This window comes from Microlunatus sp. YIM B11417, from assembly GCF_059617205.1.
On sequence record NZ_JCAMPJ010000002.1, the window covers coordinates 948,097 to 1,004,617 of the forward strand.

General features: G+C 69.8%; 51 protein-coding genes and 1 pseudogene (2 of these 52 running past the window's edge). 34 read left to right on the plus strand and 18 right to left on the minus strand.

What is annotated here, in order from left to right:
- Positions 1-254, plus strand: partial view of an alpha/beta fold hydrolase gene (locus AC6CCG_RS14875; protein WP_496655324.1) — the 3' end only. Its footprint begins 613 nt before the window's first position; only the last 254 of its 867 coding nucleotides appear in the window; the start codon falls outside the window, past its left edge; the stop codon is at positions 252-254.
- On the opposite strand, the gene AC6CCG_RS14880 is transcribed toward AC6CCG_RS14875, so the two are convergent.
- Positions 218-637 carry a VOC family protein gene (locus AC6CCG_RS14880; protein WP_496655325.1) on the minus strand — a complete coding sequence of 140 codons (420 nt, stop codon included), beginning with the start codon at positions 635-637 and terminating at the stop codon, positions 218-220. The two genes, AC6CCG_RS14875 and AC6CCG_RS14880, sit on opposite strands and share 37 nt — an antisense overlap.
- Before the next feature lie 132 nt (positions 638-769).
- Between AC6CCG_RS14880 and AC6CCG_RS14885 the strand changes: the two genes are divergently transcribed.
- The 5 genes from AC6CCG_RS14885 to AC6CCG_RS14905 all read left to right on the plus strand — a co-directional run bounded on the left by AC6CCG_RS14885 (position 770) and on the right by AC6CCG_RS14905 (position 13,317).
- Entirely contained in the window at positions 770-1,774 is a 1,005-nt protein-coding gene (locus tag AC6CCG_RS14885; protein ID WP_496655326.1) for a sigma-70 family RNA polymerase sigma factor, read from the plus strand.
- A gap of 69 nt (positions 1,775-1,843) precedes the next feature.
- On the plus strand, positions 1,844-2,581 hold the full coding sequence (locus AC6CCG_RS14890) for a hypothetical protein (protein ID WP_496655327.1): 738 nt from the start codon (positions 1,844-1,846) through the stop codon (positions 2,579-2,581).
- 134 nt (positions 2,582-2,715) lie between these two features.
- Positions 2,716-5,376, plus strand: a complete 2,661-nt coding sequence (locus tag AC6CCG_RS14895; RefSeq protein WP_496655328.1) for a hypothetical protein — start codon at positions 2,716-2,718, stop codon at positions 5,374-5,376.
- Between the two features lie 197 nt (positions 5,377-5,573).
- Positions 5,574-8,216, plus strand: a complete 2,643-nt coding sequence (locus tag AC6CCG_RS14900) for a helix-turn-helix transcriptional regulator (RefSeq protein ID WP_496655329.1) — start codon at positions 5,574-5,576, stop codon at positions 8,214-8,216.
- Positions 8,217-8,550: 334 nt separating this feature from the next.
- Positions 8,551-13,317: an SdrD B-like domain-containing protein gene (locus AC6CCG_RS14905; RefSeq protein ID WP_496655330.1), complete on the plus strand. Its 4,767-nt coding sequence runs from the start codon at positions 8,551-8,553 to the stop codon at positions 13,315-13,317.
- A 116-nt stretch (positions 13,318-13,433) separates the two neighbouring features.
- On the opposite strand, the gene AC6CCG_RS14910 is transcribed toward AC6CCG_RS14905, so the two are convergent.
- The gene (locus tag AC6CCG_RS14910) at positions 13,434-14,309 is read right to left on the minus strand and encodes an endonuclease domain-containing protein (RefSeq protein ID WP_496655331.1); all 876 of its coding nucleotides are present in this window, start codon (positions 14,307-14,309) and stop codon (positions 13,434-13,436) included.
- 141 nt (positions 14,310-14,450) lie between these two features.
- A complete protein-coding gene (locus AC6CCG_RS14915) occupies positions 14,451-15,044 on the minus strand; it encodes a TetR/AcrR family transcriptional regulator (RefSeq protein WP_496655332.1) in 594 nt (197 codons plus the stop codon).
- A 174-nt stretch (positions 15,045-15,218) separates the two neighbouring features.
- On the opposite strand from AC6CCG_RS14915, the gene AC6CCG_RS14920 reads away from it, so the two are divergent.
- Positions 15,219-16,709: an MFS transporter gene (locus AC6CCG_RS14920; protein WP_496655333.1), complete on the plus strand. Its 1,491-nt coding sequence runs from the start codon at positions 15,219-15,221 to the stop codon at positions 16,707-16,709.
- A 15-nt stretch (positions 16,710-16,724) separates the two neighbouring features.
- Here AC6CCG_RS14920 and AC6CCG_RS14925 read toward each other — a convergent pair whose 3' ends face one another.
- Positions 16,725-17,774, minus strand: coding sequence for a LacI family DNA-binding transcriptional regulator (locus AC6CCG_RS14925; RefSeq protein ID WP_496655334.1), 1,050 nt, complete (start codon positions 17,772-17,774; stop codon positions 16,725-16,727).
- 53 nt (positions 17,775-17,827) lie between these two features.
- Here AC6CCG_RS14925 and AC6CCG_RS14930 point away from each other — a divergent pair, with 53 nt between their 5' ends.
- Together AC6CCG_RS14930 and AC6CCG_RS14935 are read left to right on the plus strand one after the other, a co-directional pair.
- Positions 17,828-18,199, plus strand: coding sequence for a DUF1707 SHOCT-like domain-containing protein (locus tag AC6CCG_RS14930; protein WP_496655335.1), 372 nt, complete (start codon positions 17,828-17,830; stop codon positions 18,197-18,199).
- 63 nt (positions 18,200-18,262) lie between these two features.
- On the plus strand, positions 18,263-19,147 hold the full coding sequence (locus AC6CCG_RS14935; protein WP_496655336.1) for a GTP-binding protein LepA: 885 nt from the start codon (positions 18,263-18,265) through the stop codon (positions 19,145-19,147).
- On the opposite strand, the gene AC6CCG_RS14940 is transcribed toward AC6CCG_RS14935, so the two are convergent.
- Positions 19,105-20,343, minus strand: a complete 1,239-nt coding sequence (locus AC6CCG_RS14940) for an MFS transporter (RefSeq protein WP_496655337.1) — start codon at positions 20,341-20,343, stop codon at positions 19,105-19,107. The two genes, AC6CCG_RS14935 and AC6CCG_RS14940, sit on opposite strands and share 43 nt — an antisense overlap.
- A 66-nt stretch (positions 20,344-20,409) precedes the next feature.
- On the opposite strand from AC6CCG_RS14940, the gene AC6CCG_RS14945 reads away from it, so the two are divergent.
- Positions 20,410-21,393 carry an ArsR/SmtB family transcription factor gene (locus tag AC6CCG_RS14945; RefSeq protein WP_496655338.1) on the plus strand — a complete coding sequence of 328 codons (984 nt, stop codon included), beginning with the start codon at positions 20,410-20,412 and terminating at the stop codon, positions 21,391-21,393.
- A 169-nt stretch (positions 21,394-21,562) separates the two neighbouring features.
- Here AC6CCG_RS14945 and AC6CCG_RS14950 read toward each other — a convergent pair whose 3' ends face one another.
- Entirely contained in the window at positions 21,563-22,423 is an 861-nt protein-coding gene (locus AC6CCG_RS14950; protein WP_496655339.1) for a sugar phosphate isomerase/epimerase family protein, read from the minus strand.
- Between the two features lie 132 nt (positions 22,424-22,555).
- Between AC6CCG_RS14950 and AC6CCG_RS14955 the strand changes: the two genes are divergently transcribed.
- Both AC6CCG_RS14955 and AC6CCG_RS14960 read left to right on the plus strand, forming a co-directional pair.
- A complete protein-coding gene (locus tag AC6CCG_RS14955) occupies positions 22,556-22,906 on the plus strand; it encodes a YciI family protein (RefSeq protein WP_496655340.1) in 351 nt (116 codons plus the stop codon).
- A 163-nt stretch (positions 22,907-23,069) separates the two neighbouring features.
- Complete coding sequence (locus AC6CCG_RS14960) at positions 23,070-24,149, plus strand: RNA polymerase sigma factor (RefSeq protein ID WP_496655341.1); 1,080 nt, start codon at positions 23,070-23,072, stop codon at positions 24,147-24,149.
- Positions 24,150-24,597: 448 nt separating this feature from the next.
- Here the strand turns inward: AC6CCG_RS14960 and AC6CCG_RS14965 are convergent, their stop codons facing one another.
- Entirely contained in the window at positions 24,598-25,692 is a 1,095-nt protein-coding gene (locus tag AC6CCG_RS14965; protein WP_496655342.1) for a carboxylate-amine ligase, read from the minus strand.
- 131 nt (positions 25,693-25,823) lie between these two features.
- Between AC6CCG_RS14965 and infA the strand changes: the two genes are divergently transcribed.
- The 7 genes from infA (at position 25,824) to rplQ (ending at position 29,848) form a co-directional block, all read left to right on the plus strand.
- The gene (infA, locus tag AC6CCG_RS14970) at positions 25,824-26,045 is read left to right on the plus strand and encodes a translation initiation factor IF-1 (protein WP_152361856.1); all 222 of its coding nucleotides are present in this window, start codon (positions 25,824-25,826) and stop codon (positions 26,043-26,045) included.
- Positions 26,046-26,138: 93 nt separating this feature from the next.
- A complete protein-coding gene (gene rpmJ / locus AC6CCG_RS14975) occupies positions 26,139-26,252 on the plus strand; it encodes a 50S ribosomal protein L36 (protein WP_020575560.1) in 114 nt (37 codons plus the stop codon).
- 211 nt (positions 26,253-26,463) lie between these two features.
- A complete protein-coding gene (rpsM, locus tag AC6CCG_RS14980) occupies positions 26,464-26,838 on the plus strand; it encodes a 30S ribosomal protein S13 (RefSeq protein ID WP_496655343.1) in 375 nt (124 codons plus the stop codon).
- Positions 26,839-26,882: 44 nt separating this feature from the next.
- Positions 26,883-27,284, plus strand: coding sequence for a 30S ribosomal protein S11 (gene rpsK / locus AC6CCG_RS14985; RefSeq protein ID WP_179751068.1), 402 nt, complete (start codon positions 26,883-26,885; stop codon positions 27,282-27,284).
- A 21-nt stretch (positions 27,285-27,305) separates the two neighbouring features.
- On the plus strand, positions 27,306-27,911 hold the full coding sequence (gene rpsD / locus AC6CCG_RS14990) for a 30S ribosomal protein S4 (RefSeq protein WP_496655344.1): 606 nt from the start codon (positions 27,306-27,308) through the stop codon (positions 27,909-27,911).
- 145 nt (positions 27,912-28,056) lie between these two features.
- Positions 28,057-29,082 carry a DNA-directed RNA polymerase subunit alpha gene (locus tag AC6CCG_RS14995; RefSeq protein WP_496655345.1) on the plus strand — a complete coding sequence of 342 codons (1,026 nt, stop codon included), beginning with the start codon at positions 28,057-28,059 and terminating at the stop codon, positions 29,080-29,082.
- Between the two features lie 31 nt (positions 29,083-29,113).
- Positions 29,114-29,848: a 50S ribosomal protein L17, sunset domain variant gene (rplQ, locus tag AC6CCG_RS15000; RefSeq protein ID WP_496655346.1), complete on the plus strand. Its 735-nt coding sequence runs from the start codon at positions 29,114-29,116 to the stop codon at positions 29,846-29,848.
- Positions 29,849-29,912: 64 nt separating this feature from the next.
- On the opposite strand, the gene AC6CCG_RS15005 is transcribed toward rplQ, so the two are convergent.
- Together AC6CCG_RS15005 and AC6CCG_RS15010 are read right to left on the minus strand one after the other, a co-directional pair.
- Positions 29,913-30,224 carry a hypothetical protein gene (locus tag AC6CCG_RS15005; protein ID WP_496655413.1) on the minus strand — a complete coding sequence of 104 codons (312 nt, stop codon included), beginning with the start codon at positions 30,222-30,224 and terminating at the stop codon, positions 29,913-29,915.
- A gap of 37 nt (positions 30,225-30,261) precedes the next feature.
- Positions 30,262-30,768: pseudogene (locus AC6CCG_RS15010) on the minus strand (SDR family oxidoreductase); the annotation flags it as partial.
- Between the two features lie 84 nt (positions 30,769-30,852).
- Between AC6CCG_RS15010 and AC6CCG_RS15015 the strand changes: the two are divergent.
- From AC6CCG_RS15015 to AC6CCG_RS15030, 4 genes are all read left to right on the plus strand, one after another.
- Entirely contained in the window at positions 30,853-31,758 is a 906-nt protein-coding gene (locus AC6CCG_RS15015; protein ID WP_496655347.1) for a LysR family transcriptional regulator, read from the plus strand.
- Between the two features lie 101 nt (positions 31,759-31,859).
- The gene (locus AC6CCG_RS15020; RefSeq protein WP_496655348.1) at positions 31,860-33,944 is read left to right on the plus strand and encodes an outer membrane protein assembly factor BamB family protein; all 2,085 of its coding nucleotides are present in this window, start codon (positions 31,860-31,862) and stop codon (positions 33,942-33,944) included.
- Positions 33,945-33,962: 18 nt separating this feature from the next.
- On the plus strand, positions 33,963-35,009 hold the full coding sequence (locus tag AC6CCG_RS15025; RefSeq protein WP_496655350.1) for a hypothetical protein: 1,047 nt from the start codon (positions 33,963-33,965) through the stop codon (positions 35,007-35,009).
- 10 nt (positions 35,010-35,019) lie between these two features.
- Positions 35,020-35,265: a hypothetical protein gene (locus AC6CCG_RS15030; protein WP_496655351.1), complete on the plus strand. Its 246-nt coding sequence runs from the start codon at positions 35,020-35,022 to the stop codon at positions 35,263-35,265.
- 59 nt (positions 35,266-35,324) lie between these two features.
- On the opposite strand, the gene AC6CCG_RS15035 is transcribed toward AC6CCG_RS15030, so the two are convergent.
- A complete protein-coding gene (locus AC6CCG_RS15035) occupies positions 35,325-36,161 on the minus strand; it encodes a helix-turn-helix domain-containing protein (protein ID WP_496655352.1) in 837 nt (278 codons plus the stop codon).
- A gap of 91 nt (positions 36,162-36,252) precedes the next feature.
- Here AC6CCG_RS15035 and AC6CCG_RS15040 point away from each other — a divergent pair, with 91 nt between their 5' ends.
- Complete coding sequence (locus AC6CCG_RS15040) at positions 36,253-37,074, plus strand: phytanoyl-CoA dioxygenase family protein (RefSeq protein WP_496655353.1); 822 nt, start codon at positions 36,253-36,255, stop codon at positions 37,072-37,074.
- A gap of 10 nt (positions 37,075-37,084) precedes the next feature.
- A complete protein-coding gene (locus AC6CCG_RS15045; RefSeq protein WP_496655354.1) occupies positions 37,085-37,909 on the plus strand; it encodes an alpha/beta fold hydrolase in 825 nt (274 codons plus the stop codon).
- Between the two features lie 6 nt (positions 37,910-37,915).
- Here the strand turns inward: AC6CCG_RS15045 and AC6CCG_RS15050 are convergent, their stop codons facing one another.
- Entirely contained in the window at positions 37,916-38,872 is a 957-nt protein-coding gene (locus AC6CCG_RS15050) for a phytanoyl-CoA dioxygenase family protein (protein WP_496655355.1), read from the minus strand.
- Positions 38,873-38,938: 66 nt separating this feature from the next.
- Between AC6CCG_RS15050 and AC6CCG_RS15055 the strand changes: the two genes are divergently transcribed.
- Positions 38,939-39,832: a helix-turn-helix transcriptional regulator gene (locus tag AC6CCG_RS15055; RefSeq protein ID WP_496655357.1), complete on the plus strand. Its 894-nt coding sequence runs from the start codon at positions 38,939-38,941 to the stop codon at positions 39,830-39,832.
- On the opposite strand, the gene AC6CCG_RS15060 is transcribed toward AC6CCG_RS15055, so the two are convergent.
- On the minus strand, positions 39,822-40,844 hold the full coding sequence (locus AC6CCG_RS15060; RefSeq protein ID WP_496655358.1) for a methyltransferase: 1,023 nt from the start codon (positions 40,842-40,844) through the stop codon (positions 39,822-39,824). The genes AC6CCG_RS15055 and AC6CCG_RS15060 overlap by 11 nt on opposite strands.
- A gap of 228 nt (positions 40,845-41,072) precedes the next feature.
- Here AC6CCG_RS15060 and AC6CCG_RS15065 point away from each other — a divergent pair, with 228 nt between their 5' ends.
- The 4 genes from AC6CCG_RS15065 (at position 41,073) to dacB (ending at position 46,294) form a co-directional block, all read left to right on the plus strand.
- Positions 41,073-42,104, plus strand: coding sequence for an ABC transporter permease (locus tag AC6CCG_RS15065; RefSeq protein ID WP_496655359.1), 1,032 nt, complete (start codon positions 41,073-41,075; stop codon positions 42,102-42,104).
- Positions 42,101-43,030: a carbohydrate ABC transporter permease gene (locus tag AC6CCG_RS15070; protein ID WP_496655360.1), complete on the plus strand. Its 930-nt coding sequence runs from the start codon at positions 42,101-42,103 to the stop codon at positions 43,028-43,030. Before AC6CCG_RS15065 ends, AC6CCG_RS15070 begins: the two co-directional genes overlap by 4 nt.
- A gap of 2 nt (positions 43,031-43,032) precedes the next feature.
- Positions 43,033-44,646, plus strand: coding sequence for a type 2 periplasmic-binding domain-containing protein (locus tag AC6CCG_RS15075; RefSeq protein WP_496655361.1), 1,614 nt, complete (start codon positions 43,033-43,035; stop codon positions 44,644-44,646).
- 85 nt (positions 44,647-44,731) lie between these two features.
- Positions 44,732-46,294 (plus strand): D-alanyl-D-alanine carboxypeptidase/D-alanyl-D-alanine endopeptidase, encoded by a 1,563-nt coding sequence (gene dacB, locus AC6CCG_RS15080; protein WP_496655362.1) that lies wholly within the window; start codon positions 44,732-44,734, stop codon positions 46,292-46,294.
- Here the strand turns inward: dacB and AC6CCG_RS15085 are convergent.
- Complete coding sequence (locus AC6CCG_RS15085; protein ID WP_496655363.1) at positions 46,242-46,634, minus strand: LacI family DNA-binding transcriptional regulator; 393 nt, start codon at positions 46,632-46,634, stop codon at positions 46,242-46,244. The genes dacB and AC6CCG_RS15085 overlap by 53 nt on opposite strands.
- 90 nt (positions 46,635-46,724) lie before the next feature.
- On the opposite strand from AC6CCG_RS15085, the gene AC6CCG_RS15090 reads away from it, so the two are divergent.
- From AC6CCG_RS15090 to AC6CCG_RS15105, 4 genes are all read left to right on the plus strand, one after another.
- A complete protein-coding gene (locus AC6CCG_RS15090) occupies positions 46,725-47,282 on the plus strand; it encodes a CGNR zinc finger domain-containing protein (protein WP_496655364.1) in 558 nt (185 codons plus the stop codon).
- A gap of 162 nt (positions 47,283-47,444) precedes the next feature.
- A complete protein-coding gene (locus AC6CCG_RS15095) occupies positions 47,445-49,397 on the plus strand; it encodes a hypothetical protein (RefSeq protein ID WP_496655365.1) in 1,953 nt (650 codons plus the stop codon).
- Between the two features lie 51 nt (positions 49,398-49,448).
- Complete coding sequence (locus tag AC6CCG_RS15100; protein ID WP_496655366.1) at positions 49,449-50,183, plus strand: DUF899 family protein; 735 nt, start codon at positions 49,449-49,451, stop codon at positions 50,181-50,183.
- A gap of 33 nt (positions 50,184-50,216) precedes the next feature.
- Positions 50,217-51,056 (plus strand): prephenate dehydratase, encoded by an 840-nt coding sequence (locus AC6CCG_RS15105; protein WP_496655367.1) that lies wholly within the window; start codon positions 50,217-50,219, stop codon positions 51,054-51,056.
- A 211-nt stretch (positions 51,057-51,267) separates the two neighbouring features.
- On the opposite strand, the gene AC6CCG_RS15110 is transcribed toward AC6CCG_RS15105, so the two are convergent.
- The 5 genes in view from AC6CCG_RS15110 to AC6CCG_RS15130 are tightly spaced (at most 20 nt apart) and all read right to left on the minus strand, a layout consistent with a single transcriptional unit that may run on beyond the window.
- Positions 51,268-52,068, minus strand: a complete 801-nt coding sequence (locus AC6CCG_RS15110; RefSeq protein WP_496655368.1) for an ABC transporter ATP-binding protein — start codon at positions 52,066-52,068, stop codon at positions 51,268-51,270.
- Entirely contained in the window at positions 52,065-52,928 is an 864-nt protein-coding gene (locus AC6CCG_RS15115; protein WP_496655369.1) for an ABC transporter ATP-binding protein, read from the minus strand. The genes AC6CCG_RS15110 and AC6CCG_RS15115 overlap by 4 nt, the downstream gene beginning before the upstream one ends.
- Positions 52,925-53,821, minus strand: coding sequence for an ABC transporter permease (locus tag AC6CCG_RS15120; protein WP_496655370.1), 897 nt, complete (start codon positions 53,819-53,821; stop codon positions 52,925-52,927). Before AC6CCG_RS15120 ends, AC6CCG_RS15115 begins: the two co-directional genes overlap by 4 nt.
- A gap of 19 nt (positions 53,822-53,840) precedes the next feature.
- Complete coding sequence (locus tag AC6CCG_RS15125) at positions 53,841-54,851, minus strand: ABC transporter permease (protein ID WP_496655371.1); 1,011 nt, start codon at positions 54,849-54,851, stop codon at positions 53,841-53,843.
- 20 nt (positions 54,852-54,871) lie between these two features.
- Positions 54,872-56,521, minus strand: partial view of an ABC transporter substrate-binding protein gene (locus tag AC6CCG_RS15130; protein WP_496655372.1) — the 3' portion only. Its footprint extends 195 nt past the window's final position; only the last 1,650 of its 1,845 coding nucleotides appear in the window; its start codon lies off the right edge, out of view — the gene reads right to left on this strand; the stop codon is at positions 54,872-54,874.

The following is a 56,521-nucleotide window of genomic DNA, read 5'->3' on the forward strand; positions in this document are numbered from 1 at the left end:
CGCTGGTGGCGGAGGCCTCCGAGGCGCTGCGCGACTTCACCGGGCCGGCCCTGGTGGTCTGGGCCGCCGAGGACAAGGTGATGCCGCCCGCCCACGGCGCCCGGCTGGCCGAACTGCTGCCGCAGGGTCGCCTGGTCGAGGTGCCGGACAGCTACTCCCTGATCCCGCTCGACCAGCCGGCCGCACTGGCCGCCGCGATCCGTACCTTCGTCGCCGATCAGGCGCAGGAGAGGTGCAGCAGCTCCCAGACGTGACCGTCCGGGTCGGCGAAGCTGCGGCCGTACACCCCGTCCTCGTCGACCTTGTCCCGCCACGGCCGGCCGCCGCCGGTGACGGCCCGGACCGCGATCCGGTCCACCTCCTCGCGGCTGGCCGCCGACAGGCAGTTCAGCACCTGGGTGGTCCGCCGCGGGTCGGCCACCTCGCCGACGACGAACTCGGCGAACCGATCCCGGACCAGCAGCATCACGCAGATCCGCGGCGAGACCACGACACAGGCGCTGCGGTCGTCGCCGAACCGGGGATCGACGCCGAAGCCGAGTCCCGTGTAGAACGCGCGGGAGCGCGCCAGATCGGCCACGGGAAGGTTGATGAAGATCAACCGGTCGGTCGGCGCGCCCTCCGCAACGGATGTCATGTCAGGAACAGACTTCCGCTCGGCCCGGAATTCGTCGGTGCCAGCGGGTACGTTTTCGCCCATGAGATCACCTCACGACGTTCTTCTCCTCCGCTTCGCTCCCCCGAACAACGCCGCGGGGACCCCGAAAAGATGACGATTGCCTCCGAGACGTTCGACGAGACCTTCCGGGAACAGGTCGAACCACTGCGCCGGGAGATCATGGCGCACTGCTATCGGATGATGGGCTCGGTGCACGACGCCGAGGACCTGGTGCAGGAGGCCTACATCCGCGCCTGGCGGGCGTTCCGGGGTTTCGAGGGCCGCTCCTCGGTGCGCACCTGGATGTATCAGATCGCCACCAACGTCTGCCTGACCGCGCTGGAGAGCAAGAAGCGCCGGCCGCTGCCGACCGGGCTCGGCCAGCCCAATGCCGACCCCAACGCGGCCCTGGACCAGCGGGCCGAGGTGCCCTGGCTGGAGCCGATGCCGGACGACCTGGTCTGGGGTGGCGACGCCGCGGACCCGTCCGACGACGTGATCTCGCGGGACTCGGTCCGGCTGGCCTTCGTCGCCGCGCTGCAGCACCTCAATCCGCAGCAGCGGGCGGTGCTGATCCTGCGCGATGTGCTGGCCTGGCAGGCGAGCGAGGTCGCCGAGCAGCTCGAGCTGACCACGGCCGGCGTCAACTCGACGCTGCAGCGGGCCCGCGCCAACATGGCCAAGCTGGACCCGGAGGCGGCGCCCGAACTGCCCGACGACGAACGGCGCCGGGCGCTGCTCAAGGACTACGTCGCGGCCTTCGAGAACTACGACGTGGCCAAGATCGTTTCGCTGCTCAGCCAGGACGCCGTCTGGGAGATGCCGCCGTTCCTCGGTTGGTACCAGGGCGCCGCCGACATCGGGACCTTGATCAAGAACTACTGCCCGGCGGACGGTCCCGAGTCGCAGCGGCTGCTGCCGACCTGGGCCAACGGCCAGCCGGCCTTCGGTCTCTACATGCGCGACGACGAGGGCGTCCACCGGCCGTTCCAGTTGCACCAGCTGACGATCACCGAGGAGGGTGTCAGCCACGTCGTCTGCTACTTCGACACCGCCCTGTTCGCGACCTTCGGTCTGCCCGAGGTGTGGACGCCGGAGTCGGCGGCGGCCTCCTGACCAGGGCTTGCGCGGAAACGGGTCTGGCACCATCATTTCCACGGTGTTGACCCCCACGACAATTCCTCGGTGATCACTGCTGGTCTCGGGGGAGACCACCGCGGCGTACGACTGCCGCGCCGGACCCTCTGGGCCGGAACCATCGGCGCCGCCCTGCTGGCTGCGGCCGGCTGCGCCGCCAAGCCTGCCGAACCGCGCCTGCTGACCATGGCCGAGGCGGAACGCTTCGCCGTGGTCCGGTTCAACAACTACGACCGGCGCTATGTCCCGTTCACCATGCAGCTCACGGTGCGCGGGCAGCGGTTCTTCCTCACCGGCCGGGTCGATTTCCGTGATCATCTCGGCTACGCCAACTTCCTCACCGACGGCAAGCCGCCGCGGAACTTCCTGCTGCAGTGGACGTTGCGGCAGAAGGCGGCCCTGCAGGTGACCGGGAGTGCGCTGCCGTACCGGCCGCCGAGCGGTCCGTGGCAGGTTCAGGCGGTGGACCCGGAGCGGTCCGGGCTGGACGTCGCGCTGGCGCTGCTGCTCAACCTGGCCGACGACCGGCCGGAGAACCCGCTGCTGCTGCGCCAGAACGGTGCCCAGTGGGTCGGCGAGGACCACCTCGACGGGGTCCGGGTCGACCGCTTCACCGGCCCTGGCAGCGACAACCGGCCGAGTGACCGGCTGACGTACCTGGTGGACGATCTGGGCCGGCTGCACCGACTGATCGCCAAGGTCGCCGCCGACCCGGACCCGGTCGTGATCAACCTGTCGCCCGAACCGGCGACCAAGATCGACATGATCTCGCAGCTGACGGACTGAACAGCAGGGGGTGTCGGCGCGGCGGCCGGCGGCGATAGTCTGTGCCCGCTCGGTGGCCGCCGCCCGCAGGTTCGACGGCGCGCCGGCCGACTCGGGGGTCAGTCGAGAATCCCGGGTCGAGCGGAGTTCCCAAGGTGTCCCAGCGTGACGAGCAGACGGCGGAGGCCGAGGCTCACCTGCGGTCCTCGCTGCCCGGGATCGTCATGATCACCGGGCCCCGCGGCGTCGGCCGGACCACGTTCCTGGAGGCCCTGCACGGCCGGCTCGCCGACGACTTCGACGTCGTCCTGGTGCCGGCCCGGCCCGGCCGGGAGCCCTACCAGTCCGCCCGGGCGATGGTCGGTGCACTCGGCCCGGATCCGGTCCTGAACCCGCTCCGGGACGCGCTGGTCGCAGCCGGCCCGCAGCGGCCCGGGCGGTCCGGGCTGTCGCCGAACGGGTTCGACCGGCCGGCCGGACGCACGCCGTTGTTGATCATGGACGACCTGCAGATCCTCGACCCGGCCTCCCGGTCGCTGGTCCGGCGGTCGCTGGACCGGGCCTGCGCCGCCGGCTGGCGGGTGCTCGCCGCCGAGGCCGAGTCCCTGCTGCCCGCGACCGCCTCGGCTCCGGATCCGGTCGACGAGGTACGACCGGCGAGGACCATCCGGCTGGACCCGTGGACGCCGGCCGAGGCGCGGACGGCGCTGCGCCGCCGGACCGGGGTCGACCTGCCGCGCCGCCAGGTCGACTGGCTGCACCGGCTCAGCGGCGGCCTGCCCGGCCTGCTGTTCGGGTTCGCCGCCGAACTGGACCGGGCCGCGCTGCAGGGTGTCGCGCCGCCGCCGGCCGTCCCGCTCGGTCGGGATCCGTATCTGGCCGAGGTGCTCGGCCCCGGCCTGTACGGGCTCGGGCCGCGGCACCGCCGGTCGCTGGCCCTCTTCGCCCACCACGAGGCGGTGCCGCTGGAGTTCCGGTTCGACCGGCCCGACTGGCCGGAGCCGGCCGAGCTCGCGGACGCCGGGCTGGTCACGCTCACCGATGCCGGCTGGACGCCGACCCTGCCGGCGGTCGCCGTGCTGGCCTGGCAACTGCTGCGGTACGGGGAGCGGGCCGAACTCTGCCGGGTCGCGCACGCGGGCTGGCTCGCGATCGACCCGGGGGAGGCGCTCTACTACGGCTGCCAGCTGACCGACCCCGCGGCCGCCGACCCGCAGGCGGTGCTGGACCAGGTCCGGGCCCTGGCCGCGCTGGGGCGGTACGAGGCCGCGTACCGCCTGGGGTCGACCTGGTGGGCGTCCGGCCACGGCGGCGACGGGGGCGAGGCCATGGTCGTGCTTGCCGAACTGGCCGTCCAGCTCGGCTATCCGGACATCGCGGCGCCGCTGATCGAACGGCGGCACGGCATCGCCGACCATGCGCTGCGGAGTTCGCTCGCGGCGGTCGGGGTCGAGGCGGTCGTGGTCCGGGACCGGTCCTGGGACGGGCTGCTGGCCGACCTCCGGCCCGCCCACGGCAGCGAACCGGACGATCCGGAGAACCGGCTGCGGACAATCCGGGCCGCCCACTCGCTGGCCGTTCGCGGGGCCACCGACGAGGCGCGGTCGATCCTGCACGGGATGGACCCGGCCGGGCTGCCGGAACCGTACCGGCTGCTGTTGGAGGTCACCCGGACCCGGCTGGCGGTGCTGGCCGACGACGAACCGGCCGCGGGGCGGCTGCACGCCCTGCTGTCGCAGTGGGTCGAGCTCGGCGCGCCCGGGCCGTGGTCGTTCTCGGCGACCGGGGTGACCGATCTGCTCGCGCTCGGCGACCCGCGGACCGCCCGGGCGCTGGCCGATCTTGCCCTGGCCGACCCGGCGCGGCAGTCCCCGATCAGCCGGAACGCCCACGCGGTCGCCCTGATCTGCGTCGAACTGGCCGAGGGTGCCTATCTGCGGGCCGCCGAGCGGTTGTCCGAGCTGCGGACCGAGATCAGCTCGGACCGGCCATGGGTCACCGTGTCCGCGTTGGACCAGGTGATCGGTGCCGCCCTCGGGCTGGAGGCCTCGCCCGGGCTCCCGGTCCATCCGCGACTGCTCCGGACCACCGCCGCCGAGTCGTCCGGCTACGACGCCGACATCGGTCTGGCCACACTGATCCGGGGCCGGCCGGCCGCGGCGGCGGTGCGGCTGGCGGCGGCGCTGCGGCACGGCCGGCTGCTCCGGCAGGGACCGGCGTCGGTGCTGGCCGATCTGGTCGAGGCCCAGGTCGGGGCCGGTGACCTGGGCGCGGCACGGCGATCCCTGGTCCAGTTCCGGTCCCGGCTGTACGACGCCGGGACGGACACCGGACGGGCCGTGCTGGCCCGGGCCGATGCCCTGGTCGCCGAGGGGCCGGTCGCGGACGCGCGGTTCCGGGAGGCGTTGGAGGCATGCGGCGAGGACGTACCGGAGCTCGAGTTGGCCCGGACGATGATCGCGTACGGCAGCCGGCTGGCCCGGACCGGACGGGCGGAGGAGGCCGACCTGGTCCACGACCAGGCCGCGGAACTGCTCCGGGCCGGCTCGTTCACCGGCTGGCTCGACCACCTCGGCCGGCTGCGCGGCCAGGCCGCCCCGAGTCACTGGTCGCAGACGCTGTCCCGGACCCAGCGTACGCTGATCACCCTGATCGCCGACGGCGGCACCTACGGTGAGCTCGCCGAGCGGCTGTTCGTGTCCCGGCGGACGGCCGCCCGGCGGGTGAACGAGCTGTACCAGGACCTCGGCGTCGCCGGCCGGTCCGAGCTGGTGGCCCTGGTCCGCTCCGATCCGCCGGACTGGCTGGCCGGCTGATCCCGCCCGGGCGCCAGGAGTGCCAGGAGTGCCGTTTTCCCGCCCCGGCCCTGGCACCGCGTGGCGCGGCTGCGCTTGGCTGGCACTCGGTTGGGCACGCCGGCGACTGGGGCGCCGGAGGACTTCCCTCTCCCGGCCGCGCGGTGCGAACGGTCCGGAAGGCTCGTGGCTCGGGGGAGAAGGGATGTCCCTGTTCGATGGCGCCTCGACTGATCACGGGAGCTCTCGTCGTCCGCAGTCCCGAGTTGTCGACGATCGAGGACTTCCTCGGATCCCGGCGCCGCGGCCTGCTGATCACCGGCGACCGCGGGATGGGCAAGTCCCGGCTGCTGCGTTCGGCGCTGGCCGACTCCGAGCGGGACGCGTTGCTGATCCGTGGCGCGGGCCGCGAGGGCGCAGCCTTCGGCTCGCTGGCCGGGCGGCAGCTGTTCGGTTCCGGCGAGCTGCTGCACCGGCTTGATCAACTTCTGGACGAGGTCGCCGCTGGCACCGCCGACGAGTTGCCGGCCGTCCTCCGCCGTCTGGAGGAGCTGTCCCGCGACCACGACGCGGCCGGGATCGTGATCGCCGTCGACGACCTGGAGGCGCTGGACGAGGCGTCGTACCGCCTGCTCGGCGAGGGGCTGCGCCGGGGCCAGTGGCGCTATCTGATCACCTGCGACGGTCGGCCGGGTGAACCGCTGGACGCCCTGGACTCGTTGACGATCAAGGCGCTCAGCGACGACGAGGCGCGCGAACTGCTGCTCGACCACGCCGACGGCGACGTCGCCTGGGAGGCGGTACGGACGCTGAACCGCCTCGCCCGGGGCAACCCCGGCCTGGTCCTCGACCTGGCGGATCAGGTTCCGCCGGAGGCGCTGGCCGGGCGGTTGCCGCTGCCACACCCGCTGCCGGCCGGTGCCGGCTGCGCCCGGATCCTCGGCGGTCGCTCCGCCGGTCTCGGTGACCGGGAACTGGCCGCGCTGGCGGGCTTCGCCTTCCATGATCAACTGCCGCGGACCATGATCGAGGCGACCTTCGGTGCCGGGACCGTCGACGCCCTGCTCCGGCGCGACGTGATCATGATCGACGAGGACCAGGCCCGGCCGCATCCGGTGACCGCGCTGCTGGCCTGGTCCAGGCTGTCGTCCGGCCAGCGGCGACGGCTGCACGCCGACCTCTGCTTCGCCTACGCCGACAGCGATCCCGGCTGGGCCGCGTACCACCGCAGGCTGGCCGGCGGCGCGGCCGAGGCCCGCCCGGACCGGTTGGTCAGCCCGTTGCTGGCCGACGGCCGGATCGCGGACGCGCACCGGATCGTCGAGGCGGTCGCCGCCGAGCCGGCCGAGCCCGTCGTCGAACTGTGCCGGGCGGAACTGGACCTTGCCCTGGGATACGTCGAGCGGGCACTCGCCGCGGTCCGCCGCGGGCTGGCTCGGCAGCCCGAGCCGGCCCAGGACCTGGCGCTGCGCCTGGTCGGGCTGATCGCGGCCCAGTTCGCCGCCGTCGACTGCGCCGACCTCGCCCCGGATACCTCGCGATGGCACGAGCTCGACGCCGAGACCCGGTCCGGGCTGGCGCCGCTGCTGATCCATCAGCTGCTGCGGGTCGACCTCACCGAGAGCGCCACGGAGGCGATCGACGCGCTGGCGGCGTCGGCTCGGACCGCCGACGACCGGACGACGGTCGACGCCATCCGCATCGACGGGGAACTGGACCGCGAGGCGCCGCCGCCGGTGGCCGTCCGCGCCGCCCTGCACCGGCTCGCCGACGCCGTCCGGTCCGTGCCCGGACTGGGCCCGATCTGCCTGGCCACGGAGCTGATGGCCGTCGGCGACCTGGCCGTCTGCCGGCGCCTGATCGACGCCGCCCGCGCGCACCTGGCCCAGGCCCAGCCGCTGACCAGGGTCAGCCTGGACCTGCTGCTGGCCCGGCTGGAGCTGACCGACGGCCGTTACGCGAGGGCGCTGCCGCTGCTGGTCGAGGTGGACCGTCGGCAGCCGACGCTGCGCTGCATCGGGGCTCTGGGCAGCCGGATCCGGGCCGAGGCCGGCCTGGGCATCCTGACCGAGGATCCGCAGGCGCTGCTGGCCCGGACCCAGCTCGCCCCCGAGCGGATCCGGGCCACCGTCGAGGCCGATCTCGGCCACGCCCTGCTGGTGGCCGGCCGGTGGACCGAGGCGGCGTACAGCCTCCAGTCGGCGCTGACCCGGAGCCGGATGATCGACCATGGCGGTACGGCGGCGCTGGCCGACCTGGTCGAGGCGTACCGGCTCGCCGGGCTGCCCGACCTCGCCGCCCGGGCCGCCGACGAGCACCGGGACCGGGTGCTCGACGCCGGTACCGACCAGACGTTGCCGATCATGGTCCGGATCGATGCCCTGCTGGCGGACCGGGCCGACGCCGAGCGGCTGTTCGCTGTGGCGCTCGGCTCCACCGGGCTGCGTCCCCGTGATCTTGATCGGGCCCGTACCTTGATCTGCTTCGGTCGTTGGCTGCTGGCCGCCGGCCGCGGCGAAGAGGGCCGGACCGTGCTCGGCCAGGCCACGTACGTGATGCGCTCGCTCGGCCTGGACGGCTGGGTCGACCACATCGAGCGGATCTCCCGGACCGCTCCGGTGCGCCGGCCGGCCAGCCTCGATGATCAACTCCTGGAGATCACCGACGATGATCGGGAACTGGTCGGCTACCTGGTCTCCGGCCACACCTATGACCAGATCGCGGCGCGGATGTACCTGTCCCGGCGGACCGTCGCGACCAGGCTGAAGTCCGTCTACCGCCGCCTCGGTGTGGCGAATCGGGCCGAGCTCGTCGGCCTGGTCTCGGTCAGTGACCCGGAGCGGGCCCGCTCCGCCTCTTGATCTTGGGCACCCTTCTTCGCCTGCTCCTGAAGTTGATCATGACCCTGTTGGCAAGTCGCCACGCCGACGCGCGCGCAGGTTCGGCATTCCTGCACTGCGGTGCACCGGCTGCACCGCAGTGCAGTTCATGATCACCGAGTGCAGTCCTGGCGCGTAGCTCTGGTTGCCCGGGAACCGCGTGCGCTTGGGTGAATCTGCGGCCTCGGCAGCTGCCGTTCCGTTGCCGCGCACTCGGGGTTTTCCATTCGTACAACGAAGAGGGGACCACATGTTGGGCAGATCTCCGACGCGACCTCGGTCGAGTTCGGGCTCCCGGGCCAGGCAGGGGAAGGCCGTGGCCGCGAAGTTCCTGGTCGGGTTGACGAGCCTCGCGCTCGGCGCCGGGATGTGGCTGACCGGCGCCGCGACGGCGTCCGCCGCCGAAGGGTCGGTGTCCGGGACCGTGTTCCGGGACTACAACCTCAACGGCGTGATCGACACCGACGCCTCGGCCGAGAACCCGGCGGTCGACGTCGGGGTGGCCGGCGTCGCGGTGACCGCGTACGACGCCGCGGGTGACGAGGTCGGTACGGCCACCACGGCCGCGGACGGCACGTACACGCTGGACTACGACACCGGCGACGACAGCACCGACGTACGGCTGGAGTTCGCCGTGCCGTCCGGGTTCAGCTCGACCCAGTCCGGGGTCGACGGCTCGACCTCCGGGACCTCGGTGCAGTTCGTCTCCGCCGGCGACACCGCTGATCTTGGCATCCACGCACCGGGCGACTACTCGACCGGCGGCAACGCGTTGATCATCACGCCGGTGCAGCGTGGTGCGATCCAGACCGCGGGCGACGCGAACCCGGGTCAGCCCACCGATCCGGGCGCGCCCGCCCTGGTCTCGACACCGCAGACGACGCAGGGGTCCGAGGACCCGCCGCTGACCACCGAGGCGACCCAGGCACAGATCGGTACCACCTTCGGCACGGCCAGCCTGCCCAACGGGACCGACGTGAACGGCTACGTGTTCACCTCGGCGCTGGTCAAGCGGCACGCGAAGCTGGGCCCGGGCGGCGCCGGCGCGATCTACCTGACCAACATCGACGGCGACGCCAACGGCGAGGTCTTCGCGACCATCCCGAACGCCGGCGACCCGCGGCCGAGCAACGACGACGCGGGCTACGACTGGTTCCACGACCCGGAGGTGACCGGCGACGCCGTCTTCACCACCGGACTCGGCGGCCTGGTCGCGGCGGGCGACGGCTCGGCGCTCTACGTCACCAACCTCAACGACGGTCAGCTCTACCGGGTGCCGATCACCTCGCCGCTCGGTGCCGCGCCGGAGGCGGGCGATCCGGAGGCGATCGGTTCGCTGACCGATCTGCCGGGCGCCGAGCAGGGCTGCGCGGCCGATGCGACGCGGCCGTTCGGGCTCGGCATCGACGGCGGCACCCTGTTCGCCGGCGTGACCTGCACCGGCCCGGACACCGATGCGCTCCGGTCCTACGTCTACACCTACGACCTGGCGGCCGAGGAGTTCTCCGAGGCTCCGGTGCTGGAGTCCTCGCTGGACTTCTCGCGCGGTTGTGCGCAGGCGACCGACGACCCGCCGTGCAACACGACCGAGGACATGCCGTCGATCGCCGACGGGGGCAACGCCCAGTCCTCCGCGTGGAACCCGTGGGTGGACGACCCGACGCAGGAGAGCTCGGCCAACCGGACCGTCTACCCGCAGGGCGTGCTGTCCGACGTCACGGTGGACCGGACCGGCGCGCTGAGCCTCGGCTTCCGCGACCGTACCGGCGACCAGGTCGGCTGGGCGGCCGGCCGCGCCGACACCGAGGACACCCGCGGCTACAGCACCCATGTCGCCGGTGATCTGCTGCGCGCCTGCGGCAACGCCACCGACGGCTGGACGCTGGAGTCGAACGGCTCCTGCGGCGGCCAGGCCGGTGCGGCCGCGGGCTCGAACCGCGGCCCGGACGGCGGCGAGTTCTACGACGGCGTGTTCGACAACGGCACGTACCGCCACGACAACACCTGGCTGGGCGGCTCCGGGATGGTGCCGGGCTTCACGTCCCTCCGCTCGACCGTCTACGACCCGACCACGACCGTCTTCTCCGGCGGCCTGAAGCGGTCCAGCATCGCCGACGGCTCGTTCAGCGCCGGCCTGAAGATCTACGAACGGTTGGGCGACGGCTCCACGCCGTCGGCCGACGACGTCGGCACGCTCGGCAAGGGCAACGGTCTGGGCGATCTGACCACGCTGGCCGAGCAGGGCCCGGTGGAGATCGGCAACCGGGTCTGGATCGACGACAACAGCGACGGCATCCAGGATCCGGGCGAGGCTCCGGTCGAGGGTGTCGCGGTCGAGGTCGACTGTGAGGGCGGGGCGACCGGCTCCACCACCACGGACGCCGACGGCGAGTACTACTTCAACGACGACAATGTCGACGGTGGGCTGCCGTCGTCGACCGAGTGCACGCTGAGGTTCGAAACCTCCGGTACGACCGCCGAGGGTTACCAGCTGACTGCGGCGAATCAGGGCGACGTCGACGTACGGGATTCCGACGGTGAAGGGATGGACGAGCAGGCGACGATCGCGGCGACCACTCCGGCCGCCGGTGCCGATCACAGCTACGACGTCGGGTACGTACCGGCTGATCAACCCGAGGAGGTCTGCTCGCTCGGCGACTTCGTCTGGCAGGACAGCAACAGCAACGGGGTCCAGGACGACGGCGAGCCCGGCGTTGCGGATGTCACGGTGACCTTGATCGATCCGGAGACCGGTGAGCCGGTCGAGGGCATCGATCCGGTGACCACAGGTGAGAACGGCAACTACACGTTCCCGGAGATCCCGTGCGGCGAGTACATCGTGCGCTTCTCCGACATCCCGGAGGGCACCTCCTTCACGCCGCCGAACGAGGGCGACGACGACGCGACCGACTCCGACCCGACACCGACCCCGGAGGATCCCACGGTGGGTGAGACCGAACCGGTGACCGTCGGTGAGGATCCGGACGACCCGTCCGACAACGACGATCCGACGATCGACGCCGGCATCGTCGAGGAGCCGCCGACCGAGGTCTGCACGCTGGGCGACTTCGTCTGGAACGACCAGGACGGCGACGGCGTCCAGGACGAGGGCGAGCCGGGTGTCGAGGGTGTGACGGTGACCTTGATCGATCCGGAGACCGGTGAGCCGGTCGAGGGCATCGATCCGGTGACCACGGACGAGAACGGCAACTACACGTTCCCGTCGATCCCGTGCGGCGAGTACATCGTCGAGTTCTCCGGCATCCCGAACGGCTCGGAGTTCACGCCGCCGAACGAGGGTGACGACACGACCGATTCCGACCCGACGCCGGACCCGGAGGACCCGACCACCGGCCGGACCGATCCGGTGACGGTCGGTGAGGATCCGGACGATCCGTCCGACAACGAGGACCCGACGGTCGACGCCGGCATCATCCTGCCGGACCAGACCTGCGCGGTCGGCGACTACGTCTGGCTGGACGACAACCAGAACGGGCTGCAGGACGAGGGCGAGGAGCCGGTCGCGAACGTGACCGTCGAACTGCTCGACGCCGAGGGCACCGTGGTCGATTCCACGACGACCGATGATCAAGGTGCCTACGCCTTCGATCTGCAGGCGTGCGGCGACTACACCGTACGGTTCTCCGATACGCCGGAGGGCTACACCTTCACCGAGCAGGAGACCGGCGACGATCGGGCGACCGACTCGAACCCGGACGCCGAGGGCGTGACGCCGACCTTCACCCTGGGTGAGGGCGAGCCGAACAACGCGCCGTCGACCGAGGACGACGACTACCAGGCCGACTTCGTCAACCCGACGATCGACGCCGGGCTGGTCAAGCCCGAGGCCTGCTCGCTGGGCGACTACGTCTGGCAGGACAAGGACAAGGACGGCGTCCAGGACGAGGGCGAGCCGGGCGTGCCGGGCGTCACGGTGATCTTGATCGATCCGGAGACCGGCGAGCCGGTCGAGGGCATCGATCCGGTCAAGACCGACGACGACGGCAAGTACCTGTTCGGGTCGATCCCGTGCGGCGAGTACGTCGTCGAGTTCTCCGACATCCCGGAGGGCACCGAGTTCACGAAGCCGAACTCGGGTGACGACGCCGAGGACTCCGACCCGACCCCGACGGACGACCCGACGGTCGGCCGGACGGAACCGGTGACGGTCGGCGGCGACGAGCCGAGCGAGAACCTGACGGTCGATGCCGGCGTCGTGACGCCGGAGAAGACCTGCACGGTGGGTGACCGGGTCTGGCTGGACACCGACGGTGACGGCATCCAGGACGACGGCGAGCCCGGCGTCGAGGGTGTCACGGTGACCTTGATCGATCCGGAGACCGGCAAGCCGGTCGAGGGCGTGGAGATGGTCAAGACCGGCAAGGACGGGAGCTACACGCTCACGTACGAGTGCGGCGAGTACCAGGTCCAGTTCTCCGATCTTCCGGATGATCATGAGGTGACCAAGCCGAACGCCGGGGACGACGACTCGGTGGACTCCGATCCGATTGCGTCGACGGCCGATCCGACGGTCGTGATCACCGACCCGATCCGGCCGCTGCCGGACGGCGACCCGAACGTCGATCTCGGCCTGGTGCCGCCGACGACCTGCACCATCGGCGACTACGTCTGGTACGACGACGACGCCGACGGCCTGCAGGACGAGGGCGAGGACCCGGTGCCGGGGGTCACGGTCGAGTTGATCAACTCCGACGGTGACGTGGTCGCGACCACCGAGACCGACGGCGACGGCCGGTACCTGTTCAAGGGAGTCGAGTGCGGCACCTACCAGGTGAAGTTCTCCGAACTGCCAGACGGGTACGTGATCACCAAGCCGACGGCCGGTGACCGGTGCGAGGACTCGAACCCGGATCCCGCGACGGGCCTGACCGGTGAGGTCACGCTCAGCAAGGACGATCCGAAGGACCTGTGCCTCGACGCCGGTCTCTACAGCCCCTCCGGCGAACTGCCGGAGACGGGTTCGAGCGCGCTGCTCGGCTGGGGCCTGGGTGGCGGGATCACCCTGGCCGTGATCGGTGCCGCGCTGTTGATCACTCGGCGCCGGAAGTCACTGTCGAGCTGATCATGAAGGGTGAGTTCCGGGGCCGGGCAGTCGGCCCGGCCCCGGAACCCACCGAAACCCGCTAGCCGTTCCGCCTGCGACGACCGCCCAACTCGTCGCAGGCGGAACTTCTTGCTTCAGCCTGCGCGGCGGGGCAGTGCTTCCCGGATCCGGCTCAGCACCCAGTCCGGATCCTCGGTCAGGTGCTCCCAGGTGAAGTGCAGGACGATCCAGCCGGCGGCGGCGAGATCGGTCCATTTGCGCCGATCACGATGGAACTGCAGCCGCCGCTCGGCCCGATGGAACTCATAGCCGTCGACCTCGATGGCCAGCTTGACGTCGTCGAACACGACATCGAGGACGTGCTGGGTCTGGCCCACGAAGACGGGGCGATTGCCGCGCCACCGGAAGATCCGGCCCTTGCGGAGCAGCCGGTGCAGTTCCCGTTCGGCGGCCGACCACGGCCGATGGCGCGAGTCGTCCAGCCAGCGCCTCCGCGTCGTGTTGCCGTGCCGGCCGGGCAGGCTGATCAGGACGGCGGAAAGATCACCGAACGAGACGAGCCCCGTCCGCAGGACCAGGTCGATCGCGGCCCCCTCGTCGGTGAGCGCGAGGTCGAGCGCGGTCAGCTCGGGCGCCGTGACCCGGATCCCGCGCACGGTCCGGACCAGGTGCCGCGGAATGGCTTCTCGTACGACCTCGAACCCGTCCGGAACGGCCCGCTGCCGCAGCAGCGATGCCGTGACGATCGGGACCGCGATCTCCGGCCAGAACGTGAGCCGGGCCGCAGCCCACCGGGTCAGCACCGCGTTGTCGTCGCAGGCAGCGAGCGCCCGGATCCGGGTGTCCAGGTGGTCCCGTGAGGCGGCGGGCGCCAGCACCCCAGGCAGGACAGCGATCAGTTCGCTCGTCTCGACCAGGCGGTAGAGCGCCCGGCGGAGCCGCGGATGCCGGCGCGCAGCGATGATGCCACCGCCCTCGGCCAGCATCGCTTCGATCGGAACCCCTGCCACAGGTCGAGGCTGCGGCATGAGCCCCTGCGTGCGCGAACTAAGGGCCTCGTTGTCCACAGGACCTGCTCAAATCTCACGCAACTGGCCGTCTCGAGGCCGAAATCGGGCCCCAACTCGTCAGTTGCGTGAGATTTGAGCAGCTCAGGCGCGCGGCCGGATGCCGGCCAGGACGATGGCGATCTGGGCTTCGACGTCGACGCCGCCGGGGACCTGCTCGTCGACCATCCCGATGCCGCTGAGCAGCTGGGACACCATCCGGAAGCCGATCTCGGGGCGGACCAGGCCGGCCTCCTTGGCCCGGTCGAGTACGCCCTCGCCCGCCTCGCCGAGCACCGTCTTGCACGAGAACAGGACCGACCTGTCGTCGTCGTCCGCGTCGGCCAGCAGGCGGGCGTGCAGGCCGCGGAAGAACGACTTGTGCCGGTAGTGGTTGCGGGCCCACTCGATCAGCGCCTGTTCCGGGTCGTCCTCGGCCAGCCGGACCAGCCGCTCGCCGTCGGCCCGGACGTCCTCCTGCCAGTCCTCGAGGACGGCGCGATACAGGTGGTCCCGGGTCGGGAAATGCCGGTACAACGTGCCGGGGCCGACGCCGGCCCGCTTGGCGATGTCGTCCAGGGACGCTTCGGCGCCCCGCTCGCCGAACGCCTCGCGGGCCACCGCGACCAGGGCGTCGTAGTTGCGCTGCGCGTCGGCGCGCAGCTTGCGCGGCTTGTCCGCGGCAACCTGATTCGTCACTTCACGCACCCTCTTGCAAACCGGAGACTCTCTCCGTAATATAACCGGAGGCAGTCTCCGGAACTAGCCGTACGAGCCCGCTCCGAAATCGGAGCCCGTCTCCAGATCAGTGTAGTCCTCTTTCAGCGGTCGCCGCCGACCGCGGTTCAGCCATCCCGAACGGGCAAGGAACTCATGTCTTCTGTCTCAACGTCGGCCCCGCCGACACCACTCGGCTCGGCCGCGGGCGCCGCGGTCGGGTCCGGCCGGTCGCGGCCCGGCCTCACCCTCGCCGTCATCCTCACCGTCCAGCTGATGCTGGTGCTGGACGCCACCATCGTCAACGTGGCCCTGCCGATCATCCACACCACGTTCGGCTTCACCGCGGCCGACCTGTCCTGGGTCCTGAACGCGTACACGCTGGCGTTCGGCGGCCTGCTGCTGCTCGGCGGCCGGCTCGGCGACGTGCTCGGCTACCGCCGGACCTTCGTCGCCGGCCTGGTGATCTTCATCGCCGGGTCGATCCTCGGCGGCGCCGCGTTGTCCGGTGCCTGGCTGATCGGCGCCCGGGCCGTGCAGGGGATCGGTGCCGCGGTCGCGGCGCCGGCCGCGCTGGCCCTGCTCACCCGGTCCCAGCCGGAGGGCCCGGCGCGCAACCGGGCGCTCGGGCTGTTCACCGCGGTCAGCTCCGGCGGCGGCTCGGTCGGGCTGCTGCTCGGCGGGCTGCTCACCTCCTGGGCGTCCTGGCGCTGGTCGTTCCTGATCAACGTCCCGATCGGCGTCGCGGCGCTCGTGCTCGGGCTGCGGCTGCTGCCGAACACGGACCGTCGGCGCGAGCCGTTCGACGTGCCGGGTGCCCTGGCTGCCAGCGTCGGCATGATCGCCCTGGTGGCCGGCTTCGTCTGGCTGCCCGAGGAAGGCCTCTCGCTGCGGGTGATCACGGCGTTCGCGCTGGCCGTGCTCGGTCTCGCCTCGCTCGGCCTGATCGAGCGCCGGGCCAGCCATCCACTGTTCGCGTTCCGGCTGCTGAAGAACCCGCAGCGGGTCACCGCCTTGATCAGCTTCATGCTCATCGTCGGTCCGCAGATGGCGGCGTTCTTCTTCCTCGTGCAGTATCTGCAGGTTGCGCACGGCTACGGGGCGTTCGCGTCCGGCCTGGCCTTCCTGCCGCTCACCCTGGGCATCTTCGGGATGTCCCGGCTGACGCCGCGGCTGGTCAACCGCTTCGGCGCGGCCGCGGTCTCGATCGCGGGTGCGGTGCTGTTGATCATCGGACACCTGAGCTTCAGCCGACTGGATGCCCAGACCGACTACTGGACCGGGATCCTGCTGCCGATGATCTTGCTCGGCGTCGGTGGTGGACTGTCCTTCATGCCCTTCTCGGCCAGGATCCTCGCCGGGGTGCCGGCCGGTGACTCCGGGGCCGCGGCCGGGCTGATGCAGACCGCGCAGCAGGCCGGCGGGGTGGCGCTCGGGCTGGCCGGCCTGATCGCGATCTCCGGGATCAGTTCCGGGTCCGGCGCTGCCGTACCGGTGCCGGAGTTGATCACCGGCATGGACCGGGCCTTCACGGCCGGCGCGATCTTCGTCGGACTGAGTGTGGTGATCACGATCGTCTCGATGATCATGACCCGTCCGGTACGGACGCCGGTCGAACCCGAGGTCGAGGTCGTCGCCGAGCCTTGATCACCCAGCGCCGGGTCAGCGCCGGGAACGGATGCTGTCCCGGCGCACGATCGAGTACGGCACCGTGACGCTCTGGATCGGGCGCGCGGTGTCGTCGATCCGTGCCGAGAGCAGCTCCAGGGCGATCCGGGCCAGCCGGCGCTTGTCGAAGTCGATCGTGGTCAGCGGCGGGTGCGCGAAGCGCGCCTCCCACACGTTGTCGTAGCCGGCGATCGAGACGTCGTCCGGCACCCGCAGCCCGGCCGCGGTCAGCGCACTGATCGCGCCGAGCGCCATCGAGTCGGTCATGCAGTAGATCGCGTCCGGCGGCTCGTGCTCGGCCAGGAACGCGGTCATCGCGCGGTGGCCGCCGCCGCCGTCCCAGATCAGGCAGGGGATCTCCAGCTCGGGCCGGATCGGCAGCCCGGCCGCGGCGTGCGCCTCGCGGAACCCCTGCAACCGCTGCCGGGCGCTCTCCGCCGTGGTGGCGCCGAGGGTGGCGATCCGCCGGTGCCCCTCGTTGATCAACAGCGCGACGATGTCCCGGCTGGCGCCGACGTTGTCGATCCAGACATGGTCGGCGATCGGCTGGTGCACCTCACCGATCAGTACGACCGGCGGCAGCACGATGCCGCGCTGCACCGCCGAGGTCTCCAGCCGGACCGGGTTGAGGATCAGCCCGTCCACCAGGTGCGCCTTCGCCCGCGACAGCAACTGGATCTCCCGGTCCGCCTTGCCGTACGTCTCCTCGAGCTGGACCCCGAGCCCGTCCTCGCCGGCCAGGGTGATGAAGTGGTGTGCCATCTCGGCCGAGTAGGCCGACGCAAGATCGGGCAGCGCGACCGCGATCAGGTCGCTGCGGCCGTTCCGCAGCCCGCGGGCGGAGAGATTCGGTACGTAGTCGAGCTCGACCAGCGCCCGGTCGACCCGGAGCCGGGTCTCCTCGCTGACCGGCGCGGTCCGGTTGATCACGTTGGAGACGGTCTTGGCCGAGACGCCCGCCCGTAAGGCGACGTCACGCAATGTCGGACGCGGCCGGGAGCTACTGGCGCCTCCCTGCCCGTTCGTCCCGGGCCCCTTCCGCATGGACGGAGTCTAAGCCTGGGTCCGGTGGGACGCCTCGCTAGTAGGCTGGCCGGGTGAGCGAACTCCCCATCTCGTCTCCGTACCGGAGCAAGCCGGCCGAACCGGTCTCCGACGACGAACGGGACCGACTGAGCCGCCGGCTCAACGCGGCGTTCACCGACGGCGCGCTGAGCCAGGAGGAGTACCAGTCCCGGCTGGACCGGCTGTTCGCCGCCCAGAAGCTGGGCGAACTGGTCCCGGTCGTCGAGGGGCTCCCGCCGCTGCAGACGTACGACAGCCCGGCGATCGTCGACACCGGCGCCGGCCGGCCGGGCGAGCTGACCGAGGCGCGGTCGGGCAACCGGGTCGCCGTGATCGCGGTCGGCGCGGTGATCGGTGTCGTGGCCCTGATCGCGATCCTGCTGGTGCTGATCATCGCCGTCTGAGCTGTGTCCGAGGACACAGACCGGACTTTGGTTGCCCTAATTTCTGAGAGTTAGACTCCATCCGTGCCTCGCCAGAAAGTCACCCAGCAGAAGATCGCTGAACACGTTCAGCGATTGGGCGAGCTCTACCCTCCGATCTCCCTCGATTCGGTCGACCGGACCGTGAAGCGGCCCGATCTCGTGACGTCCAAGTACGGCCACGTGATCGACTACCTGGCCCGGGTCGAGCTCGAGGTCGACCGCAACGTCCTGGAGCTGCTGGTGCTGCTGCCGGACGTCGACGACACCAACCGGACCTTCTACGCGGACGTCTGGCAACCCCAGGAGATCCAGCACGGCCTGATTCTGGACCGGCTGCAGCAGGACCTCGGCCGGAAGCCGGCCGAGCCGCACCTGGACGTCTCGTTCAAGATCAAGATCCTCGGTGCGCTGGCCAACCTGAAGCCGATCCAGGAAGTGGCGAAGCTGCTCTACTTCCTGACCGGGGCGAGCACCGAGCGGCAGGCCGTGCTGGCGTACAACCAGATCAACTCGGGGATGCGGGAGCTCGGCGAGGACGCGATCGCCGAAACGATCATCACGCCGATCAAGCAGCAGGAGCCCGGCCACTTCGCCTTCTACCGGATGTCGGCCGAGAAAATGGTGCAGAACAACGAGTTGAAGCCCTGGCAGATGTTCCTGACCCGGGTGCTCCGCGAGAAGTCGTACAACCTGGTCGGCACCAACGCCATGGACCGCTACAAGGCGGACATGGGCGGCGTGGTCGTCGACCTCGGCCTGGACGATGATCTTGCCGGGTACGCCCGCGAGGTCGGCCGGGTCGAGCAGCGGTTGCTCTGGGCGCACCGGCAGGGGATGGAGTTCCCGCCGTACATCCTGAAGGCCCTCAAGGAGAGCGTCGAGCTCTACCTCGAGCGCGGCGGACTGACCGCTCCCGCGCCCGCCTGAACCGCCGCGATCACCACGCTGCCCAGCACGACCGCCGCCAGCGCCGCATAGGCGCCGCCGAGTCCCAGCCACGCCGCCAGCGGCCCGACCACGAGTTCACCGGCCGGGATCCCGCCGACCGAGGCCACGGTGAGGTACGAGGACGCACGGCCCAACCGGTCCTCCGGCACTCCGCGCTGGACCGCCAGGCCACGGAATGTGCTGGACAGGCTCAACAGCACGCCGGCCACGAACATGGCGATCCCGGCCGCGAGCAGCAGACCGGTTCCGCTGATCGGACCGGCCGCGCCGGCGCCGAGCACGAGCAACGGCAGAGCCAGTCCCGCAGGCCAGCTGATCGCGAGCCGGAGCGGGACTCGATCCTTGATCAACACCGCCAGGCCGGTGCCCGCCAGACCGCCGATCAGCTGGACTGTGCCCAGGAGTCCGTAAGCGGTGCGGCCGAAGGTCCGATCGGCGACAAGCGGCGCGAGCACTTGGAGTCCGCCGGCGAATCCGGCCATCGTGACGAAGTTGATCATGGTGCAGGCGAGCAGCCAGCGCGTCCGGACCATGTAACCGAAGCCGTCCCGGAGGTCACCCAACAGCGACGGCCGCTCGGATCTCGGCGCGATCAGGCCAGGGAGGCCGAGGTAGCAGGTCCCGGCCACCACGAAGGTGAGGGCGTCGATCGCCAAGCCCAGGGCGGGCCCGGCGGTCGCGACGATGACGCCACCAGCCGAGGTGCCGGCCAGCAGCGCGACCTGCATACCGAGCTGACTGACCGCGTTCGCGTCCCGTAGTTGGTCGTCGGCGACGAGTTGCTTGGTCAGCACGGCCCCGGCCGGGCCGGCCAGGGCCGCGGCAGCCCCGTTGATCACGCCGAGCAGCATCAGCGCCGGCATCGGGGCGGAGCCGACGGCGACCAGCGCGGCGGTGCCGCCCTGACTGGCTGCGGCGACGAAGGCCGAGCCGACCAGGATCCGGTTCCGGGCAGCCCGATCGGCCAACGCACCCCCGATCAGGACCAGTGCGGCATGGGTGATCGACCGGGCTCCGACGACCAGCCCGAGCGTGGCAGCCGAACCGCCGAGATCGAGGACGGCGAACGCGAGGGCGATCGGTGCGATCGCATTGCCGAGCCAGGAGACTGTGCGCCCGGTCCAGAGCATTCCGAACCCGCGATTCCGCAGCAGCAACGTCCAGCGTGAGTTCACCGGACGAGCCTCGGCGCCCGACCGGCGGGTGAGCTACAGATTCGTCCAGGAGCGTAAGGTCGGGCCATGCTTCGACTGCGGCTCGGGCCTGCCGATCTGACCGGTGCGAGGTTCGCGATCGCGCCGTTGTTCGAGCTGAGCTCGCTGATCCGCAAGCTCGCCGCGGGACGTCGCAGCGGGCTGCCGCGGGGGTGGGCCGAGCGGCTGCTGCCTGCGTTCCGCGCGCTCCGACGCGACACCGACCTCGACGCGATCCTGGCCCTGCAGACGGCCGGCGGCGGTCCGTCGGCGCTCGCGCCGGCACCGCAGCGTGGACTTGATCAAGCCGTCGGAGATGATCTTGCGGCGATCCGGGCCATGGATCCTGATCAGGTCCGGCAGGAGACGCACCGCATCGCCGGCCGGCCGCTCCCGCCGGCCACCGAACGCCTGTTGGCCGACGACGAGCTCACCGGCCGGATCGCCACGACGCTCGAACTCGCCTGGGACCGGCTGCTGGCGGACGACTGGCCGGCTCTGCGCGCGGTCTGCGAGCGCGACGTCTTCCATCGGGCGGACCAGATCACCCGGGCCGGCTGGCGATCGGCGACCCGGGACCTGCATCCCGGACTGAGCTGGGTCGAGGACGGCGCCGAACTCGCCGCCTTCACTGCCGACCAGTTCGTGGACGGGACCGGCGACGGCGTGCTGCTGGTCCCCTCGGTGTTCGTCTGGCCCAGCGCGGCGGCCCACATCGGGCCGGGTTGGCCGAAGACGATCATCTATCCGGCGCGCGGCATCCGGGTGCTCTGGTCGGAGCCCGCCGAGACCGTACCGGGATCACTAGGCCGGCTGATCGGCCGCAGCCGTGCAACCATTCTGTCGGCCCTCGCCGAACCGTCGTCGACCAGCCAGCTCGCCCGCACCCTCGGTCTGGCCACCGGCGCCGTCGGTGATCATCTGGCCACGCTGCGCGACGCCGCGTTGGTCGACCGGACCAGGGTCGGCCGCAGTGTGCACTACCGGCGTACCCCGATCGGCGATGCGCTGGTCGAGAGCGCCGAACCCTGAGCGGCGGAACGTCCGCGCGGTGGTCGTCGACGTGAGCTTCCGCCGTTCGACAGGCCGCATCAGCAGCCTCACCTACACCACTCCACCAGTGTTCCCGTCGCTTTACCAGGTTTACTTCTCTGGTAAAGCGACGGTTTTTCACGGGACGTGAAAAACTGCGCGGGCCCGATCAGAGCAGGGCTTCGTAGCCGATCTTGACCAGGTGGGCGCGGGAGTCGGCCAGGCAGTCGAAGATGTCGCGACCGTACTGTTGATCTTGTTCGATCAGCAGGTGCGCGGCGCCGGCCGCCTTGGCGGCCTCGATGATGCCGGGGAAGTCGAGGTTGCCGGAGCCGACCTCGGCGAACTGGACGATGTTGTTCGCGTACTCGGTCCAGGCCTCGCGGTTGCCGGAGGCGAGACCCTCGATCGCCTCGGCGGGCGGCAGCCCGATCCGGTAGTCCTTGAGGTGGATCAGGTCGGCCACGCCGGAGTAGTTGTTGATCACCCGCACCGGATCCATGCCGCCGCGGTGCACCCAGTGCACGTCGATCTCGAACAGCAGCCGGGGTGCCTCGGCGCGGATCAGGTCGAGCACGTGCCGCTCGCCGACCCGGGCGAATTCGTAATGGTGGTTGTGATAGCTGAGTCGGATGCCCTCGTCGGCCAGCCGGCCGGCGTACTCGTCCATCGTGTGGGCGGCCTCGACCAGCGTCTGCTCGGAGGCGAACGCGGTCAGCGGCATCATGCCGATCCGCACCCGCTCCGTACCCAACGCCTTGCAGTCGGCGACGATCTTGTCGAACGACTCCACCAGCGAGTCGTTGCCGCCGCCACCGGTCGGCCCGATGCCGCCGGAGATCGCGGCGACACCCATGCCGAACTCGCCGTTGGCGCGGACGATCTCGTCCCGGGTCTCCGGGGTGAGCGCGATCTGGGAGACCTCGACCGAGGAGAAACCGGAGTCGGCCAGCCGCTTCCAGATCTGGTACGCACCCTGGTCGGCCACGTGCTGTTTGAGCATCATCGCTTGGACGCCGATCTTCACCATGATCCGAACCTAAACGGGCTGGCAAAGAGTTGGGAAGCGGTTGCCAGGATTTTGCCGCGCGCCAGGGTGTCGATTCGGGGGACAGTCGTTCGTCCGTGGGGTGATAGTGACTGCACCGAGAGAGAGGGAGACATGCCCAGCTACATCCTGCTGCTGTACGGAGACCCGACCGGCTGGGAGGACAAGGACCAGTCCGAGATCGAGGCGGCGATGGCCCTGCACGGCCAGTTCACCGAGCAGATCCTGGCCTCCGGGGCGAAGATCATCTCCAGTGAGGCGCTGGAGCTCGGGAGCACGGCGACGACGGTCCGGAACCGTGACGGCGGCGAGCAACTCGTCACCGACGGGCCGTTCGCCGAGACCAAGGAGGAACTCGGCGGCTACTACCTGATCGAGGCACGGGACCTCGATCATGCGCTGAGCCTGGCCAAGCAGTGCCCGGAGCCGAACGTCGAGGTACGCCCGGTGATGCCGACTGAGTGATCGGTCCGAAGCGGTCGGCGCGGCCGTCGCGGAGGCGCACCGGTCCGGCTGGTCGACCGTCGTCGCGGCGGTCGCCCGGTCGGCGGCCGGTGATCTCGGCCTGGCCGAACAGGCTGCCGCGGACGCGTACCTGCGCGCGCTGGAGACCTGGCCGGCGGACGGGGTGCCCGAGCAGCCGGTCCGCTGGCTGGTCGCCACCGCGCGGCGGAAGCTGATCGACACCATTCGCCGGGACCAGAATCTGCGGCGCAAGTTGCCCCTGCTGGCGGTCGGCACCGATCGCTCGGTACGGGAGCCGGCCGGACTGCTCGACTACGACGACCGGCTGCGGCTGATCTTCACCTGCTGCCACCCGGCCCTGGCGATGCCGGCCCGGGTGGCCCTCACCCTGCGGATGGTCGGCGGGCTGACCACGGCCGAGATCGCGAACGCGTTCCTGGTCCCGGAGCCGACGATGGCGGCCCGGCTGACCCGGGCCAAGAAGAAGATCACCGCCGCGTCGATCGCCTACCGGGTGCCGGCCGACGACGAGCTGCCGGAACGCCTGACCGGCGTGCTCGCGGTGCTCTATCTGATCTTCAACGAGGGCTACGCGCCGACCGGCGGGGCGGCCGCGGTCCGGCCGGAACTCATCGAACCCGCGATCGACCTGGGCCGGGTGCTCGTCACCCTGCTGCCGGACGAGGCCGAGGTCGCCGGCCTGCTGGCCCTGATGCTGCTCACCGACGCCCGCCGCGACGCCCGGCTCGACGACCAGGGCCGGATCGTCCTGCTGCCGGACCAGGACCGGCGGCGCTGGGACCGGACCAAGATCACCGAAGGGCTCGGGCTGCTGGACCGGATCGCCGCGCTGCCCGCCGCCCAGGATCCCGGGCGGTACGTGCTGCAGGCCGCGATCGCCGGTGCCCACGCCTCGGCCCCGTCGGCCGAGGAGACCGACTGGGCGGCGGTGCTGGCCGGCTACGACCGGTTGCACCGGCGCTGGCCCAGCCCGATCGTCGCGCTCAACCGCGCGGTCGCGCTGTCCCACACCGCCGGGCCTGCGGTGGCCCTGGAGCTGATCGAGGAACTCGCCGCAGAGCCGGAACTGTCCCGCTACCACTACCTCCCGGCCGCCCGCGCCGACCTGCTGCGCCGGCTGGGCCGGACCGACGAGGCCCGCGCCGCGTACGCCGACGCACTCCGCCTCGGCCCCAGCGACCCCGAACGAGCCTTCCTCGAGTCCCGCCTCTCCTCCCTCTGACATGCCGCTGCTGTCGCGGATGTCCCTCGCTGTGGCCGGAACCGGGCGAGATCGGGCCTCGGTGTCTACAGCGGGGGAGCTTCGCGACATCGCAGCCGGCGTCGCTCTGGCTGGCCGGGGCCTGACCGTGGTCGCTCGCTGACAACTCCGGCGCGGCGTGGCCCCTCGATGTCGCCATTTCTCCACGGGCGAGGTCCCAACCGCGACTGCCACGTGGAAACGCCTCGTCCATGGAGGAATTCCGACATGCCTCGGATGGTCGAGGACTCCGGCGATGACCGAGAGGCAGCCCGCCACGCACGGCGCTCGTCGATCCTGCCCGTCGGCACGCGCTATCGCTGGCCCGGACCCGTGATGCGGCGCCGCGCACACCGACGCACTGCGGCTACGGGCCGCGCGGCCCTTCCTCGAGTCCCGGCTTGCCGCGTTGCCGCCGGCCTGAGCCGGGTCAGTCCTGGGTGACCTCGGCCGAGGCGCGGACCACGGCGGCCAGGTCGCCGGTCCGTTCCAGATCGGCGCGCTGACGGTCCGCCCCGTTGCCCCCGGTCTGCACCCGGCGCACCTCGGCGTGCACCGTGTCGCGGTCGCCGTTGGCTGCCAGCGCGGCGTCCACGTGCTCGAGCAGCGTCTCGATCACCTGCGCCGCCGGTTGCGGCAGGCCGCCGACCGGATCGATCAGGTCGCCGGCGAGGCCGGACCGGCCGGCCCGCCAGGTGGCCAGCCGGAGCCGCTCGGGATCGATCGCCGGCGCCGGGTCGCCCGCCTGCCAGGCGCTGGCCGCGGTGTCGACCAGGGCCCGGACCAGGCCGGCGATCATCACCGTGTCGACGGTACGGGCACAGATGTCGGAGATCCGGATCTCGACGGTCGGATAGTGCCGGGACAGCCGCGCGTAGAAATAGATCATGTCGCCGTCGAGCGGGACGCCGGTGGCGACCAGGTCGTCGACGTAGGCGCGGTAGTCGGCGCCGGACTCGAAGGCTCGGGTCGGCCCGGTGGTCGGGAACCTCATCCCGGCCTGGGACCGGTAGCTGGCGTACCCGCTGTCGCGGCCGTCCCAGAACGGCGAATTGGCCGACAGTGCGAGCAGGGCGGGCAGCCACGGCTGGATCCGGTTGATCACGGCGGCGCCCTCGTCGTCGGAGTCGACGCCGACGTGCACGTGACAGCCGCAGGTCAGCTGCTCCAGCGTGGTCAGCCCGAACTGCGTGATCATCGCCTGGTAGCGCGCCTTGACCGTGGTTCGCGGGTCGACCGGCAGCGGTGAGGTGGCCAGCGCGACGGCCCGGGCACCGGACGAGCGGCCCAGCTCGTCGGCCCGCCGGCGCCAGTCCCGGACCTGGGTGCCGAGGTCGGTCAGCGACGTCGTCGGGGTGGTCTCGACCTCGATCTGCTGTTGCTGCAACTCGGCCTCGATCTCGCCGTCGGGGTGGTCGGCGGACCGCGAGGCGGCGCGGGCCAGGACGCTCCCGGCGACCGCGACGGGTGCCCCCGACCCCGGATCGACGAGCAGCAACTCCTCTTCGACGCCCACCGTACGCACGGACTCAGTCTGGCAGGCCGGCTCCGGCTGGGAGCATGATTTGGGTCCTCGCCCGAACTGGCGTAAAGTTTCGGGTCGGCCACCTTTGCCGGTGGTTCGTTGTTCCCTGTCAGGCGATCGTAAGAGAGTTTATGGCGAAGAAGGAAGGCGCGCTCGAGCTGGAAGGCACAGTGGTCGAGGCCCTGCCCAACGCGATGTTTCGCGTGGAGCTGTCCAATGGACACAAGGTGTTGGCCACGATCAGCGGCAAGATGCGGCAGAACTACATCCGCATCCTCCCCACCGACCGCGTCGTCGTCGAACTCTCCGCGTACGACCTGAACCGGGGCCGCATCGTCTACCGGCACAAGTAGTCACATCTTCCTGGGGTTCGCGCCCCGGGAAACCCCGCAAACCATCCACCACATGCCTGTGGCTTGCCATGGGCTGATCGAGAAAGCAGCTCGATGAAGGTTCAGCCGAGCGTCAAGAAGATCTGCGACAAGTGCAAGGTGATTCGCCGGCACGGTCGCGTGATGGTGATTTGCGAGAACCCCCGACACAAGCAGCGTCAGGGCTGATCGGGAACTCGCAGGTCCCGAGCATCAACTGAAAAAGTGTGACCGCAACTCCGGAACCTGAATCTCCGGAGACCACCCTCGGACGAAGGCCGAGGCCCGCGGCAGCCGGATTCCGGAAGCCAACGGGACGCGTCACGCCAGACACCTTCGCGGTCCGGACGATCTCCGCTGGAAACGGGATCCGGATCGAAACCGAGAGGTAGACCGCCTGATGGCACGCCTGATTGGTGTCGACCTGCCGCGTGACAAGCGGCTCGAGGTCGCACTGACCTACATCTTCGGCGTCGGCAAGACGCGCGCCGCCGAGACCCTGGAGGCCACGAAGATCAGTGGTGATCTTCGGGTACATCAACTCAACGACGACCAGCTGGTCGCGCTGCGGGACTGGATCGAAGCGAACTACCAGACCGAAGGTGATCTTCGCCGGGAGGTTTCGGCGGACATCCGGCGCAAGGTGGAGATCGGCTCGTACCAGGGCCGTCGCCACCGCAGCGGCCTGCCGGTACGTGGTCAGCGGACCCGTACCAATGCCCGGAGCCGTAAGGGCGCCCGGAAGCCCGTCGCCGGTAAGAAGAAGGCCAAGTAACGCGTCCGCGTGCTTGGTGAGAAACCTCCAGGAGAACCACACACATGGCAATCGCAGGACGCGGCGCCGCCAAGAAGGTCCGGCGCAAAGAGAAGAAGAACGTGGTCGCGGGCCACGCCCACATCAAGAGCACCTTCAACAACACCGTCATCTCGATCACGGACCCGACCGGTGCGGTGATCGCGTGGGCCTCGGCCGGCACGGTCGGCTTCAAGGGCTCCCGCAAGTCCACCCCGTACGCCGCGCAGATGGCCGCTGAGGCCGCCGGCCGGCGGGCGATGGAGCACGGCATGAAGCGGGTCGACGTCTTCGTCAAGGGCCCGGGCTCGGGCCGGGAGACCGCGATCCGTTCGCTCGGCGCGGTCGGCCTCGAGGTCGGCGCGATCGCCGACGTGACCCCCGTTCCGCACAACGGCTGCCGCCCGCCCAAGCGGCGCCGGGTCTGACCCAGAAAGGACGACTGAATCATGGCTCGCTACACCGGTCCCATGACCAAGAAGTCGCGACGGCTGGGTGTTGACCTGGTCGGTGGCGACAAGGCGTTCGAGCGCCGCCCCTATCCGCCCGGCGTGCACGGCCGCGGCCGCACCAAGGACACCGAGTACGCGCTGCAGTTGCGGGAGAAGCAGAAGGCGCGGTTCGCGTACGGCGTGCTGGAGAAGCAGTTCGCCCGCTACTTCGAGGAGTCCAGCCGTCAGTCCGGCAAGACCGGCGACCTGCTGCTGCAGATCCTCGAGTCGCGCCTGGACAACGTCGTGTACCGGGCCGGCTTCGCCCGGACCCGTCGGCAGGCTCGGCAGCTGGTCGTGCACGGCCACTTCCTGGTCAACGGCCAGAAGGTGAACATCCCGTCGTACCGGGTCAGCCCGCACGACGTGATCGACGTCAAGGAGAAGTCCCGCGAGCTCACCCCGCTGGTGATCGCCCGCGAGACCCACGGCGAGCGGGACGTGCCCGGCTGGATGGACGCGCTGCCCAACAAGATGCGCATCCTGATCCACCAGCTGCCGACCCGGGAGCAGATCGTGATCGACGTTCAGGAACAGCTGATCGTCGAGCTCTACTCCAAGTAGGACGTACGTGCCCTGAGCCCGTCGAAGCGCCAACCGCCCTTCGACAGGCTCAGGGAACGAACAGGCAGGAGCCCGCCGGCGTCGGATGCGCCGGCGGTTTCCGTACCGTCAAATAGCGGTCGGTACGGGGAAGGAACGAAACACCATGTTGATCGCACAGCGCCCGACGCTGTCGGAGGAGACCGTCTCCGACTACCGGTCCCGGTTCGTCATCGAGCCGCTGGAGCCCGGATTCGGTTACACGCTCGGCAATTCACTGCGGCGCACGCTGCTGTCCTCGATCCCGGGGGCGGCCGTCACCAGCATCAAGATCGACGGCAACCAGCACGAGTTCGACACGCTCGAGGGCGTCGTCGAGGACGTCACCGAGATCATCCTGAACCTCAAGGGCCTGGTCGTCTCCTCCGAGGAGGACGAGCCGGTCACCATGTACCTGCGCAAGGCGGGCCCGGGCGCGGTCACCGCGGCCGACATCGCCCCGCCGGCCGGCGTCGAGGTGCACAACCCGGACCTGCACATCGCCACCCTGGCCGAGAACGGCCGGCTGGAGATGGAACTGGTCGTCGAGCGTGGCCGTGGCTACGTCTCCGCGGTGCAGAACAAGGCCGTCGACGCCGAGATCGGCCGGATCCCGGTCGACTCGATCTACTCGCCGGTGCTCAAGGTCACCTACAAGGTCGAGGCCACCCGGGTCGAGCAGCGGACCGACTTCGACCGCCTGATCCTGGACGTCGAGACCAAGACGGCGATCCGCCCGCGGGACGCGGTGGCTTCGGCCGGCCGCACCCTGGTCGAGCTGTTCGGCCTGGCCCGTGAGCTGAACCTGGAGGCCGAGGGCATCGAGATCGGCCCGTCGCCGATCGACGAGCAGCTGGCCGCCGATCTGGCGCTGCCGGTGGAGGACCTGAACCTCACCGTGCGTTCGTACAACTGCCTGAAGCGGGAGGGCATCCACACGGTGAGCGAGTTGGTGTCCCGCAGCGAGCAGGATCTGCTGGACATCCGGAACTTCGGCTCCAAGTCGATCGACGAGGTCAAGCTGAAGCTGCACGAGATGGGCCTGTCCCTGAAGGACAGCTCGCCGGGCTTCGATCCGCTGACGGTGGGCCGGAACTACGACGACGAAGAGTCCGAGGACGAGGTCGACTTCAGCGAGACCGAGCAGTACTGAGTCGAAAGCCATGACGAGGAAGAACTGACACATGCCAACACCCACCAAGGGCAACCGGCTCGGCGGCAGCCCGGCCCATGAGCGCCTGATCCTGTCCAACCTGGCCAGCCAGCTGTTCGAGCACGGCCGGATCGTGACGACGGAGGCGAAGGCGAAGCGGGTCCAGCCGCTCGCCGAGAAGTTGATCACCAAGGCCAAGCGCGGCGACCTGCACGCCCGTCGGCTGGTGCTCTCGACCATCCGGGACAAGGGCGTCGTGCACACCCTGTTCGCCGACATCGCGCCGACGTTCGCGGAGCGCGACGGCGGCTACACCCGGATCACCAAGGTCGGGCCGCGCAAGGGCGACAACGCCCCGATGGCCGTGATCGAACTGGTGACGGAGACGGTCGAGGAGTCCAAGGCCGCGAACGGCAAGGCCACGGCCAAGAAGGCCGCGGCGAAGCCCGCCGCCAAGGCCGAGGAGCCCAAGGAGCCGGCGGCCGCCGAGGCCGAGGACACCGCGGAGCCGACCAACGCCGAGCTCGCCGGGGACAGCGCGGAGGACACCTCCGAGCCGACGAACGCCGAGCTGGCCGCCGAAGGGTCCACGTCGGAGGGCACGTACCGGGGCTCCGAGCCGCCGGCGGGCTTCACGATCAAGGGCAACGAGGACTCGATGAAGTACCACACCGAGGCCTCGCAGTGGTACGACCAGACCGAGGCCGAGGTCTGGTTCGACAGCGAAGAGGCGGCTCAGGCCGCCGGCTTCACCAAGGCCGGCTGAGCTTCAGCAAGCACCGGAACGGCGCCCGTCCCCAGCAGGGGAGGGGCGCCGTTTCCGTTTCGCGTCAGTGGGCCGGCTCGGCGGTGAAGGCGGTGTCGCGGGCGACCGGCTCCCACGCGTCCACCTCGGCGCCGACCTGCTCCAGGTGGCCGCGGATCGCGTCGACGGCGTCCCCGCCGAGCGGCAGCCGGAGCGGCGTCCGGTCGGCGGCCAGCGCGGTCAGGATCGCGGCCGCGGCCTTCGCCGGGTCGCCGGCCTGGGTCCCGTCGCCCGCCTCCACCATCCGCCGGGTCTCGCCGACCGAGGAGTCGTAGGCGTCCAGCGGGTCGCTGAAGTAGGCGGCTCCCCTTGCCGAACAGCCCGGTCCGGAAGGCACCCGGCTCGACCACCAGGACCTTGATCCCGTACGGCGACACCTCGTCGGCCAGTGCCTCGGCGAACCCCTCGACGGCGAACTTCGTCGCGCTGTAGGCCGAGAACCCGGCGAACGACAGCTGCCCGCCCATGCTGCTCAGCATGACGACCGCCCCGCTGCGCCGTTCCCGGAAGTGCGGCAGTACGGCCCGGGTCAGCGCGGCCGGCCCGAAGAAGTGCAGCTCGAACAGGTCCCGCAGCTCGGCATCGGTGGTCTCCTCGACGGCGCCGATCTGGGTCCGGCCGGCGTTGTTGACCAGGACGTCGATCCGGCCGTAGCGCCGGATCAGGTCGGCCACAACCCGGTCGATCGAAGCGGCATCGGTCACGTCGAGCTTGATCGCCTCGAGTTGATCTTGGTGGGCGGCGACCAGGTCGTCGAGCCGCTCCGGGCTGCGGGCCGCGCCGATGACGATGTCGCCGGCGGCGATCGCGGCCTCGGTCAGGGCCCGGCCGAAGCCGCTGGTGGCGCCGGTGATCAGCCAGACCCGCTGGGTGGTGTTCATGGTTCTCCTTCGCGTTCTGCGTGGGCAACCACGCTTCCGTACCGCGCGGCGGGCGTCCAAGACCTGCTGTGATAACCATCGGGCATGGACGTGCACCTGCGTGAGTTGCGCTACTTCGTCGCGGTCGCCGAGCACCTGCACTTCGGCCGGGCGGCCGAGGTGCTGTTCGTCAGCCAGCCCGCGCTGTCCAAGCAGATCCGGGCGCTGGAGGGCCGGCTGAGGGTGCGGCTGTTCGAACGCGACCGCCGCCGGGTGCAGTTGACGACGGCAGGCGCTGCGCTGCTGCCGAGGGCGCGGGACGTGCTGGCCGCCTGGGCCACGGCCGAGGCGGACCTGGCCGCGTCGGCGACGGAGACCGCGGCCACGCTGGTCGTCGGGATCAGCACCGGGCTGGGTCGCGGGCTGCTGCCGGCGATCCGGGCCCGCTTCGCCGACGCGGCCCCGGCTGCGACCCTGCAACTGCGCCAGATCGGGTGGGCCGATACCACCGGTGGGCTGAGCGGCCCGGCCGAGGAGGGCTGCGACGCGGCCTTCGTCTGGCTGCCGCTGGCTGAGCCCGACCGCTTCGACTGGATCACCGTCGCCGCCGAGGAACGGTCGGTGCTGCTGCCGGCCGGGCACCGCCTGGCCGGCGCGGAGACGATCCCGTTCGAGAGCCTGCTCGACGAACCGTTCCTCGCCCTCCCGGCGGCCGCCGGGGTGAACCGCGACTTCTGGCTCGCCACCGAGAGCCGGGGCGACCGGCCGCCGGTGATCGGGGCGGAGATCGCGTCGACCGACGAGACCCGGGAGGCGCTGGCGGCCGGGCTCGGGGTCTGTCTGGTCGCCGCGGGCAACGTGCCCCTGTTCCGTGGCGACGACATCGCGGTCCGGCCGGTCACCGGAGTGCCGCCGTCGGAGCTCGTACTGGCCTGGCGACGCGGTGACCGCCGGGCCCTGCTGCGGGTTCTGATCGAGGCGACGCGCGGCCTGGTTGCATCGACCTCTTGACGTGGAACGCCGAGCGTCCTTAGATTCACAGAATTAGCGGCAGGGCGTTAAAGCCCGTTCGGGTGTCCGAAATTGATGCCGCAATAGAGGGGGCGGGCGAAATGGGTCGCTGGGTCGTCGGTGCACTGTTGTTGATCATGGTCGCGGCAGGCCTGGCCCGGCCGCCGATCGCCGCCGCGGAGGTCGTTCCGACCACGCCGCAGTGGTGGAACCGCGGGCAGATCCCGCTCTACTCGACGAGTTCGGCGAGCGGCGAGACCGCGCGGATGCCGGACGGGTCGGTGCGGACGTACCGGGTGTTCAGCGGGGCGCCGGCCTACCTGGCCGAGATCGACACCTTCTCCGCGAAGGTGCTGCGGATGATCACGCTCCACGTACCGAACACGGACCCGTCCGAGGTCCCGGCCGACAAGGGCGCGCAGGGCGCTTGGGGCGTCTCGGTCGATCGACACGGCACCGTCTTCGCCTCGACGTACGGCTTCGGGCATGTCTACCGACTGCCCTGGGGCGCGACCGAGATCGAGGACCTCGGCCGGCCGACGCAGCACACCAGCTTCACCTGGGAGGGCGACGTCGACGACAAGGGCAACTTCTACATCGGAACCACGGAGGGCTTCGCCCCGCCGCCGCTGCCAGGTGGCCGGTTGATCTCCTGGAATGCCGCGACCCGGACCTATCGCGACTACGGCGACTTCGGCGAGCGGTACGGCTACGTCCGGTCCGTCGAGTTCGCCGAGGGCAAGATCTACGCGGGCCTCGGCCAGAGCGCCGGACTGTGGCAGGTGGATCCGGTGTCCGGCAAGCGGGTCGAGATCCCGCTGCCGAAGGGCATGCCGACCGACAAGTACGCGTACCAGATGGAGGACGAGGCCGGCTATCTCTACGTGATGTTCGCCGGCGGCACCAGCGCCTCGACCGGCTGGGTACTGAATCTGCGGACCCTGAAGTGGGCGTACGAGATCCCGGGCTATGCCGGCCAGACGATCACGTCGGCCGACGCCCGCGGCCGGGTCTACCTGATCGACTCCGCCGAACTGAAGCTCTTCGATCCGCGGACCGGCCGGCTGACCGGCACCGGCTACCGGGGCGGCGACGAGCAGGCGGACAAGGGCGGCCTCGGCGCGGGCAAGGGCCTCGGTCGGTTCCCGGATCCGGCCACCGGCCACGAGACCATCGTGGGCGGCGGCGCCACCGGTGACCTGTGGCGCTACGACACGGTGACCAGGACCGGCGTCCTCAGCCAGATCGACGGCCTGGTCGGCACGCCGACGGCGCCACGGTCGCTGGCCAAGGGCCCGGACGGCCGGATCTACGGCGGCGGCTACTTCCAGGGCGGCTTCGTCGCGTACGACCCGGCGACGACGACGTGGACCGAGTACAAGTTCCCGCACCAGATTGAGGGCATGGGGACGCACAACGGCAAGCTCTACCTGGGCATCTACGCCAACGCCGAGCTGTGGGAGTACGACCCGGCGAAGCCGTTCCTGGACGGCACCAACCCGAAGAAGCTGTTCGACCTCAAGGCCGAGGGCCAGGAACGCCCGTGGACCGTGGTCAGCGCCGGCAAGTACGTGGCCGTCGGCACCTCGCCCAAGAACACCCAGCTGAACGGTGCGGTCACCCTGTACGACCCGGAGACGGGGGAGCGGCGGACCTGGAACTCCGGTCTGGTCAGCGGCGCCAACCAGATCTCGGCGCTGACCTACCGGGACGGCATCGTCTACGGTGGTTCGCTCGGCTGCTGCAATCCGGCCGACGGCTCGAAGCACCGCGGCCAGGTCTTCGCGCTGGACGCGGCGTCGGGCGAGGTGAAGTGGACCTCGACACCGCTGGCCGACGAGGACGGCGTCTCCGGCCTGACCTTCGACGGCCAGGGTCGCCTGTTCGGCCAGTCCTACGGCACCGTCTTCGAGATCGATCCCGCCGACGGCAGCCTGCTCCGCTCGAAGAAGTACTTCGACTACCCCTGGCCCACCATCACCGGCTTCCAGCCGCGCGCGGTCAACATGAACTGGGATCCCGGCGACGGTGCGATCCACACCACCAGCGGAACCACTCGCCGGATCGACCCGGACACCCTGGATGATCTTGGTCCCAATTACCGCTGCAGCTTCGCCGACACCTCACCCGGCGCCAGCAAGTTCTACGTCCAGAACGGCCTCCTGCTCGAAGTGAAGTGGTACTGACCGGTCGGAGTCACGCAGATGATCACTCGTTGGAGTCGGCCCGCACAGGGACTGTCGGTCCTCGCGTTCGCGGTGGCCCTGATCGGCTCGCTGATCTTGGTCTCGCCCTCGGCGAGCGCGGCCACGTCGGTCGTCTTCGGGCCGCGGCTGATCACCGGGATCCCCGCTCAGCCCGGCGAGGGCGAGCCGCTGATGCACCGGGTGGTCAAGCTCGACACGATCTTCGTGGAGCTGGCCGCCGGGAAGACGGCCTACGTGTACTCGAAACTGCGGGCGTACGAGTCCGCGCACATCAACCTGGTCGACAGCGAGATCATCTGCCACGGCGCCGGGTCGAGCGCGGTCGTCCTCGGCGAGAACATCGACCCGTGGATCGGGGGAGCGGCCGATCGCCGCGACATCACGATCGTCAACCGCTTCCTGGTGTCGGCCACGTCCACGGGCACGTTGACCTGTGACATCTACGTGCGATCGAACTCGCTCGGTCCGAACGTGTCCTCGCTCACCGTCTCGGGGGAACTGAGGTTCGCCTCCTTCGACGTCAACGAGGACGTCAACGGAGCGGCCATCCAGGTCTACGAACCGTCCCCACCCAGCGTGACGCCCGTGGACCCCGGCGAACCCTTGCGCCCCTCCCTGATCGACCGGACCCTGCCGGCCGGATCCACGTCGGTCGCGGTGGCCGCCGACACCGAGTTCATGTCCTGCGTGTACCGGGACGAGAACAGGCCTGAGGAATGCCCGCACTCCTCGGACGTCTCGTACGCGCGGTTCACCCTCTTCGTCCAGGCGATGAACGGCGCCGCGATCTGCGCGTCCGCGGTGAAGACCCAGGTGGATGTGAAGGTGACCAGGCAGACCCACCACAAGGTGGTCTCGATGTACGCGACCGTGCCGGTGCCGCCCGGCTGCAACCGCCTGTACGCCTACGTCAAGGTCGAATACCTGGGCAACTTCGTCGGCGGAGTTCAGGGCATGGCCAGAGGCCTGCACGACAATGATCTTGACCCCGGTGGGCCCAGCCACGACGCCGCCATGACCCACGCCTTCGCGGTCCCCAGCTGATCTCCGGCGGATGACGTCGCCCGCGGTGATCTTCCTCTACAGCACGTCGCCGGCTCCGCACGAGACGACGATCCTCACCGCCGTTCCCCGGATCGGGTCCGAAACGGACCCGATCCGAGCCGTCGCCCTCCGCACGGCCCAGGACGATCCGAGCGATGGTGATCTCGAGGTCCTGGCCGGTCACTTCGCAACCCAGCAAGGGTTTCCGGGCACCGGTCTGGGATGCACGTCGGCCGCCTTTCTGTCCGCGTCCTGAGCCTGTCGAAGGACCGAGCCGATCAGGCTCGCACTTCGACAGGCTCAGGGGACGTCGGGTCACACGATCCGGCGCGCGGCGGTACGGAAGCTGCTCGGGGTCTGGCCGAGGCCGCACCGGAACTCGCGGTTGAAGTGGGCCAGGTTGGCGAAGCCGCTGAGCCGGGCGACGGTGGCGATCGGGGCGTCGGACTCGGCCAGGAGATGGCAGGCGTTGGCGATCCGGGCGCGGTTGAGATACGCGGTGATCGTCATGCCGGTCTGCCGGCGGAAGAACCGGCTGGTCGCGGTCGGGGTCAGGGCGGCCACCTCGGCGATCTCGGCGAGCGTGACCGGCTCGGCCAGATGCTCGGCCAGGTGGCCGACGATCCGGTCCAACCGGTCGCGGGACCGGGCGGAGCGGTCCGGGAGGTAGCGCGAACTCGCCACCCGCCGACGGTCGGGCCGGTCGGCGAGATCGACCAGGAGGCCGAGCAGGTCGATCGTCCGCCGTCCGGGACTCGGGGCGGCGGTCAGCCCCTCCCATTCCCGCTCCGCGCACCGCGTGTAGTGCAGGCCGGTGACCGATTCGCCGAGCAGTCGGCGCAGGCTCGTGAACTCGGGCCGGTGGCGCAACTCGGGGCCGATCAAGGTCTCCGGGAACTGACAGACCAGCGACCGGCTCGGCGCCTCCGAGACGTAGGCGTGCGGCAGTTGCGGGCCGAGCAGGAACAGGTCGCCGGGCGCATAGGACAGCACTCGGTCGCCGACGAAGATCGATCCGGTGCCGTGCGTGATCAAGATCAGTTCGAACTCGGCGTGGTTGTGCCAGAGGTAGGTGTACAGCCCGGTGGCCTCGAACCACCGCCAGGACTGGCCGGGCTCCGGCACGGTCCGCTCGTACAGCGGCTGGCGCATGCCGAGATCGTACGCAATCGGGTAACGGAGTATCAGGATCGGGCAATCCGGGTACTGGTCAGTCGCGGTCAGGGCAGGCACGCTGAGGGACATGACGACGACGACCGCCGAGACCGTCACCAGCTCCTATCAACTGACCGATGCCGAACGCCTGGCCTTCGAACGGCAGGGCTGCATCAAGCTGCGTGGCGTGCTCGATCCCGATCAACTGGCACCGTTCGGCGAGGTGATCACCGAGAAGGTGATCGAGCTGAACACGCAGCACCTGCCGATGGAGGAACGCGACACGTACAACAAGGCGTTCCTCCAGATCGGTCACCTGTGGAAGCAGAGCCCGGTGGTCGACCGGTTCGTCCGCTCGCCCGACCTGGCCCGGCTGGCCGCCGACCTGCTCGGCGTACGGTCGGTGCGGCTCTACCATGATCAGGCGCTGTACAAGGAGCCGAGCGGCGGGATCACGCCGTGGCACGCCGACCAGTACTACTGGCCGCTGTCCACCGACCGGGCCATCACCGTCTGGATCCCCTTGCAGGACACGCCTGCCGAGCTCGGGCCGCTCAGCTTCGCGGTCGGCAGCCACCGGTTCGGGATGGGCCGGGACCTGCCGATCAGTGACGAGTCCGAGGCCAAGGTCGCCGACTTCATGCTGCGCCAGGGGTACGAGATCGACGACAGCCCGTTCGCGCTCGGCGACGTCAGCTACCACCTCGGCTGGACCTTCCACCGGGCCGGCCCGAACACCTCCACCGTGCCGCGCCGGGTGATGACGATCATCTACATGGACGCCGACATGATCATCGGCGAGCCGACCAACGACGCGCAGCGGGCCGATCTGGCGACCTGCGCACCGGGCCGGCAGCCGGGCGACCGGTTCGACACCGAGCTCAATCCGGTCCTCTATCCCGTGCCGTAGGCTGCCCGGCGTGGAGCGGGTACGGCTGTCGGACGGGGCGGAGCTGGCGACCTGGCGGACCGGGACCGTGACCGGCCGGCCGCCGGTGGTGTTGCTGCACGGCGGACCGGGGCTCTGGGACTACCTCGAGCCGGTCGCGTCCATGATCGACACGCTCGCCCCGATCCACCGGTACGACCAGCGCGGCTGCGGTCGCTCCACGCCCTCCGACGACCTGTCGCTGACGACCTATCTGGCCGACCTGGAGCAGCTCCGGCAGGCCTGGGCGGCGCCGAAGCTGATCTTGATCGGGCACTCGTTCGGTGCCACCCTCGCGCTCGCCTACGCCGCCGAGTTCCCGGACCGGGCGGCGGCGGTCGGCTACCTGGCCGGGCTCGGCACCGGCGACTGGCGGACGCCGTACCGGGCCGAACGGGAGCGCCGCCAACGCCCGTACGCCGACCGGTTGGCCCACCTCGCCGCAACGGACCGCACGCGGGCCGAAGAGGTCGAGTGGCGCCGGCTCAGCTGGGCCCACGACTACGCCGACCACGGCCGTGGCTTCGACCTGGCCCGGGAGATGGCCGAGTCCGAGAACCTGATCAACTTCCGGGCGAACCGGGAGGTGCGGTTCGACGACGCCGATCTGGTCCGCTGGGCCGGCGCGGTGCGCTGCCCGGTCACCTTCCTGCACGGTGATCGGGATCCGCGGCCGGCCGCCAACGTGGTCGAGCTGGCCGGCCTGGTCCAACGCTCCCGGAAGCGGATCATCGCCGGTGCCGGGCACCTGCCCTGGCTGGAACGGCCGGAGGAGACCGCCGAGCTGCTGCACGAGGTGATCATCCAGACCGGCTGACCGGACCTACTCCTCGGCGGTCTCCTTCGCCGACGGCCAGCGGTCGCAGCCGCCCTCCTTGTCCGGGCGGGACAGCGGGCGGTTCACGTCGGTGATCCCCTTGTAGGCGTACGGATCCTCGCCGGCCACCAGCAGGACGTCGCGGAAGTCGGCGGTCGCCATGCTCTCGCCGTCGACCGGCGGCCGCCAGGGCAGCAGCGACTCGGCGCTCATGTAGTGGTTCGCCAGCGCCCGCCGGTAGCCGTGCTTGCCGGAGTTCTCCAGCGACCGGTGCAGCAGGTAGCCGTTGAAGATCAACGCCGTGCCGGCCGGGATCTCGACCGGCACCGCGTCCTCGTCGGAGTACGGGAAGTCGTAGGCCTCGCCGGTGCAGTCGAACCGCGGGTCGTTCTGCTCCTTGGACGGGTAGATCACGCCGCGCCGGTGCGAGCCGGGCAGCACCCAGAGGCAGCCGTTCTCGATCGTGGCGTCGTCGAGGGCGATCCAGGCCGCGGTCAGCGAACGGTCCCGGGTCGGGATGAAGAACTCGTCCTGGTGCCAGGCCTGGCCGGGCTTGCCCTCGGACTTGACGAACAGCATCGACTGCATCGCCTTGACGTTCGGCCCGATCACCGAGACCAGGGCATCCACGATCCGCGGCGCGGTGAGCGCGGCCAGGGCGGCCGGTGACGCCTTGTGCGGGTAGTGGATGCACAGGAACGACCGCAGCACGTCCTCGTCGCTCATGCCGGCGAACTCCGGCGGCGCGCTGTTCGGGTCGTCGCTGTCGCGCCAGCCGCCGAGGATCTCGCCGAGGTCGCCGCGGCAGAGCCGCAGCGCGTCGTCGTTCACCGCGTCGACCTCGGCGCGGGAGAGACCGTCGGCCAGCAAGGCGAAGCCGTGCTCGGCGTAGTGGGCGGCGAACTCGGCGTCCGCCGTGTCGAACAGCCGCAACGCCGTCCGGGTGCTGATCAAGGAGGTCATGATCAACACTGTGCCGGGCGACCGTGGCCGGGCCAATGGCCGATTGCCACGAACTAATATCTGATCGTGACATCGGGAGCGATCGGGCTGGAGCCGGCGACGGCCGTGCTGGTCGCCGACTATCTCCCGGGAGACCAGTTCGGGCCCCGAACTCTGATCAGTTACGAGTTCGTCTGGCTGCTCGAGGGATCGGCCCGCCATATCTGGACCCGACCTCGACCGGACGGCTCGATCGAGTCCGGCAGCACCCCGTTGCGGCCCGGCCAGCTGGTCCTGGTCACGCCCGGCACCCGAGACGCCCTGCACTGGGACCGGCACCGGGTCTCCCGGCATGCGTACGTCCATTTCATGATCACCGATCCCGGACCGCTGCCACCGATCGGCCAGTGGCCGATGATCCGGGACCTGCTCGCAGCCCCGATCCTCGGCGGGATCTGTGACTACCTGCTCGAACTCGCCGGGCTCGGCACCGAGGCCGCCCAGCGGCGCAGCGTGGAGTTGATCACCCTCCTGGTCGACCTGTACGTCACCGGGCCGATGGCCGACGCCGGTCCCGAGCCGGCTGCACCGGTGGCCGCGGCCGTCGATCATGTCCGGGCGGCCTGGGCGGCCGACGGCATGCGGATCATCCCGGTCGAGGAACTGTGTGCGGCGATCGGCATCTCGGCCGGGCATCTGCACCGGGTGTTCCGGGCGAGCTACGGCACCGGGCCGGCGCGCGCCTTCGAGTTGATCCGGCTGGCCCGCGGCGCGGTGGCGCTGCAGCGCAGCAACGCCGGGCTCGCCGAGATCGCCCGGCTGGTCGGCTACACGAACCCGTACCACTTCTCCCGGCGGTTCCGCGAGGCGTACGGCCAACCGCCGGGCGCCTACCGGACCGCGGCCGACGCCGCCGATCCGCTGGCCCCGCTGCGCACCTGCGGCCTGCTTCCGCTGGCCGGGCCGCTGCTCAATCTGTGACGCCGCCGCCGGCCGCCGGGGTGAGCAGGAGCAGCCGGCGCCGGCCGGACAGCGCGAACGAGTCGGCGAGGACGAGCCCGGCGCGGGCGGCCAACTCCCGGAACTGCCGCTCGGTCCGCTCGCCGCCGTCGAAGAGGACGTGCAGCCGGAGATCTTGGATCGCCGTTTCCAGCGCGGCCGGATCGGTCGGGTCCGGATCCTCGTCGACGACCCGCTCGACGACCGCGATCCGGCCGCCCGGACCGGCGGCGCGAGCCGCGGTGGCCAGGATCCGGGCGGCCTGCTCGTCGTTCCAGTCGTGCAGCACGTGGGCCAGCAGGTAGACGTCGCCGCCGGCCGGCACCTCGGCGAAGAAGTCGCCGGGTTCCACGCTGAGCCGCTCGGTCCGGCCCTCGGCCGCCAGGGACGCGGCCAGGTCGGTGACGACGGCGGCACGGTCCACCAGGGTGCCGCGCAGCTCGGGCCAGGCGTCCAGCAGCGCGGTCAGCAGGTGACCCCGGCCGCCGCCGAGCTCGACCACCCGGCCGGCCTCCCGCCAGAGCGGGAGGGCGACGACCGGCGCCAGCCACTCGCCGGCCCGCGCCGCCATCAGGGCGTCGAACGACCGGCTGAAGCCGGGGTCGCCGTCCAGCCGCGACCACAGGTCTTCCGGGGTACGGCCACGGACCGCGGCGAGGCAGTCGTCGAGGACGAGCCGGTCCAAGGTCCCGGCGGCGCCGGACCAGTCGAGCCGGGTCGAGAACGCGCCGCCTGGCCCGTCGCCGAGGATCCGCCCCACCGGCGTCGCCTCGACGACCTCGCCGGGTCCGATCCGGACCACACCGCGGAGGGCGAGCAGCCGGAGGATCCGGCGCAGCGTCGGCTCCCGCAGGTCGTGCTCCGCGGCCAGTCGCGGCAGCGGTACGGGCTCGGCGGCGATCCGCCGGAGTAGGCCGAGCGAGGCCAGGATCCGTACCGCGACGGGGGTCACCAGGTCGGTCACGGACCAGGCCGCCAACAGGTCGTTCGACATTCCCGTATCGTCTCCCGGGCTGTCCGGCGCCCGGGCCCGGGTCGTCGCCCGGCCTCGCTGATCCAGCTTGTTGTCCAATCTGTGAAACCGGTATCCGATGTGATCTCCCTGATCGGAGAGAAAATCCAAAAACGTTGGACAAAATCTGTGCAAACGGTTGCCAGTGGTTGCGCGACTGTTGCAGGCTGTGCGGCGGAAACGTAGTCGACGAGGATGCGGGGAGCGCGCGTGGCCCGAACCGACCGGACGATCCTCCCGGGATCCGGCGGAACCGACACGATCGAGGTCGGCGACGCCGGAGCCGGGGCGCGGTCCTCCCCGGCACCGAAACGTTCACCCGAGCGGCGGCTCTCCTGGTGGGAGCGGGCCCGCCGGGACAAGATCCTGTTGCTGATGGCGATCCCGGGACTCGGCCTGCTGTTGGCCTTCCACTACCTGCCGCTGCTGGGCAATCTGATCGCCTTCCAGGAGTATCTGCCGTTCGTCCCACTCGGCCGCAGCCCCTGGGTGGGCCTGGACAACTTCTCGGTGATCTTCACCGGCGACCCCGAGTTCCTCAACGCGCTGAGGAACACTTTGGTGATCACGCTGGTCCAGGTGGTCTTCGTGTTCCCGGCACCGATTGCGCTCGCCCTGCTGCTGAACAGCCTGCTGTCGGAGCGGATCAAACGGATCGTCCAGTCGGTGCTCTACCTGCCGCACTTCCTGTCCTGGGTGATCGTGATCGCGATCTTCCAGCAGGTGCTCGGCGGCAGCGGCTTGATCAACAACATCTTCCGGGCCCAGGGGTTGGAGACGATCGACTTCCTGGGCAATCCCGACACCTTCATCGCCCTGCTGACCAGCCAGGTGATCTGGAAGGACACCGGGTGGGGGACGATCTTGTTCCTGGCCGCGCTGACCCAGATCGATCCCGCTCTGTACGAGGCGGCCCGGGTCGACGGAGCATCGCGCTGGCGCCAGTTGTGGCATGTCACGCTGCCCGGGATCCGCGGTCTGATCATCCTGCTGCTGATCCTGCGGCTCGGCGACTCCCTGACTGTGGGCTTCGAGCAGATCGTTCTGCAACAGGGTTTCGTCGGCAGACCGGCGAGTGAGGTGTTGGACACCTACGTCTACAACAACGGCGTCCTGGCCGGCCAGTGGGGTGTGTCGGCCGCAGTCGGTCTGGTCAAGGGCCTGGTCGGCGTCGCGCTGGTGCTCGGTGCCAACAAGATCGCGCATGTGTTCGGCGAGGCAGGGGTGTATCAGAAGTCATGACGACCACACAGACCACACCCGCCCCGCCGCGATCGACGCGCCGGCCCAAACAGCTGGATGCACCGGGCATCCCGGTCCGGGTGATCAAGGGCATCGTGTTGGTGCTCGCCTGTCTGCTGGTGATCATTCCGTTCATCGGGGTGATCTCCACCAGCATTGCCAGCCAGGAGCACGTGACCAACTCCGGCGGCTTCGTGCTGTGGCCGGACGGCGTCCATCTCGATGCGTACCGGACGATCTTCAACGGCGGTGTGGTGCTGCAGGCGCTGCTGGTCAGTTTCGTGATCACCGTCGGTGGCACTCTGATCAGCCTGGCGGGCTCGACCATGCTGGCGTACGCGCTCAGCCGTCCGGGTTCCTTCGGTCAGCGGCCGATCCTGATGATCGTGCTGTTCAGCTTGCTGTTCAGCCCCGGCCTGATCCCGAACTATCTGGTGGTGAAACAGTTCGGTCTGCTGGATTCGCTGTGGGCGCTGATCCTGCCGACCGCGATCAGCGGCTTCAATGTGATCATCCTGCGGTCGTTCTTCATGGGCATCCCGGACGAGGTCGTCGACTCGGCCCGGATCGACGGAGCCGGTGACTTCCGGATCTTCTGGTCGATCATCCTGCCGCTGTCCCGGGCCGTGCTCGCGGTGATCGGCCTGTTCTACGCGGTCGGCTACTGGAACGCCTTCTTCAGCGCCCTGCTCTACATCAGCGACACTGCGAAGTGGCCGCTGCAACTGGTGCTGCGGACGTACGTGATCAACAACACCGAGCTCAGCAGCGGCGACCTCGGCGGAGCGGCGGCGGACCAACTGCCGCCGCAGGAATCGATCCAGATGGCGATCCTGGTGATCTCGCTGGTGCCGATCCTGATCGTCTATCCGTTCCTGCAGCGACACTTCGCCAAGGGCATGCTGACGGGGGCGGTGAAGGGATGAGCATGATCAGCAGAAGAACTCTGCTCGGCGGATCGGCCGCCGCAGCCGCCGGTCTGGCCGGATTGAGCGGCTGCGCGACCGTGACGAGATCGTCCGACATCGCGGCGCTCAACCGTCCCGTCGCCTTGCCGACCTTCCAGCGTTTCGACGGGCCGAAGCCGGACCTGCCGCTCACCCACGAGCTGATGCCGGACTGTTTCTACCGTTTCCCGGCGGATCCGGTGCAGGTGACGCAGGGCGTCCCGGGAGACGGCAGTGAGATCACCGGCACCGTGCAGACGTCCAACCCGATCCCGCCGACGGCCGACCGCAATCCGTACTGGCAGGAGCTCAACCAGCGGCTCGGATCGCCGCTGCGGTTGAGCATCACGTCGGCGAGCGACTGGGGCAGCAAGTTCGCCACCGCGGTGGCGGGCGACACGTTGGGCGACATGTTCAACGTCGACGGTGGGTTCGCCTACCTGCCGCAGTTCCTCGAGGCACGCGCCCAGGATCTGACCGAGCACCTCTCCGGCGACGCGATCCTCGACTATCCGTTCCTGGCCAACCTGTCCACGGAGTCCTGGCGCGGCTGCGTCTATTCCGGCGGCATCCGGGCGGTGCCGATCCAGCGCGGGGTGATGTCGTCCAACCTGTTGCTGGCCCGGCAGGACCTGCTGGATCAGTTCGGTGTCGATCTCGCCTCGCCCGATCTGGATGAGTTGCTCAGGGCCGCCGTGGCGGTCACCGACGAGCGCAGGAACCGCTGGGCGTTCGCCGTGCCGCCGACCGCCGCGTTGAGCTCGATGCTCGGACTGCCCAACGACTGGGAAGTCCGCGACGGCCGCCTGGTGCACAGCCGGGAAACCGAAGAGCACAAGGAGATGCTCGGCATCACCGCCAAGCTGCAGGCCGACGGGCTGATCCATCCCGACGGGATCTCCAAGCAGAATCAGAAGGTCTGGTTCAGTCAGGGCTCGGCGGTGATGACCCAGGACACGTACTCCTCGATTCAGAGCTTCTATCGGCGCAACACGGTCGAGGGCTTCGCGATCACCCTGCCCCTGGTCCGCGATCGCCGCGGCAAGATCGGTCGGTTCCTGCTCGGCTCGCCGAACAACTCGATCGCGACGATCAAGCCCGGCCCACCGGAACGGACCAAGCTGCTGCTGCGGGTGCTCAACTGGATGGCGGCGCCGTTCGGCACCCAGGAGTACCTGTTCCGCAAGTTCGGCCTGCCCGAGCGTCATTACACCTTGAACGGAACCGATCCCGTGCTGACCGAGGCCGGCGGCAGCGAGGTCTGCCTGGGCGAGTTCCCGATCCAGTACCTCGCCGACGGCGGCTATCCGGTCTACTTCCCGGGTCACCCGGAGGCGGTCGACGTGGCGTACAACCATCTCAAGGCCATCCTGCCGACGGCCGCGACGAAGCCGGTGTACGGGGCCTACTCGCCGACTCAGTCCACCAAGGGAAAGATCTTGGACTCGCGGATGGACGCGACGACCAAGGACATCCAGCTCGGCCGCGCCGACCTCTCCAGCTGGGACCAGGCTGTCGCCGACTGGCGCAAGTCCGGTGGCGACGCGATCCGCCACGAGTACGAGGAGGCGCTGGCGATCCAGGGTCGCGGCTGAGGAGCGGGAACCTTCGAGCCGGCGCCGGACACTAGGCTCTCGTGACCTATCCGGCCGGTGTTCGGCAGAACTCGAAGGAGTGCTTGTGAAACTGTGGCAGAGGGTGTCCAGGCGCGGGATCCTGCTCGTGATCGCCTCGGTGATCATGGTCGGGCTGGTGATCACCCAGTCCGCCGGGCCCTCGTCGGCCGAGCCCGGGTCACCGTTGCGGGAACGGCTGGACACACTGCTGGCCGATCCGGTGTACGACGGGTCGCAGGTCGCGCTGCTGGTCCGGGACGCGGCGACCGGCGAGACGCTGTACGACCGGAACGCGGACCAACGGATGCTGCCCGCGTCGAACACGAAGCTGTTCACGTCGACCGCGGCGATGGAGGTCCTCGGCCCGGACTTCCGCTTCCACACCGATGTCCTGGCCGCCGCGCCGGTGCGCGCCGGCCGGCTGCGCGGTGATCTCTACCTCAAGGGGTACGGCGATCCCACGGCCCGCGAGACCGACTACCGGGCCCTGGCCGAGCAGCTGAAGGCGGCCGGGATTCGCCGGGTCGACGGCGACCTGGTCGCCGACGACACGTACTTCGACGCGGTCCGGCTCGGTGACAGCTGGGCCTGGGACGACGAGCCCGCCTACTACGCCGCACAGATCTCCGCACTGACCTTGGCGCCGAACGACGACTACGACACCGGGACCGCGATCGTCGAGACGCGGCCCGGGACGTCGGCCGGCGAGCCCGTCCGGGTCGGCCTGGTCCCGGCCAACCGGCTGATCAAGATCGTCAACACCGCGAAGACCGGAGCGGCCGGGTCCGAGGACACGCTGCGGGTGGAACGGGAGCACGGCGGCAACGTCGTCCGGGTGTCCGGCTCGCTGCCACTGGACGCCGCGACGGATCAGTCGCTGATCACCGTGTGGGAGCCGGAACTCTATGCGGCCGACGTGTTCCGGCTGGCCCTCGAGGCCGAGGGGATCAAGATCACCGGCAGGACCACGACCGACGCCGCCCCGGACGGCGTGCGGCGGTTGGCCCGGGACGAGTCGATGACCGTGGGCGAGTTGATGACGCCGTTCCTCAAGCTCTCCAACAACATCCACGCCGAGACCCTGGTCAAGGCCATGGGCGCCGTCGCCGAACGGGACGGCAGCTGGCCGGCCGGGCTCGGCGTCGTCGCAGACTATGCGAAGAGCGTCGGCGTCGAGGTCGACCGGCTCCGGATCTCCGACGGCTCCGGCCTCACCCGCAAGACGAACCTGACCGCCGACGCGATCACCGACGTGCTGACCGCCGCGCAGCAGGAGCCCTGGTGGCAGCAGTGGTACGACAGCCTGCCGATCGCCGGCGAGCCGGAACGGCTGATCGGCGGCACGCTGCGCACCCGGATGCTGGACACCGCGGCAGCCGGCAACCTGCGCGGCAAGACCGGCACGCTGACCGGCGTCTCGGCGCTGTCGGGGTACGTGACGACGAAGGACGGCCGCAAGCTGGTCTTCTCCATGATCAGCAACAACCAGCTGTCCAGTGTGCGGGCGATCGAGGACGCGGTGGGAGTCACCCTCGCCTCGTGGACCGAGCAGGCTCCGGTCGCGGCGGCCCGGCTCAAGGCACCGGCGAAGCAGGCTTGCGAACTGGAGTGGGAGAAGGCCTGCTGAGCCCCGGCTCGGGCGCCAAGATCAACAGGCAGCTCTGATCCGTGGCCTCGCGGTGATCGGTGACGATCTCGCAGCCGACGCTCTCGGCCGCCATGATCAACTTCCGGGCCAGGATGATCATCCGGTCGTCGCCACCCGCCGGCACGACCAGCGTCAGCAGGTCGCCCCGGCCGCCGCGCAAGGCCCGGGCGATCTGGTTCGGCCGGTAGCCGAGCTCCTCGACCGCGGCCAGCACCCGGCTGCGCAGTCGATCGCTCACGCCCGCGTACCCGTTGATCGCGTTGGAGGCGGTCTTCGTCGACACCCCGGCGTGCCGCGCGACCTCACGGAGCGTCGTCATCGCGGTCCTCCCAGCTACACCGGTGAAATGCCTTGACTGGTGTAAGTCTCCATCACGGAATCACACCGGTCAAACCCTTATGCTGGTGTCGTGGATTCTGCCGAGTCGGTGCCGGCCGAGGTGCTGCTGATCCGCGACTTCGTGAACAGCTACGAGCCGCAGGTCGACGACGAGACGCTGGCGACGCCTGCTGCGCTGCGGGACTGGTTCGCCGGACGCGGGCTGCTGCGCGCCCGGACCCGGCTCGGCGGGACCGACCTCGCCGCCGCCACCACGGTCCGCGAGGGTCTCCGCTCGATCCTGCTCGGGCATGGCGGGCACGCGGTCGACGAGGCTGCGATCACCGCCGGCAATGCGATCCTGGCCGAGTTGCCGGTCCGGGTGGAGTTCGGCGCGTACGGCTATCGGATGCTGCCGGCCGGCGACGGTGCGCTCGATCCGGCGCTGGTCGGTCTGCTGGAGGCGATGCGGCGGGCGAAGGAGTCCGGCACCTGGACCCGGCTCAAGGTGTGCGACCGGACCACCTGCCGCTGGGCCTACTACGACACCTCGCGCAACCAGTCCCGGCGCTGGTGCTCGATGGCCGGCTGCGGCAATCACATCAAGATGAAGCGCGCCTACGCGGCCCGCCGGGACCGTACCGGCTGATCGTCCCGGGCGTCGATTCCGTCGCAGCCGACGGTTGACAATTGATCCGATCTTTCGTTCAATCGTAGTGATAAAGCGCATTAGGTACGTGGAACTCGGGAAATCGAGCCACGAAGCATCCAATGAATGTGTGCTTGTGCACCCGATCGCGAAGGAATCCCCATGCCCACAGGACACGGCGCTGCCGTACCCTCCCCGATCTCCCGGCGCCGCTTCACGGTCGGCGCCGGCCTCCTCGCCGGAACAGCCGGCGCCATCCTCGCCGGCGCCCGCCCCGCCGCCGCAGCCACCTGGATCGGCGATCCGAACGCCGTCCTGGCGCCCGACAACCCGTACCTGGGGGTCGCCGAAAGCCTGGTCGACGCAGTGCTCAAGGGCCTCGGGCAGGAGACCCCGGTGCTCCCGGACGCCAACGGCACCTTCTGGCTCGCCTGGGCCGCCTCCGCTCCGGAGAGCACGCGCCGCAACAACGCCGACGTGGTCCAGAAGGCCCTCGGCTTCACCGAAACCCTGACCACGAAGGTCAATGCCTGGTTCTGGGACATCCTCCCCGCCCTCGAATGCGTACGCCTGCTCCGCGACGCCGGGCACGCGACCGCGGCGCAGGTCAGCACCTGGCTGGGCCGGCTGGAGCCCTGGGTGCAGGGCAACTACGACACCAACGCGAAGGGCACCGACTGGTGGTGCTTCGCGCCCAACACGCTGCACCAGTCGGCCGCGATCCTGGAGTTGGGGCACCAGCTGATCGGCAACGCGACCTGGTCGACGATGGCGGCCAGCCTGATCGACAAGACCGAGCCGACGCAGCGGACCAACGGCGCCTTCCCGTACATCCGTCAGTCCGGGCCGACGTCGGTGTACTACGGCTTCGACTCGACCTTCCTGGGCCGGTACTACCAGCTGACCCAGAGCGTCAAGGCTCGCGCGATGTTGGTGAAGCTGGCCGAGTGGTCCCATGACGTGCTGAAGAACGGGCTGATCGAGGGCTCGTCCGCGCCCTGGTGGAAGCATGTCTGGAACACCGATGGCCCGTTCCACGGACCGGACATCCCCGCTGGGGTGGCCGGGCACGCCTTGTCCCGGAGCGTCGGGCAGTACCGCATCACGCAGAAGCAGCGCTTCTACTACACCTACGTGCCGATGTACTTCTGGGACGGCAGCCTCTCCAGCACCGTCGAGCTCGGCGCCAACCTGACCCGGAACAACAGCAACATCGGCGGACCGCAGCTGCGGCGCGGTTCCTGGCAGGTGGTGATGCCCGGGCGGGCGTACGCGGACACGGCGATCGGGGCCACGGTCGCGACCGGAGCCACCAAGTTCGGCTGGCAGGGCTACCTCGAGGTCGCGGCGCTGCCCGTGCTGACCAACCCGGGCGGCGATCCGTACGCCGGCAACGGTTCCTTGATCGTGCTGGCCGCCGAGGAGACGGGACTGCGGTCGGCCGTGGTCACCAACGAGGTGATCGCGATCGGTGCCACCTTCCAGCCGCGGTACCCGTTCAACGGCGACGCCGTCGCGCCCGCGCCGCAGGGCTGGGCGCTCGATCAGGCGTGGATCGCCACCAGCCAGTTCCTCGCCGGCTGGATGGTCGTCCGGGCCACCGCGACCAACGAATCCGGTGGCGGCCCGCGCGGTCTGGTCAAGCTCGGCCACACCGTCACCGAGGTGCAGCCGGACCTCCGGCAGTTCCGCAGCGGTGACCTCCGCGGCCGGATCCACGGCAGCCAGGTCGGCGCGATCGTGCCGACCGCGAAGAGCGTCTCGGTCGATCTGGTCGGGGCCGGCGGGCGAACGTACACGAAAGAGGAACGCTTCGGGTACGGACTCTCGCTGGTGACCGTCAGCGGCGGCGCGCTCACGCCCACCGTGACGCTCGGCTCGAACGCCGGCGGCCTGCTCCAGTTCACGGTGCAGCCGGGAACCGGAGCGCCCTGGCAGGTGATCTTCAACCCGAGCGACCGGGCCCTGTCGGTGGCGCAGTCCACGTTCGCCGGGGCGGACCAGATCCTGCGCTCCGGCCGGAACCCGGAACTGCCGAGCCGGCAGTCCGGCGCTCCCGGGAACGACGTCGTGGTCGGCTCCCGATCCCTGGTGCTGGCCCGGATGGGCCGGTGAACTTCCGCCGGACCCGATGAGTCTCGGGCGGCGGCCGAGTCTGTTCCTTCCATGGACAAGAACACTCAACCGCTGCCCGAGGTCGTCGACCGGGACACCTGGCAGGCAGCCCTGGATGAACTGCTGGTCCGGGAGAAGGCCCACACCCGAGAGGGCGACGCGATCGCCGCGGCACGCCGCCGGCTGCCGATGATCGAGCTCGACCCGACGATCGAGCTGGTCGGCGAGAACGGCCCGGTGACCCTGCTGGACACCTTCGAGGGCCGCCGGCAACTGCTCGTCTACTTCCACATGTGGCACCACGGCAAGCCGGCGCCGCAGCAGTGCGAGGGCTGCACCTTCTTCACCGGTCATGCCCTGGAGCTCTCGTACCTGCACAGCCGCGACGTCACGTACGCGACGTTCTGCCAGGGCAGCTATCCGGAAAGCTCGCGCTACAAGGAATTCATGGGCTGGACGATGCCCTGGTACTCGGCCCGCGACGCCGAGCAGGCACTGCTCGGCGACCAGGGCTTCGGCGGCTATGCCTGCTACCTGCGCGACGGCGACCGGGTCTTCCAGACCTACTGGTCGACCGGGCGGGGGACCGAGGCCGGCGCGAACAGCTACCACCTGCTCGATCTCACGGTGTACGGACGCCAGGAGTCCTGGGAGGACTCGCCGGAGGGCTGGCCGCAGCAGTTCTCCGAGGCGGGGCAGCAGTTCCGGACCGGCGACCGGCCGACGTCGCAGTGGTCCCGGATCGAGGCCGGCCGGTCGGACGATCTCACCGGCGCCGCGAACTGAGGTCCGCGTCCGGTACGGGTTTAGGATGCGGCGGTGACCCGCCCACGAATCGCGTACCAGGGGGAGCCGGGTGCGAACTCGCACCTGGTCTGCAAGGAGCACTACCCCGACTCGGAGGCCGTGCCGTGCGCGTCCTTCGAGGATGTCTTCGCGGTCGTCGAGAGCGGCGAGATCGACCTCGCCATGATCCCGATCGACAACTCCATCGCCGGTCGGGTCGCCGACATCCACCACTTCCTGCCGCAGTCCGGGCTGCACATCATCGCGGAGCACTTCCTGCGGATCCGGTTCCACCTGATGGGGGTACCGGGAGCGACGCTGGACAAGATCACCACGGCGCACAGTCACGTGCACGCGCTCGGCCAGTGCCGCAAGATCATCCGCCGGCTCGGCCTGCGTCCGGTCATCTCCGGTGACACCGCCGGCGCCGCCCGGGAGGTCGCCGAGGCCGCCGATCCGACCCAGGCCGCGATCTCCCCGCCGCTCGCCGCCGAGATCTACGGCCTGGAGATCCTGGCCGAGGACGTCGAGGACGAAGATCACAACACGACCCGCTTCGTCGTGCTGTCCCGGGACTTCATCAAGGCCCCGGCGGGCAACGGCCCGGTCGTCACCTCGTTCATCTTCAACGTGCGCAACCTGCCTGCCGCCCTCTACAAGGCGCTCGGCGGGTTCGCGACGAACGGCGTGAACATGACCAAGCTGGAGAGCTACATGGTCGACGGTTCCTTCAGCGGCGCCACCCAGTTCCTCGCCGAGGTCGACGGCCACCCCGACGACATCGGCGTCAAACGAGCCCTCGAGGAACTCGCCTTCTTCTCCACCGACGTCAAGATGCTCGGCGTCTTCCCCGCCGACCCGTCCCGTTCCTGAGCCGAGCAGCGGCCCAAGCGAGCGGGGACGCGCGCCCGGCCTCCCCGGTGGCATCGAGTGGACCCGAATGGCATCGCCTCGGCACCGGGAGTTGCCCAAGGCGTCCGCTCGGTGTTGCCCCGGAGGGGCGGTCGCGCGTGCTGGCCGTACGATCCCCGATCGCGCTGACACCCCATCCCCGCCCGCGGGACCAAGCCTCCCCCAAGAAGACTCACGCGGATTCGTGGAGCCTTGGCACGTCGGCCAGCAACCTCTGCGTGTACTCATGCTGCGGATTGAAGATCACGTCGTCGGTCGGGCCCTGCTCGACCATGATCCCCTTCTCCATCACGAGCACCTTGTCGGCCAGGTAGCAGGCCTGACCGATGTCGTGGGTGATGAACAGCACGGTCATGCCCAGCTCGTCGCGGAGGTCGGTCAGCACGTTGAGGATGTTCACCCGGAGCGACGCGTCGAGCATGGAGGTCGCCTCGTCGGCGATCAGCAGGCGCGGGCGCAGCATCAGGGCACGGGCGATCATGATCCGCTGGCGCTGGCCGCCGGACAGCTGGTGCGGAAAACGATCAAGGACGCTGAGGTCCATCCCGACGTGGCCGAGTGCCTCCTCCAGCCGCTCCTTCGCCGACACCCGGTCCAGCATCCGGAGCGACCGGTTCAGCAGCCGCCGTACGGTGAAGAACTGGTTGAAGGCGGAGAACGGGTCCTGGAAGACCGCCTGCACGTCCCGCCAGTACGCGATCCGCGCCGTGGTGGACAGCTTGGTCACGTCCTGGCCGTCGAAGGTCATCGTCCCCGAGCTGACCGGCAGCAGGCCGAGCACCATCCGGGCGATGGTCGACTTGCCCGAGCCGCTCTCGCCGACGATCGTGGTGATCTCCTTCTCCACCAGCGAGAAGGAGACGTCGTCGACGGCGGTCACCTGGTTCCGGCCGGAGCCGAAAGTGCGGCTGATCCCGCTCGCGCTGAAGATCACGTCGCCGTGCCCTGACACTGGCGAGGGGCCGTCGCTCATGTCGTCCTCCCGGTCGTCGGGGCGTCCTCGAAGCCCTTCATCCCTTCGATCCTGATCTTGCGGTACTTCGGCTCCGGCACCAGCACCGAACCCAGCAAGGCCCGGGTGTACGGATGCTGCGGATCGTCCACCAGCTCCGGGGTGTCGCCGGTCTCGACGATCTTGCCGCGGTACATGATCGCGAGCCGGTTCGAGACCGTACGCAGCACCGGAAGATCGTGCGTGATGAAGATGACGCCGGACATGATCTTCTTCTCCAGCATGTCCAGCAGCATGTCGATCAGCGCCTTCTGCGACGTCACGTCGAGCGCCGAGGTCGGCTCGTCGGCGATCAGGATGCGCGGGTTGAGCAGCGTCGAGATCACCGTCACGGTCCGTTGCTTCATGCCACCGGACAGCTGATGCGGGTACGCGTCGAGGGCCCGGACCGGCAGTCCGAGCGTCTCGAACCGATCCCGGGCCCGGTCGATCGCCTCGCTCCGTTTCGCGGAACGATCATGGGCCTTCACGACGTCCACCACAAGATCACGAACGCGCATGGTCGGGCTGATCGAGTTCATCGCACCCTGGGGCAGCATCGACACGACGGAGCCGCGCCAGGTCCGGGGGATCCGTTGCGACCCGTCCAGCACCAGTTCCTTCCCGTCCACCTCGAGCGCGCCCGCGTCGACGTACAGCGGCGGCCGCGCGGTGAGCGAGATGATCGACCCGAGCGTGGACTTGCCGCTGCCGGACTCGCCGGCCAGTCCGAGCACCTCGCCCTCGTCGAGCGAGAGCGAGACATGATCAACCGCGTGCAACTCGGTCGAACCGGACCGGTAGACGCCGTGGATGTCGGTCGCGCGCAGCAGTTGGCTCATTTCGGCGGTCCTTCCGCGGGGACGACGTCGGCGACGGCCTTCTTGGCCTTGCGGGCCCGGCCCGTGCGCAGCCGGGGGTTGAACACCTCGTCCAGGCTCGACTGCAGCAACAGCAGCGAGAACGCCACGATCGACAGCATCACCGTCGGCGGGATGAAGGCGAACCAGTAGCCGTTGCGGATCGAGCCCCAGGTGAGCGCCCAGTAGAGCATCAGGCCGAGGCTGACGGTGCCGCCCGCCGGGCCGAGGCCGAGCAGGGACAGCGCCGACTCGGCCAGGATCGCCCCGGACACCTGCAGCACGAACGCCATCACGACGTAGCTGAGCAGGTACGGCAGCACGTCCCAGCCGAGGATCGACCAGAACCGGGCCCCGGACAGCCGGGCGACGTCGATGTGTTCCCGGGTTCGGACGCTGGTCGCCTGGGCCCGGACGGCCCGGGCGGTCCACGGCCAGCCGGTCAGCCCGATCACCAGGGCCAGGGTGAGGATGGACCGGTTGTTCAGCGCGATCGACAGCAAGATCACCACGACGATGCTGGGGATGGCCAGCGCGATGTTCGTGGCCCCCATCAGGATGTCGTCCAGCACGCCGCCCCGGTAGCCGGCGATCAGGCCGATCACCAGTCCGATCGCGGTCGCGATGGCACCGGCGATCAGGCCGACGATGAGCGAGGTGCGTGTCCCGTACACGAGATTCGCGATCACGCTCTGGCCCTCGTTGTCGGTGCCGAGCAGGAACGGGCCGAAGCCCTGCGGCGGGTCGTACAGGCCGCCGATCACGGCGTTCGGATCGGTCTGCACGACGAACGGGCCGAACAGCGCGATCAGCACGGTGATCCCGATCAACACGCTGGCGAACCAGAATCTGGGAGTGAAGCTCACGGCTTTCATCAGCGACCACCACGCCTTCTCATCGGTCACCTGCTTGGGCCGCGCGGATCCGGGGATCGATGATGCCGTACGCGATCTCGACGCAGAAGTTCGCGGCCAGCACGGCCAGCGTGATCAACAACGTGATCGACTGGATCACCGGATAGTCGCTCTGACTGATGGCGTTGAACAGCAGCGTGCCGAGCCCCGGGTAGTTGAACACCAGCTCGGTGATCAACGCGCCGCCGATCATGCCGCCGATCGACAGGGCCAGGCCGGTGATCTGCGGCAGCATCGCGTTCCGGAAGATGTACCGGACGATCGTCGAGTCACGCAGCCCGAGGCCCCTGCCGTAGTTGACGTAGTCGGAGCCGAGCTCGTAGATCGCCATCGACCGCATCCCGATCGCCTGGCCGCCGATGAAGATCAACACCAGGGACCAGAACGGCAACCAGAAGTACGTGATCGCGTCGCCGAAGAACGCGAACGTCGCCTCCGGTGACAGGCCGAGCGAGTAGGCGCCGCTGATCGGCATGATGCCGAGCGAGACGCCGACGATGTACTGCAGCAGGATCGCCAGGCAGTAGTACGGCATGCTGGACAGGAACAACGAGCCGAGGAACGCACCCCGGTCGAAGTTCCCGCCCTTGAACGCGGCGATGGCGCCGAGCCCGTTGCCGACCAGCCAGCCGATCAGGATCGCCGGCAACTGGATCGCGATGCTCCACGGGAGCGCGTCCCCGACCAGCGTGTTGACCTTCGCCGGATACTGCGCGAACGAGGTGCCGAGGTTGCCCTGGGCCAGCTGGCCCAGGTAGATGAAGAACTGCTTCCAGAGCGGCTCGTTCAGCCCGAACTCGCGCATGAACGTCTCGTGGATCTGCCGGAGCTGATCACCGCCGGTGCCGCCGCCCCGCGCCAGTTGGCTGACGATCGTGTCCACCGGGTTGCCGGGGATCAGCCGGGGCAGCAGGAAGTTGAGCAGCAGCGCGATGATCAGGGCCAGCAGATACCAGAGCAGCTTGCGGCCGAGATAGCGTGCGAAAACCATCGAAGACTAGCCTCGCGCGCCTAGGTCCCCACCTTCTTCAACTTGAACAACCATTGGATACCGGCGCCCTGCCACATCGGCGGAGCGAACGGGTTGTCCGCGGTCGGGAAGCCGACCCAGTTGGTCTCGTTGAACTCGTAGAACTCCAGCGGCCGGTACATCAGCGGAACGGCCGGCACCTTCTCCCGGAAGATCGCGTCCAGCTTCTGGTAGACCTCGCGGCGCTCGTCGTCACTGCTGGCGGCGCCGGCCTGGTCGAGCAGGCCGGGCACTTCGGGATCGGAGAACCGGACGAAGTTGTAGAACGTCGTCTTGCCCAGTCCCGCGGCGCCACGGTTGTCCATCAGGTCCCGGAACCGCGACCAAGGGCTGGCCAGGCTGACGCCGGACGCACTCCAGCAGGCCAGTTCGAAGTCGCCGTTCTGCATCTTCGACGTCACCTGCGGCGCCTGCGGGAACTCGGTCGCCACATCGATGCCGACCGCCTTCAGGCTCTTCGCGGCGACCTCGCACGCGGTCTGCCAGTCGGACCAGCCGGTCGGCGTGATCACCGTCCAGGGGCCGAGCCGGGTGCCGTCGGGCAGCTTGTAGATGCCGTCGGATCCCTTAGTGGCCTTGAGATCCTCCTCGAGGATCCGGACCGCCTCGTCGGGGTCGTACTTCCAACCCTGCGAGTCGACCGCGGCCTGGTCGTAGAACTTCTCCTCGTACCCCGTCGGCAGGATCAGGCTCGCGTTGGCCGGGTCGGAGTAGTCCGACATCGCGGTCTTGGCGATGTTGGGGGTGTCGATGGCGAACGCGATGGCGCGCCGGACCATCGGGTTGTCCAGGCCCTTGACCTTGTTGTTGATCTGCAGCAGCGGGGTGTTGCCGGGCAGGTAGTACGGCTTCTGCTTCAGCCAGGTGCCGACCGGCCGGCCCTTCTCCCACATCTTCCAGATCTGCGCGGTGAACTGCTGGCTGGCGTCGATCTCGCCGCTCTCCAGCTTCAGGTCGCCGTCGTTGTTGGACCGGAAGATCGGGTGGTTGATCATCTTCATCGCCGGGGTGCCGTAAAGGTCCTTGCCCCAGTAGTCGTCGAATCTGATCAGGCTGATCTGGGTCTGGTCGGCCTTCTCCAGCTTGAACGGGCCGCTGCCGATCGGCTCCAGGTTCGTGTCGGAGGTGAGCTTCTTGGCGTCGATCTTGCTCCAGACCGCCTTGGGGATGATCACCGTGCCGGCGATCGCGTTCCGGACCGGCAGCAGGTTGAGCGGCTTCGACTTCGCCTTGAACTGGACCGTCCGCGGATCCTTCGCGGTCACCGACTCCAGGTATTCCCAGACATTGGAGTAGCTCAGCGAGTTGTCCTTGGCCAGCTCGAAGGTGAACACGACGTCGTCGGCTGTGAGTTCCGACCCGTCCTGCCACTTGGTGCCGTCCTGCAGCGGCACCTCGAGCGTCTGCGTGTCCACCTCGACGAGTTCCTTGCCGAGGCCGGGCTGCAGGCTGCCGTCCAGCATGTTGAAGCGGAGCAGGGTCTCGTAGATCAACTGGATCTGGCCACCGGTGGACGGCCAGGCCGGCGACGGGCCGAGCGGATTGAAGTTGGTCGGCGGGCCCCACTGGAAGCCGGCCACGAAGAAGGTCTCGCCCGAGGTGCCCGGCCGGCCCTTGCTCTCCGTACCGCC

Excerpts from the sequence above, each read along its gene's own strand:
- AC6CCG_RS14880 (WP_496655325.1), bottom strand. The coding sequence starts at position 637 with ATGACATCCGTTGCGGAGGGCGCGCCGACCGACCGGTTGATCTTCATC.
- AC6CCG_RS14885 (WP_496655326.1), top strand. The coding sequence starts at position 770 with ATGACGATTGCCTCCGAGACGTTCGACGAGACCTTCCGGGAACAGGTC.
- AC6CCG_RS14900 (WP_496655329.1), top strand. The coding sequence starts at position 5,574 with ATGGCGCCTCGACTGATCACGGGAGCTCTCGTCGTCCGCAGTCCCGAG.
- AC6CCG_RS14920 (WP_496655333.1), top strand. The coding sequence starts at position 15,219 with ATGTCTTCTGTCTCAACGTCGGCCCCGCCGACACCACTCGGCTCGGCC.
- AC6CCG_RS14925 (WP_496655334.1), bottom strand. The coding sequence starts at position 17,774 with ATGCGGAAGGGGCCCGGGACGAACGGGCAGGGAGGCGCCAGTAGCTCC.
- AC6CCG_RS14945 (WP_496655338.1), top strand. The coding sequence starts at position 20,410 with ATGCTTCGACTGCGGCTCGGGCCTGCCGATCTGACCGGTGCGAGGTTC.
- AC6CCG_RS14950 (WP_496655339.1), bottom strand. The coding sequence starts at position 22,423 with ATGGTGAAGATCGGCGTCCAAGCGATGATGCTCAAACAGCACGTGGCC.
- AC6CCG_RS14955 (WP_496655340.1), top strand. The coding sequence starts at position 22,556 with ATGCCCAGCTACATCCTGCTGCTGTACGGAGACCCGACCGGCTGGGAG.
- infA (WP_152361856.1), top strand. The coding sequence starts at position 25,824 with ATGGCGAAGAAGGAAGGCGCGCTCGAGCTGGAAGGCACAGTGGTCGAG.
- rpmJ (WP_020575560.1), top strand. The coding sequence starts at position 26,139 with ATGAAGGTTCAGCCGAGCGTCAAGAAGATCTGCGACAAGTGCAAGGTG.
- rpsM (WP_496655343.1), top strand. The coding sequence starts at position 26,464 with ATGGCACGCCTGATTGGTGTCGACCTGCCGCGTGACAAGCGGCTCGAG.
- rpsK (WP_179751068.1), top strand. The coding sequence starts at position 26,883 with ATGGCAATCGCAGGACGCGGCGCCGCCAAGAAGGTCCGGCGCAAAGAG.
- rpsD (WP_496655344.1), top strand. The coding sequence starts at position 27,306 with ATGGCTCGCTACACCGGTCCCATGACCAAGAAGTCGCGACGGCTGGGT.
- AC6CCG_RS14995 (WP_496655345.1), top strand. The coding sequence starts at position 28,057 with ATGTTGATCGCACAGCGCCCGACGCTGTCGGAGGAGACCGTCTCCGAC.
- rplQ (WP_496655346.1), top strand. The coding sequence starts at position 29,114 with ATGCCAACACCCACCAAGGGCAACCGGCTCGGCGGCAGCCCGGCCCAT.
- AC6CCG_RS15015 (WP_496655347.1), top strand. The coding sequence starts at position 30,853 with ATGGACGTGCACCTGCGTGAGTTGCGCTACTTCGTCGCGGTCGCCGAG.
- AC6CCG_RS15020 (WP_496655348.1), top strand. The coding sequence starts at position 31,860 with ATGGGTCGCTGGGTCGTCGGTGCACTGTTGTTGATCATGGTCGCGGCA.
- AC6CCG_RS15025 (WP_496655350.1), top strand. The coding sequence starts at position 33,963 with ATGATCACTCGTTGGAGTCGGCCCGCACAGGGACTGTCGGTCCTCGCG.
- AC6CCG_RS15030 (WP_496655351.1), top strand. The coding sequence starts at position 35,020 with ATGACGTCGCCCGCGGTGATCTTCCTCTACAGCACGTCGCCGGCTCCG.
- AC6CCG_RS15035 (WP_496655352.1), bottom strand. The coding sequence starts at position 36,161 with ATGCGCCAGCCGCTGTACGAGCGGACCGTGCCGGAGCCCGGCCAGTCC.
- AC6CCG_RS15040 (WP_496655353.1), top strand. The coding sequence starts at position 36,253 with ATGACGACGACGACCGCCGAGACCGTCACCAGCTCCTATCAACTGACC.
- AC6CCG_RS15050 (WP_496655355.1), bottom strand. The coding sequence starts at position 38,872 with ATGACCTCCTTGATCAGCACCCGGACGGCGTTGCGGCTGTTCGACACG.
- AC6CCG_RS15060 (WP_496655358.1), bottom strand. The coding sequence starts at position 40,844 with ATGTCGAACGACCTGTTGGCGGCCTGGTCCGTGACCGACCTGGTGACC.
- AC6CCG_RS15070 (WP_496655360.1), top strand. The coding sequence starts at position 42,101 with ATGACGACCACACAGACCACACCCGCCCCGCCGCGATCGACGCGCCGG.
- AC6CCG_RS15075 (WP_496655361.1), top strand. The coding sequence starts at position 43,033 with ATGATCAGCAGAAGAACTCTGCTCGGCGGATCGGCCGCCGCAGCCGCC.
- AC6CCG_RS15085 (WP_496655363.1), bottom strand. The coding sequence starts at position 46,634 with ATGACGACGCTCCGTGAGGTCGCGCGGCACGCCGGGGTGTCGACGAAG.
- AC6CCG_RS15095 (WP_496655365.1), top strand. The coding sequence starts at position 47,445 with ATGCCCACAGGACACGGCGCTGCCGTACCCTCCCCGATCTCCCGGCGC.
- AC6CCG_RS15100 (WP_496655366.1), top strand. The coding sequence starts at position 49,449 with ATGGACAAGAACACTCAACCGCTGCCCGAGGTCGTCGACCGGGACACC.
- AC6CCG_RS15110 (WP_496655368.1), bottom strand. The coding sequence starts at position 52,068 with ATGAGCGACGGCCCCTCGCCAGTGTCAGGGCACGGCGACGTGATCTTC.
- AC6CCG_RS15115 (WP_496655369.1), bottom strand. The coding sequence starts at position 52,928 with ATGAGCCAACTGCTGCGCGCGACCGACATCCACGGCGTCTACCGGTCC.
- AC6CCG_RS15120 (WP_496655370.1), bottom strand. The coding sequence starts at position 53,821 with ATGAAAGCCGTGAGCTTCACTCCCAGATTCTGGTTCGCCAGCGTGTTG.
- AC6CCG_RS15125 (WP_496655371.1), bottom strand. The coding sequence starts at position 54,851 with ATGGTTTTCGCACGCTATCTCGGCCGCAAGCTGCTCTGGTATCTGCTG.